The following is a 57,671-nucleotide window of genomic DNA, read 5'->3' as shown; positions in this document are numbered from 1 at the left end:
AAAAGCCTGCATCGGTTGCTGACGCTGGAGCAACTGGCGCAAATTGCGGGCTGGTCATCCACCCATTATGCCGCCTTGTTCAAAGCTAAAATGAATGTGCCGCCACTGGAGTTTTTTACACGGCTAAAGATGCAACTTGCTTGCGACAAACTCAAACTCACCAATGAACCCATTCAGGCCATTGCGGCATCACTGGGTTATCACGATGCCTTTTATTTTTCCCGCTTGTTTAAACGCCATAATCAAATGTCGCCAAAGATCTACCGCAAGCAGTTCAGCCTGATTAATGACATGAAAACCATTTCGTTAGCGCAATAACAACGGTAATAAACCGCTATCTGCTTCACGCAAAACGAGCGACATGGCGCTGAAATAACGCGGCGGCAACGAGACAGGTTGGCATAAATTATCGCCACTTTTGTCGTCCGTAGCGCTGTAATATCGTCAAGTAACATCTTGTCAGTTAAGTCATATCTACTGGACTTTATTCTTGAAAATTATCGCGGAAAGTTTTGTGCGGAAACGGCAAAAATCGGAGGCCAAAATAGCTCTCCGATTATCTCAGTCGGATAAGGATCGCGCTAACGATCCTTATCCGATCTTTGGCTCAGTTTGACTGATATTTGCGTGTCGCTTAGAAGGTGTAACGCGCACCTAATGAGAAGCGAGCACCGGTTTTCTGGAAGTTAAGCAAGCGTTCTTCATAGATCGAGAAACTTCTGCTTTCGTTGTCCAGAACGTTGGTGCCATCTAGGAAGACCGACAGGTTTTCCGTCACATCGTAAGTCGCTGTGAAGTCAAGCTGGCCGTACGCTTCCACCATCGCGGGTTGGCTATAAGCGCCAACGGCTTGGGAAAGGTACTCATCACGCCAGTTGTAGGCGATACGCACTTGCAGGCCATTATTTTCATAGAAGCCAATCAAGTTGTATGAATCTGACATCCCTTCCAGCGCAAACGTTTCGGTGTTGTTGGTCGGATCGAAATCGTCATCAGAGTCAACAAAGGTGTAGTTGGCCTGAAAACCGAAACCACTCTCAAACGTATGCAGAATTGCGAATTCCAGCCCCTTGATGTTTGCCGCTTCAGCGTTACGTTCACGGCTTACCATGAACTCACCGTACGGATTACCTTCCAAAATGACTTCTGGCAACGTGACCGTTGAAATGAAGTTATCTACCGCCTTGTGGAAGGCAGAAATACCGACATAACTTGCTTCGCCGTAGTACCAGTTCCATGCGAGGTCGAGGTTAACCGACTCGTATGGCATAAGTTGCGGGTTGCCACCGTAAGCCGTTGAGGCATTCAAACGACCGCTGTAACCGCTCATTCCCGGCGTCATGCGGGTCAGTGTTGGACGGGCAATCGATTTTGATGCGGAGAAACGCAATACGTGCTCATCAGTCGCATCCAACTTCAGGTTCAGTGACGGCAGGAAGTAGTCGTAATCGTTCTTTTCCACCAGACGCATGGTGTCACTCATGGTCAGATTCAGTAACGTGTCATCACCTTGTACTGGGGTGATATCGGTTACCAGCGCACTGTAGCCCGTTGCTTCAATGTCGGTTTTTGAGTAACGCAGACCGATGTTACCAGTCAGTGGCATGTCGAACAGATCGGTGTTTATGTCTAAACGCACGTAAGCTTCAAACGCATCTTCAGACACTTCGGCGATGGTGTTGCGGTTCAGACGAGCGTATGGTCCGCCCAGTTCACGACGCAGCATGATCGTGTCGGCATAGCCATTACCAGCATCAATGATGTTTTCACGGATGTTAGACTCTGACCACAGATAGTCGGCATATTCATACGGGTCGAACGTGAACCATGTTGCTGGTGCGCCACCGCTGAGAAAACCGCTCTGGTTAACAGACTTGAATATCTCATCTGGCACATCGAAGCCGTAGCCTGAAAATACGTTACCGTTGGTACCGTTATCATAGCTTTGACGATCTTTAGTGCGGCTGGAGCCATAAATACCGAAGTGAATCACATCAGCAAATTCGTAGCCTAGGGTGTATTTACCATCAAAACGGTATTGCGTAATTTTGTCTTTGACATCCTGCCCACTGAAATAGATCGAGTGGCTGCGCAATAAATCGGCACTGACGGGATTATCGTAAGACAGACTGCCGTAATCACCGCCATTGGTGTAATCGTAACGTGGGTTGGCATTTTGCACCCCAGCGATAACGAACTGGCCGCTGCCGCCTGCATCATTGATTGCATCAGAATAGGACACGTCGGCAGTGATTTGCAGTTGATCAGTGACAAACCATTCTAAGTTCAGACCCACCTGACGGGTTTCTGTTGGACGGTCAAACGAACGCTGGACAAAGTCGGCAGAGAGACTATCGATACCACTGGCGTAGGAATACCCCAGCATGGTGTTGTTTTCATCCACATAGGCCGAATCAAAACCATCTACCCAGTCGTGGGTCCAGTTGGCCGCGTTCATGGCGGACGAAGTAACCGCAAATTTTGAATACAGGATATCGGTCGTCAGCATCACGTTGTCAGTCGGACGTGCCTGAATAACCACCGTACCACCAATACGCTCGCGTTCACCTTGATCGTCGCGAAAATCGAGGTTACGCGGCATCATCACCCGCGAGAAATCGCCGGGGCCATTCTGGTTCGGGATATAGCTAAGATCACGCTCCATCCAACCGTCGGTGACCGCGTTTTGTGAACGGTAGTAACGGTTGACGTAGTTCAGTGAAACCAGCGCACCAAAGGTGTCATTGGAGTAGCTGTATACACCTGACACCTGCGGTGAATATTTCTCTGCCAACGTATCGTAGGTGCTCTTGGCACTGAACGCTGCTCGTGTTCCCGGAGTGTCCATCGGTTTAGCTGTGGTCAGGTTGACCGTGGCACCGATCCCCCCCGTTAACAGATCAGATGTTGATGATTTGTAGGCATCTGCACCGCTGATGGCTTCTGCCGCCAGAATGTCGAAGCTGAACTCACGGCCAGAGTTCTCAGTTGCCAGAATACGGCCATTGTAGAGCACTGAGTTGAATTCAGGGCCAAGGCCACGAACCGTAATAAAACGACCTTCACCGCCGCTACGGTCAATGGAAATCCCTGTAATACGCTGCAATGACTCCGCTACGTTCTGATCAGGAAATTTACCTAGTTCTTCGCTAGAAATACCATCAACGATAGTTGCAGAATAACGTTTGTTATTTAACGCACGCAGGTTACTCCCGCGTAAACCGTTAACTTCAATTACTTCAATATCTTCTGAAACTGCACTATCTTTGTCTGTTGATGTATTTTCTTGCGCATGCACAGAGATGTTAAGCGATGCACCAACTAGTACCGCCAACATGGTTTTTTTGTGATGATTGCTTTTCATTCAAATATTTCCCCCCAAATGGAAAACTCGGCAAATCTCCTCTGCACGAGTAAATGAAAGACGTATGCAACATTCTCCAATTCAGCAGCACTATTGGTCATTTGTCTGGTGTATAGAAAATGTTCGCAAATCCTAACTTGATGAACATCTTCTTAACATGGAGGAATGAATGAAAAAAAATGGATTATTTTATTTTTTTCTTGTATTTCGATGGACTTTATTTAACTAAAGTCGTATTCGCCTCTTATTTACTGAGAAAAAAGACTGTGGTGCATGGAACGCTGGTGGTGAATAAATCGTTTTAGCCACTTGAACGGACACGCAGTTATTAAAAACTCAATGACTATCTAGCGGTCGTTTTAGCTATTATGCCTGCAACACAGTTATGCGTGGTTTTTAAATGCTTCTTTTGAAAGGTAACGGTTTAAGTGTAATAAATACAATGTTTTATGTTTTTATTTGTCTGCTAATGGATGGTGGATATTGTATAAATGCATACCGTTATGGATCAAAGTACATATTATGAAGTTTTATTTCAGTTCTGATCTTTTTATTATTTTTTCATTCCTAATGCAGGTATAAATTCATGTTCATACCGCCAGAAATCGGGGCCTGTAATATTCATCGATACGTTAGCACTGGAATTTTCCAACTTAGGTGACAGATCTAACGTACAGGGTGCTGGTTGCTTAATATTTTCCTCGGCTTTATGCCTCTCACACCAGCGAGTTAAATCTGTTTTGAAGTGCTCGATCTTGAGTTTTGTGTGTTGTTTTACTACAAGATCGCTTTATTAAGGCACAGCACTTCGGTGGTTTACTTTTTTGTCATCGACAATGTTCACGACTATGGTGAATGGATGATGTCAAAGAGGATTGATTTTTTCTGGTTATTTTTTCCGTCGGCCGAGCGGAATTTAGGCAAGGCAGGTGATGTGCCGTGTAGTATTCTCCAACAACAGTCCCTAGCGCTGATTATGGCTTATTTGTTATTGTCCGGCGGGTTAACGGAATAATCTTTAAGGTAAACGAATGCAGTGTATTCGATGCGACAACATCACGCTTAACTCGGATGCTGAGCCATTTTATCGTTGCCCAGTTTGTTGCCGACAGTTTCGGCTGCACACTAACGGTAAACTGGTTGAGCGCTGGCTTGGGCCAATCAGCACTGTGCTTTATCCGGTGCAATACGACTCCTTGCCCCAAGCGAAAGCGGCAGAGATGGCCGAGCAGCTTTATCAGGCCACTTATGGTCACGTTAAAACGTCATTCCGCCGTTTCACACCTGAGCAATTAACTTACCTAATCCAAGAGCTGGAATTAGAGCTTAACTCCCCCGTCCAACAGGTGGCAGATATTCTCAAAAGCCGAGCATCTGAGGCAGAGCTTCGAGCTTATATGGCACAGTTGGTGATGCAGCTAAAACACAAAATTGCTGCGTGCTGATCGAGGGTGAGCATAATTACTCAACATAACTCATTGTCAGAGACGCGTTATTGGCACGATGGCTCATCATTTTAAGCGCTATTACTTGGTGTAAACTAGAATTTGAGCAGTACGTTCGCTTACCCAGTTGAATGTCGTTCCGTGGTATCAATCACGGTAAACAGCGTTGGATTCGCTGCGCCACGCAAATGGTTGCGCTGGCACTGAAAAGGACTTTTCCGATGAAGATAACATGGTTACCTCTTGCTGCTTTGGCGCTTAGCCAAGTAGCGTTTGCTAAACCCATTCCCGATAAATTAGCGCAAGATGCCTACATTTATGGTTATTCCATAGATGAAGCCTACAAGTTTTTCTACGAAACGGCGGTTGAGACCGATACCCCGTTAAACCGCTTTCAAAATATTCGTCATATCGCCGACGACAGTTATGCCGCCCACGTCACCATCAACAACGATACCTTGCATTTGATGGGTTGGCTGGGCGTGGGCCTTGGTGCTCAGTGAAGTTGCGCCCGAATACAGTAATGCCGTGATTAAGCGGGGGCTGGCCTTTGGTGAAAGTCGCAACGTGTGCAATGTGCACTGGCATAGCGATGTGGTGCAAGGCCGAGTGATCGGCGCCAGCACAGTGGCACGTTTGCATGCCAATGCGCAGTTTGTGGCAGATGTGCAAGCGGCCAAAGCAGAATTATTGGCATTGAAGACCAAACGATATCGCCCCGCAGGAGACTGCCAAGCCGAGGCGGATTTGCTAGGGTTGTGACGGCCGTGATGTTAGTCGAGTTATGCTAGTGATTCGCTGGTTGCTGGTTAAATGATGTACTAAGCTAGAACAGGTAAATGTCGGCTAACTGCTTGTTATTTAGTATTTAGCCGCTTCATTTGGTAATGAGCTTATCAGCTGTTTAGGGAATATTATTGCAACTCTGCACTAAGGAAAGATTATGCGACGTGTACTTATACTGCTGGCGGCGGTGACCGCTTTTGTGGGTTGTGCCACTCAGCAAGCACCAGTAAATGCTCCGCCTAAGTTAGCGGGTATCTGGCGAGTGGAAGATATTAATCAGCAAGGGGTGATTGATAATAGCAAGGTGACGATGCAGTTTGATGCCTCGGGCCGTATCTCTGGCTCGGCTGGCTGCAATCAATACAGCGGCACTTACAGCAGTGCTAACGGTAAGTTTGCTGTTGCTGGTGTTGTTTCAACGCGCCGCGCTTGTGTGCCAGCATTGGGCGACCAAGAGCAGAAATTCCTTGCGGCATTAAATGCGGTTATCCGTTACGACATTACCGCAGAAGCTAAGCTGGTGTTTTACGATGCAGACAATAAGGCGCGCTTAACCTTGATGGAAATGAAACGCCAAATCCAACCCGGTAAGCCTGCCGATGCCAGCGCAGCAACGAGTGCTGTATTTAACTGTGAAACCATCGGCGCGATTTCGATGAAGTTTCTTGGGCCAGAAACCATCATGTTATCCAACGACAAAAACTCAGCGGTATTGCTGAGAACACCGTCAGAGTCCGGTACTTTATATGTTGGTCAAGAGATGTCCTTTTGGAATCAACGCATGGCTAACGCCACTGGCGCCAAGTATTTAGGCAAAAACATTACCTTTTGGAATAAAGGCGCTGAAGCGGCATTTAGCTTAAATGACCGTAAGTTCAGTTGCACCAAACAGGCAATGTAAGCGCGTATGACATAAAAGCGGCGGATGTCTATGGGCAACTGCCGCTTTTTAATGGTTGAAGACCCTATGGCAGCAGGCTTTACAGCTCAATCTCCAGAGAAATAATGGTGCGATAATCGCTCTTCTCTGGCACTTCACCTTGGTTATCCGCTACTGGTGACGCCAAATGCTCCCACACAAATGACACATCAAAGTCGATGTCATCAGTCACTTCAAATTCGCTACTAAACTTGGCGTACTGCGCATCGCCACCGGCAGCGGTTTGTGCCACGGTGTAGCGGTAATCAAAGCTCAAATCGATAGCGGAAGAGAACTCATATTCCATGGTGGAAGCTAAGTAAACCGAGGTAGAAGAGTTACTGCTACTCTCACCTTCGGCGACATTATCAAAGCGGGTATGTTGGAACGCTGGACCGGCGGCTAAATCCCAAGAAAACTTATCAGTATCAAAGAAGTAGTAACCGACCCCGGCACCTAGGGTGTATTTACCGCCGATGTTTTGGAACGGGTCGCGATAGTATTCAAAAAATATCGGCCGAAAGTAGAGGTGGTTGGTATAGAACCAGTCAAACGTACCGTGCGCACGAATATTTTGCTCCGTGGTTTCGCCATCGTTTTTCTCACGGTTGAGCAGGGCGTCGGCCAAAATACGACTAGACGCGGTACGCCGTTTTACATCCAAGGTGCCAGAATATTCGGTTTTCTCGGTATTGCCGCGGCTGATGTTGATCCCTGCGCCAAGCTTGATATCCCACGCCGTCAGCAAGCTCTCTGCCGCCGGTGCAATGGAGACTAAACTGCTGGTCGGGCGCGGCGCGCCATCATCAACGCTGACGCCAGCAGCGCTGTATTTGATGTTGCCATATAACACGCTGCCGTCGTTAAATCTGACACTCTGCTTTTTATGGGATAGCAGAGTATGCACATCGTCCATGTCGATCATTAGGGTGTCGAGTACATCGCTATCAAACTCTAATTCGTTGTCGTATATAGCAATAATCTCGCCTTTGAGCCATTCGCCCGAGGTTAACCTCACCCAATCAAATTTATCGGTATCTCGCACCACCGCGGCGGTTTCTTGGGCTAGTTGCTCGGGTTCGAGCGGTTGGCTTAACACGGGCGGAGTGAACAGCCCCAGAGCGAAAATGCCTGCAACAACGTTAAATACTGGCATAGTGTAATGGATGTTTTTCATCGTCATGACCTCTATGTCCTATAAAGCGATATTGCCATGGATGGTGATGGCAATAGTACGCTCGACGTGCAAAAGAGTGACATTGCACGTCGAGCTGATGTCTCGTGTGGATTAATGATCTAAGTAGAGATAGTTTTGCCAGCTTTTCATGCGGATCAGCACCTTACGCATCACCGATACGTGTTCGAAATGATGCGAGTAAACAGCGATCTCAACATTGGTGCCCATCGGCAGATGGTATTCATCTAAGTTGTCGTCAATTTTCAGTTTGACGAACACTTGGCCGGAAGTGACTAACGCTTGAGTGCCCAGTAAGCGGCCACCGGCTTGAATTTGGCTTTCGGCAATTGCCGGTAAAATTTCTACCACATGGCCTTTAAACACTCTGCCGGGGATGGAGCGAAACAGAAATTCCGCTTCGTTGCCAGGTTGTAAGCGCATCAGGGAGTTTTGTCTAAAGGCACCGACGTAGGTACGCGGTTCGGCATGCACGAAGGTCATCACTGGTGCCAGCGGTAACGGCACTGCCATCGCGCCTGGGCGCAATGCCACTTGGGTAACATAGCCATCGGTTGGCGCTCTAACGGTGGCTTGTTCTAAATTAAATTCGGCACTGGCGAGTTGGGCTTTGGTGGTGGCTACGTCAGTGTTTTCACCTTCAAACTCCGATTCTTTCGCTAAGCGGGTTGCTTCTTCTTGCGCTATTGCGGCTTTGAGCGCTGCTTGCGCAGCTTTGAAGTTTTGTCTGGCGGTGTCCATCTGTTGCTCGGTAAACGCACCACTTTCGTAGCCTTTTTTATAGCGCTGGTATTCCCGTTCGGTGCGATCTTTATCGGCTTGGAATTTCTCGGTATTGGATTGTGCCTGCACATAGGTGGCGTCGAGCCGCAGACTCTCTTGCATCGCTTTGGCCAGTGCCGCTTGCAGGCGGACGACTTCTGCCTTAAATGGCGTATCGTCAATTTTGAACAACAAATCCCCTTTACGCATCATGGTGTTAGGCACGGCGTCAACCTCGGTCACGCGGCCACGTACACCGGGCATAATTGGCGTGGTGGTATAAATTTGGGCGCCAGTCGCCGTAAACGGATGGTTATAGTTCATCAGTAAGATCAGCGCGCCAATCAGCACGATCCCGCCAAGTACCGCGGTCGGAATCGACCACTTATTTAGTGGGATTTTGAAAATCTTAAAAATAGCCACGCAAATGGCGGTGTATGAAAGAATCAGCAACATGTCCATGTTTGGTTCCCCGCAAATAGAGTGAGCGCGTTATTCTGTAATGTCGTTGTTAGGGGCGGCGGCTGGTGGTGTTACCGCCACGGTTTTGGCTGGCGTCAGTTGTTGTAGTTGTGCTTCTAACTGGCTGACTTTTTCGGCTAACAACGAGATTTTATGCAGGTTATCTTGATGTTCTTCCTCGAGCTTCGCGAAACCCCAACCGCGGTCATCACGCCACAAGGTGGCCCAAATCCACAAAAACGGCCATAACGCATGCAGCGTAAATAAGCTGACCCAGCCGGCGGCATGGATGGCATCTTGGTGCGGGTGATTGCGCTTTTTGGCTATTTCGTAGGGGATGTCGTGAATGGCGATAATGCCGTAAAAGATAGTCAAACTGACGAACACTAGCATGCACAAGGCAAAGTAATCCAAAAACATATTAAGTCCTTTTAAGCAATGACTTGACGGTAGCAACTGCCTCTCAACTACCGTCAATAATGTACATTATTCAAGCAGATATAGTAGCGATATTTGTCACACAAAATTTACGGTTTAATTACATTTTTGAGTATAGGTCATACTGCGGAGGTTGTGGGTCAACCCCCAGCGTGGGGATGTAGCACACCATAAGTGGCGATGGCATTGGCGTCGATAGTTGATAGCGGCGATGCCAGTAAGCTGCAGGCATCGGTGGCATAAAGTAGTGCTTTAAAGCGGCCTTTGCCGATGCGAATGCCGCCGCTACTTAGTGGTTGGCCGCGCAATAGAATCTGTGCACCTAGGCCTTTTTGTACTAGCCAATCCTCGTTGATATAGCTGTGAGCTAAGTACCAATCAATACTGCAATCGGCAGCTATCCGCGTTAGCAAGTGCTTGGCGCTAAATAAGTAAATGGCAAAATCACTGGCATAGGCGCTGAAGTTGATTAATAGCTTGCCGTTTGGCTCGCTTTGCAGCAGCGGTGGCAGTTCACTTTGATAATGTTGTGCCAGTAGTTGTGCCATGTCGTGAGTATTGCCGATGGCATAGGCGAGGTGACTCACCAGTTGCTGTTGGTGATAGAACAACAAAGTGTAAACCTGCAGATCTCGCACTTCGGCGAGCTGCGGTGCGAGTGGTGCCGTTGAGACATTAAAACCTAAGGTGCGCAGGTTAAAGCCTTGCAATTGTGGCTCAGCCAGAAAATGCTCCACGCCCTGCAATATCTGATAACTAAAGGCGGGATTATAATGACGATAAGGTTTATCCGCCAATCCAGCAAAACGTTGATAACGCGCTTGCAGCAGCTCGATGGCGTGGCTGTCGCTGCGTTGGGAGTGCAAATTTGCAGTGGTCGCTTTGATACCGAGTTTGCGCAGTAGATAAAGCTGATTACGCAGTGATGGGGCATTACTCTGCCGTTCCCAGCGGCTAATGGTGCCGGTGTCGATGGTTTGTTTACCACTGACCTTGGCTGCTAGTAATTGTGCCAGCGCGTCTTGACTGAGTTCGTGCTGTTGCCGAAAAGCTTTTATCTGTGCCGAGAAGTCCATATCCATACACCGCTGAGGCTAGTTATTAGTGATAATGACCGTTTGCTACCGTAGCCACATTGCTTCTCATCTCATTTTTAGTTGTCACTGGCGCCACCAGCTAGGCAAATCGCCGCGCAAAAAAATCCAAGATGCCGTTCTATGATGGCAGAGTTTTGCCTAAATTATCGGCAAATTAAGCTTTGAGTCACTTTCATGTGTCGTGAGTTAACGCGGCCTAGCGGTGACTGTTGTTCAAGCCAGCCAAGGAACTGCCACTGTACAAGGGAGAGCTAACCACTATTTTCGAGGAATACCTCATGTCGACTTGTCATGTCATCAGCAACTGGAACGGGGCGGAGTTACGCCAAGGCGATGCCAGTTTCAAATCTCAGAAAATCTATAACGAATGTATGTTGCCGGTAGCGGAGGAAATTCTGTTTGATGGGCGCTCATGCAGTACCGCCAAGCTACTTAAAGATTGCCCATTGTACTTTTCTCATCCTATCTATTTGGATGATCTGCTTTATACCGCGGAGCAGAGAATACAAACGCAATCGTTGTCGCGGGTGTTTATCAACATCGAGCAGGAAACGCTATGTGATCAACTGAGTTTGGCCAAAATCATTCTACTAAACCAGCGCGCCGTACATTATGGCTGTGAGTTGGTGGTGGAAGTCACTGAGCGTATGCGTTGTGGCAGTTGTATTCGCAGTTACCAAGGGTTGCTGACCTTAAAAACGGCGCAGGTCAAAGTGGCGTTGGATGACTACGATATTTATGGTGCCGCCGCGGAAGATACATTGCTTGACCCGCGTATTTTCGACATCGTCAAAGTGATTCGTCCTGCTAGCGCTACGCAGTTGCAGCAACTGAGTGACTTTATTCACCTCCGTGCTAAATGGCCGCATCAAGAATTAGTGATTGAGAATATTGAGACACAGCACGAATTTAAATTTCTACTGAAATGTGAACCCCTGCTGATGAATTTCTATTTGCAGGGATATTTATTTCACCGTCCTGAATCTATTAACTAAAGTTATATGGAGACCAAAGTGGTTAAAGGAACAAGGATGCAACAGCTGATTTTAGGGAAAAATAAGCTACTACTTTTGCTGGTGGTATTTGTGGTGGTGTTGCTACTGCATATCACTTTTTACTGGCAAGCCAGAGCAGACTTAAAGGACACCAGCACTCAACTGCACAAGAAAGTGCTGATTATACAAACATTAGATATTCTGCAATTTCGCGATTCGGTCGATGTCAGTATCAATATGAATCTGGATGGTTACTGTTCATTGATTGAAAATAGCACTCGTTTACGTAATGAAGGTCAGTTTGATCAATTAGGTAACCGCGACATGGTGGAACACCTGTGCCTGAATCTATTGGGGCTACAGACGTTGCGTGGTGCCGGCTTGCTGGATGGTTTTTATATCGCTTATGAATTTGTCGAACGGCCTGATAACGAACATCTGTTGATGAGTAGCTCTAGCTTCCCGATTAACTTTGGCAATAAAGAAAAGTACACCGAATTTTTACTGAAAGATCCAGATTTCTATTTTCATAACCAAGGCATTGTGCGCAAGCTGTACGTGAAAAACAGCATGCTGCCGGAGTTTACACCGGGACCCAAGTTTAATCCGTTTTATCTATCGGCCACCCCGGTCGAAGATGACACCTACATCAGTGACTATTTAGATCAACTGAGTCAAAGAAAGCTCACTTACTCGGTGATAACTGTCAGCGTTTATCTGTTACCAATACTGCTGCTGATTGTGGCACTGTGGCGGGTACAAGCAAATGCGCTTAGTCAGCGTTACTGGCGCCGGGCGGCGCTGCAACATGTGCGCGCATCCGGTTTTGCGACTTTTGCCTTTGATCAAGACAGTGTCAATTTGGGTTACTGCTCCGACTTTGATGCTCATGAGGCCAAACTCACCTGTTATACCGAGCGCGGTATTGTGTGTGAACCCTATGCTGAAGATTTGCGTTTTATTAAAGTCACCCAGCAGCGCCACGAAGCGGTTTATCGCCTGCTAGGCGCGCAGAAAGGCCAAAATGCTGAATTTAGAGTGGGCGTGCGTGATGAAAAACTGTTTGATTTAATTCAGTTTTACGAAGGTAATTACACTCGTGATAGTTTGACGGGGCTGCATAATCGCACCGCATTGAACAACGTGGTAAAGCAATACAGCAATAGCGATAGCCAGTTTTTGATGGCGTTGATCGACCTCGATCATTTCAAGCGGCTCAATGACACTTATGGTCATGAGTTCGGTGACACCGTATTGGTGCACACTGCCAATTACCTCAAGAGTAACTTTAAGCACAACAAAGATGACCTGTTGCTGCGGGTAGGTGGGGAAGAGTTTTTGGTGATGGTTAAGGTGACCGATGAGCACGCAGATGTCACGGCGTTGGCGCAGATCCTCGAAACGCGATTGCTAGGCTTTAACCAGCAAGCTATTTCGCTCTCTGGCGGCATATCACTGTGGCGCTGCCAAGATGAAAGCTTTGATACTGCCTTTAAACGTGCGGATGAGTTGTTGTATCAAAGTAAAGAACATGGCCGCAAGCAGCTGACTATTGAGGCAGGGCTGAATCAGGCCGCCACTGAAGCTTGAGCTGTGCGAGTGAGCAATAGCAACTCGGCTGCTGTCTATTCACACAGCACAATGTGAAGGGTTACCGGCGGCAGCTTACCGCCGGTGGCTTATCCTGCTAAACGCTCGGCTCGTTGCGGTGCAAAGGCAGATTGCATCGCCACTGCTGCCGGGATTTCTAACACTTCGTTGGCAAAGCTGAGATTGAGCTGATCATACACATGACGAATAAACAGCAGCGTTCGGCTTGGCATTGGGCTTTGACGTAAGTACGACATATAAAGCACATGGTTACGCATCGGATAGTCATCTAACACCGTGACTAAGCGACCTTGTGCCACTTCCTCTTCTGCCAGCTCTTCGGGTAAGGCGGTAATGCCGAGGCCACTCACTGCGAGTTCCTTCGCCAGCATAAAGCTGTCCATGGTCAGGCGTACTTTGGGCGTCAGCGTTAACCAGCTGTGACCATCAAACATGTTTAGTTGGCCTTTGGTGTTTTCATCATAGGCAGAACAATCAATGTAGTGATGACGATTCAGCGCTTCCGGCGTCAGCGGCATACCGTGGCGGGCAATATATTGCGGGCTGGCTGCTAAGCGGCAGCTAAAATTGAGCAGTTTAGTGGTTTCAATCTGCGGTGCTTGGTGCTCGTCAAAGTGAAAGGCCAATTCAGCATCCTCATCCATCACACTGCTAGCGCCTTTATTGGCAAAGGCGATATCAAGGTTAATATCGGGATGCGCTTGAATAAATGATGAGAACACCGCGCTGGAAAAAATCTGATTTAGCTCATACGGCAATACCAGCTTGATAGTGCCTGTTTCTAAATATTGTTCGGCTTGCAACTGCTGCTCGGCAACTTTCATATCATTGAAAGCATTAGCAATATTTTGGTAAAAAGCAAAACCTTGCGGTGTTGGATTGACCTTGCGTGTGGTGCGCGTGAGCAGTTGCACGCCCACTCGAGTTTCTAAATCGCTTACCTTACGGCTTACCGTGGTTTTGGTCAGGCCGAGTAACTTTGCTGCACCCGTGAAGGAATGCTGTTCGACCACCTTAGCAAAAATCTTGAGCTGGTTAAGATCCATAGTGACTCCCACAGTATGTTTCAAGGCTGAAGGCATTTTAAGGTCGCTGTGAACTGTGCTGGTCAATGATATATCGTCAGGGCAATTCGCAACGTCCTCAACAACGTGCCAAATTAAGCGCAAATCGGTTGGTGTTATTGCCGTAATAACCACCAGTGCCGACGGAGCTTACAACCTAAACCATGGTTGAGGTCAAGCAGATAAATTCCCCATTACGGGTTGAATGATTAATAGACAAAGTGGGCGATGCGACGGTGCGGCAAGTGCTGGACCATCAGTGCTGACGATGAATGGAATGTTTGAGCGAAGGCGGTTCATGGCCGATTGGAGCGCGGCGTATTAGCGCGCTCCAAGGCGTTTGTGGCAAATAGTTAAGCAAACACTACATCGGCCCAGCGCGCGAGGCCTGCGGTCACTGAGCCAAAGTCGTTACCACTGACCAAGGGCACATTAGGTAACACTTCGGCGACGGCTTGGCGCAGGATAGGTGAACGCGCCGAACCACCGGTCATAAAGATTACATCCGGTTGCTCGCCGCTTTGCGATACCGCTTCTCTGACCAATTTGCTGATCTGCTGTTTAGGCGTGTCTAACGCTTGCTGCATCTCATCAAAATTGATGTCAAACGCTAAGGTTTCTTTATCGACCGCCATCTGGCTGTGATAGGTTGGGCTGGCCGATAGGGCAATTTTCGCTTCTTCGGCGCGGCGCACAATGCCGTAGCCGAGGGTGTCATGATAAACCGCCAACAAGCGCGCCAGTTTTTCGGGTTGTTGTGCTTCTTTGTGTAGCAGCTTTAACTCAGCCAAGTTGCGTTGGCCGTAGAAGTCGTTTTGCGCGGACAGATCGTTGATCGCCACCGGGTTCCACAACTGTTTCATCGGCATTTCTAGGCCGGATTCCAGCAAGCTACCAGCGCCAAAGTGTGGCATTAACTGGTTAAAGGCGAGATGGATATCCAAATCGTTACCGCCGACCCGCTGGCCGCTGTGAGCTAACAAGCTGTCGCTGCGATCGCGCTTACCGCGCCAGTTCGGCCCCATGCGCAGCAGCGAACAGTCGGTAGTACCGCCGCCGATATCAACCACTAATACGGTTTGCTCGCTGGTGAGGCTGGCTTCATATTCAAGCCCTGCGGCGACGGGTTCAAATTGGAACTCAATGCGCTTGAAACCGGCGCGAGTGGCGGCGCGGCGCAAGATCTGCTCCGCTTGTTGGTTTGAGCTTTCACCGCCGCTGCCTTGGAAGTTGATCGGGCGACCAATCACCGCATCATCAATGGGTTGTTGTGTTTCCATCTCGGCGCGTTGTTTGATGTTGGCCATCATGGCGCAGACCAAATCTTCAAAGAAGCTCAGTTGCACTTGATGCAGCCCCATCGCACCTAAGAAGGATTTTGGCGATTTGACGTAGTAAAGATCTTGCGGGTGCGCGAGGTATAAATCCAACGCTGCTTGGCCGAATAGCAGGTCTTCGGCATGCAGTTCAATGCCTTCTTCACGGTTGGCGGCCATGGCGCGACGCAGCAGTTGCTGGCCGGTGGCATCGCTCGGTTGAATATTGCTGAAACGAAACAGGTGCTCTGAGACGGAGTCACGTGTGGGCGCGGCCAGAGTTGACGGCAGATAATGTTGGCCGTTTTCTAGCGCTAACAGCGTGGGCACGCCATTAACCATGCTAGCAACCGAACAGTTGGATGTGCCGTAATCAAAACCAATAAACATAATGCGCCCTTGCTTAGCGTAAAAAGAAAAGCCGCATAAACTAACGTAAAAGCGGGTTGAATGCCAACGCTGATTTGTTGCAATTACTGTGTTATGCGCGGAGTAATGCTGCCCGCAATTTGGTGGCTGCGGTATTAACGCGTACTATGAGTGGCCTTAGTCGTGTCATGCTTGCTGCAACACACCACGAGTAACCAATAGCTTTCACCCTCGGCATTTCATGGTTAATAATGAAATGCATGTTGGTCGTTGACACCTTGCCACACCAACACATAAACATCACCCACAACCACCTGACTCACATGCCCACGGCATTAGGATGCTATGACAGATATTCTTCTCATTACCTTTGTATTTTTAGTCGCTGGCGTGGTGGCTGCGCCATTAGCGTCGCGGTTCTCACTCGGCTCCGTATTGGGCTATCTGCTGGCGGGGATTGTCATCGGTCCATTGCTGTCGCTGTTAGGCGTTGACGTGAGTTCGGTGCAGCATGTGGCGGAATTTGGTGTGGTGATGATGCTGTTTTTGGTCGGCCTAGAGCTAGAGCCAAAACAGCTGTGGGCAATGAAATACCGCTTGATGGGTTTAGGTGGCGGGCAGATCTTGCTCAGTGCCAGCATTATCGGCTTGATTGCGATAGCGCTGGGGCAAACGTGGCAAGTGGCGCTCGCCATTGGTTTGATGTTTTCGCTGTCATCCACCGCCATTGTGCTGCAAACCCTCAATGAAAAGGGTTTGATGCACTCGGATGGCGGTCGCGCGTCGTTTTCGGTATTGCTGACGCAAGATATTGCGGTGATCCCGATGTTGGTCCTGCTGCCGCTACTGGCGGTGGGCGATATCGGCAGTGCCGCCAGTGTGCATGAGGCGAGCAGCGAAATCAGCTTGGTGGCCGATCTCAACAGTTGGCAAACCGCGTTGGTGACGATTCTGGCGATCTTGCTCGTGATTGGCGGCGGTAACTATCTGATTGCGCCAGTGTTCCGCTTTGTCGCGGTCGCGCGTTTGCGCGAGCTATTTACCGCCACGGCGTTGATGTTCGTGGTTGGCGTGGCGCTGCTGATGTCGTTGGTTGGCGTGTCACCGGCGCTCGGTACCTTTCTGGCGGGGTTAGTGTTGGCAAACTCGGTGTATAAACATGAGCTTGAGTCCAACATTGAACCGGTAAAAGGGCTGTTGTTGGGGCTGTTTTTTATCACCGTTGGCGCCCGTATTGACTTCGCGTTACTGCTGGCAGATTTCTGGTTAATCCTCGGTTTAACCTTGGTGTTGTACTTGGTCAAAATTGGCGTGCTGCTGGCGTTGGGCGCGGTGTTCAAAGTGCATGGTCATAACAAGTGGCTGCTGGCGCTCGGTGTGTCACAAGTCGGGGAGTTTGCCTTTGTACTGTTGTCGTTCACCGTGGCGAGCAACGTGTTGTCACAACAACTGGCGGATATTTTGTTGCTGGTGGTGGCGATGTCGATGCTGCTGTCGCCGTTGATGTTTATCTTTTATGAAAAAGTGATTGTGCCCCATTGCCGGCCGAAAATGTCAGGTAAAGGGGATGATATTCCAGCCAATGACGCCAAAATCATTATCGCTGGCTCTGGCCGTGTCGGTGGCATTGTTGACCGTATGCTGCGCAGTGCTGGCTTCTCGACTACGGTAATTGACTACAGTCATGAACGTTTAGAAGCGTTGTCGCGCTTTAAAGTCAGTACCTATTTTGGTGATGCCACGCAGCCGTCCATGCTGCATGCGGCGGGGATAGAGCAGGCTAAGCTGCTGGTGGTGGCGTTGGATGATGCTGAGCAAATTTCGCGTTTGGTGCGTTACGTCAATAAGGCGTACCCGCATGTGCATATCATTGCACGGGCGGTGGATCGCCATCACGTGTACGACCTATACGCTTATGGCTGCCGCGATATTATTCGCGAAACCTTTGATAGCAGCCTGCGCATGGGGCGCAGTGCTTTTGAAGCGTTAGGCATTGATAAAGAGGCGGCGGAGGAGATGAAAGAGATCTTCAACGAATATGATCGGCAAAACATGATTGGCGTGGCTGATGTCTATCGTATTGGCGTCCCCGCGCATGAAAATGATGAATATGTGGCGCGGGTGTTTGAGTTACAACAAACCTATGCGCCGTCGATGGAGGCTAAGCTGCGCCGGTTACGCGATGGCACCGATAAGCCACAACAGCCCTAGCGCTCGGCGCTGAGTTGCTGTTAAATTAGGCTCGGCGCGGGACATGTTGGCCTGCGCGTCGATTTTTCCATGCAGATTTTGGCGTTTTTTTGGATATTTCAGCCAAAATACTTGTTATTAGAGGCTGTTTATCTTTGCAGCAGACAGAGCGTGATTTAGGCAAGGCAGGTGATGTGCCGTGTAGTTATTCTCCACAAACAGCACCTAACGCTGAATAAATTGCGCTCTGCCGCTGCCCGAAGGGTTCATTTAAACGCCTCCTGAACTTTGTTGCGACCAGCTTGCTTAGTTGACTAAGCGTCGCAGGCCGCGCCTCGTTCATAACGCGTTTAATTTGAACAAAAATTAAACGCCAAAGATCAACAGCCCCTAAGGACGGTTATGAAATTACGCAGTTTATGTGGTGTCGTATTGCTGTTGGCACTGAGCGGTTGCAGTTCTTTTTTTTCTCATCAAGCGCAATCTGATACTTCATCCAGTAGCTTGTTGAGTTTTCTCTATCCTAACCATGAGCGGCCGACGGTCACCACTGAGTTACCGTTAATTAAGCTGCCTGCCACGGTAGGCATCGCCTTTATTCCGTCAAACGACTGGCGCGATCAAGGGGTCTCTGTGGCTGAGCAGATGCAACTGCTGAGTCAGGTCAAAAATCAGTTTGAGCGTTACGATTACATCGGCAAAATCGAAATCATTCCCAGCACTTATCTGCAACGCGGCAGAGGGTTTCAAACCCTAGAGGAGTTGGGGCAGATGTATGATGTCGATATCATGGCTTTGGTGAGCTACAACCAAGTGCGGCAAAGCACGCAAGGCAAATCGTCGTTGCTGTATTGGACTATTGTTGGCATGTACACCATCCCCGGTAATGAAAACAGCGTGAATACTTTTGTGGATACGGCGGTGTTTGACCTTGCCACCCATAAGCTGTTGTTTGGTGCCAATGGCGTGAGTTTTCTCTCTGAGCGCAGTACCGCAGTGGGGGTTGAGTCCACCCTCAATGACCAATCTAAGAAAGGCTATCACCTCGCCATGGACGATATGGCGCATAACCTAAACCGAGAGCTGGATGATTTTAAGCAGCGGGTGAAACAAGACCGCGTGGCACAAGTTGAAAACCGTGCGGGCTATAGCGGCGGGGCCTTGGGTGGTTTGGCGCTGTTATTGCTGCCATTGGCTTGGTGTCGCCGTAGGGCGCTGAGCCGCTAATACCGTATGTGGTGCGCTATATTTGCGCGCTAGATCGCAGGCCGCCACGGCATGAGTGGATAGACTGAATAGTCTTATGTGTTCAGCAGTCGGTGGCCTATGGATTCTCGAATCAATCGCATCTATCTGATTGCTGCGGCAATCATCTCACCTTGTTTATCTTTTCTGTTGCGTGGCGATAGCATTTTGGCGCGTAGCATCTGTATGTTACTGGTGTTCTCTACCTTGATTTTTGCGGCGTTGTTCCACAATGAGTGGGCCAAAAATCAGCAGCGTGATCAACAGGATTAACTTTTAAGCAGCACCGTAGGTGTCGATGCTGCTTTTTCTGATGCAGCTTAGTCTAGCTGCACCTTCATCACCACCTTGCGTACCGCGACTGGGGTCGCAAACGTGGCGGCCATGTGCATATCGCTCGGGAAGAAAATGGCGAACACTGACGGATTCAGCGGCATAAAATGCGCTTTATCGCAGTGCTTTTGGTAGTCAAATTTCGCAAAGTCATATTCGGCGTTGTATGGCATATCCGCCGTTTGGTCGGTCAATGGTTGATAACCAAACTCTTCATGGCCGCTAATCACATATTGCACATCCACATAGCGACGGTGCACTTCAAACATCTCTTGCTCTTGCGGTTTGGTTTCATATTCGTTGATGATCGCCAGCAATTTATCGCCATCAATTTTATGCACGCCTTTGCTCAGCTTGCTGAAATCGGTGGTGGCGATAAAGTCGAGTGCCAAGGCGAGGCGCGGGTGGAGGTTGGAATAGTAATGGCGGTTTGCCAGGGTATCAACAATCATAATCAGCTCCATGAGAAAGTGCCGGCCAAGTATATCGCTGAAATAACAAGAGGCCAGCAACTTTGCTGGCCTCTTGTTGGATAACGCACGTTTTAGCTGTTAACCATGTTTAGCGCTGATTAATCAGCGGCGTCCTCTGCCGTTATTGCCCGGCTTTGAGGTAACATAGCTGTTTATCGACCGAGCCCCATTACTGACGTTTATGAGTACTGCCACTTCCATTGCCGCGCAACCCTCCTACGTGGTGTTACCGCAACAACACTCAGCCACTACTGTGTTGGCGTTCTTGATTGAGCGTTTCCCGCAGATTGATGCGGCGGTGTGGCAGGCGCGGTTGCGTGACGGCAAAGTGCATTGGCAGGATGGCAGCTTGATTGATGCGCACACGCCGTATCGAGCGGGCGTGCGGGTGTATTACTACCGTGAAGTGGCCAGTGAAACGCCAATCCCGGTGACGGAGCAGATTCTGGCGCAGGATGCACACAGCTTAATTGTGTATAAACCGCATTTTCTGCCGGTGACGCCCGGCGGTCAGTATGTCAATGAATGCCTTATCAACCGCTTACGTCGCCGTACCGGCATCGATACGATTATTCCCGCACATCGGCTCGACCGAGATACCGCCGGGGTGATGTTGTTAGCGGTGTCGGTGGCGAGCCGCGATCCGCTGCATGCATTATTTCGTGATGGGCAGATCCACAAAACTTACCAAGCGGTGGCGGCGCTGACGCCCGAATTAGCGGCAAAGTACGGTGATGGCGTGCTCGCCAAGCCGCAGTTCTGGACGGTGCGTAATCGTATCGAAGTCGGCTCGCCAAGCTTCACCATGCGTTGTGTGGCGGGTGAGGCGAATAGCCATTCTGAGATCTGTTTGCTGGCGGTAAAACAGGGTTTGGGATTGTTCGCCTTGCGGCCGGTGACGGGCAAAACTCATCAACTGCGGTTGCACATGCAATCGCTCGGTATGCCGCTGTTGCATGATCGCTTCTACCCAGAGTTACAACCCAAGCAGGCGGACGATTACAGCAAACCGTTAAAGTTGGTGGCCTGCTGTTTGCGTTTTACCGATCCGTTTACCGAGCAACTGCGCGACGTGCGTTACCAAGGTTTTGAAGCCGAATTTGGCATGGCACCGCTGCAACATGATCCGTGGATGTGCGTCTGATCGCTGCAGCTTAAAATTTCTGTCATCTAAACATCATCGAAGTTTAACCAAGTCACTTTAGGTTAACTGCGCCGCTTTAAGGCGTTCATAACAACAAGGACAAACTTCGATGAAACCCTGCACTCTTGCCCCTAACGTTCTCTCACTGGCCGTGGTTGCGGCACTGACTTTTGGCCTCACTGCTTGTGGCAGTGACAGCGATGGCAAAGTCACTGAACCCGCAGTACCGCAAGGCAGTGACGCTGCGTTAGTGGTAGCGGCGCCCGATAGCAGCTATCCATTGCCAGTAGTGGATAACGCCGCCAACAACAGCAACTCTGCGACGCGCTATAACATTGATGAAAACCCTATCGCCCGTATGCTGAGCGGCATCAATGCGTTGTGGTATGTAGGGCAAGCGGATTGGCAAAACAATGCTAACGGTAACGGCCCTGACAGTTTTGCCGACCAGCAAATTGTCAATGCCCAGCTGTGGCAAGAGAACATCAAATACGTTGTTGATGTCACCAGCAAACGCACTACTGAACAAGCGGTACTGGCGTTTCTCGATGATCAACGCAGCAAAAACTACAGTGTGATCGATGGCTTAGGCCCATTGACTGACGCCTACGTTGCCGCTTCTGGCGCGTATACCGATATCCATGTACCAACGGTTGCGCAAGTGACAGGCGATGGCCGTTATTATGCCGCCAACAACGATGGCATTAGCTACGCCGGTAGCCTCGACAGTGAATTAGGCGCGGTAGTGCAGTTGGTCACCGATTTCCGCCAAAACGCACCGGCATCGACTAGCGCTTCAAAATATATCTTTTCTACCCCACGGCCGTGGCGCATGGACGACAGCGGTGCCGTCGATTACTTAGGCTCAGCACTGTATACCTGTAACGACCAAGACAACGGCAGCAGCTATCAAGATTGGATTTTTGATAACTACACCTCCAGCGTGAAAATCGTGCCGGGGTTGATGTGTGCTCGCCGCCATCATGAAAGTTCGATTATTGCCGACGACCAAGAAAACCGCCGCAAAGACGGAGGTTATCCATCTGGTCACACTAACGCCGGTTATCTGGCCGCCTTAGCTTACGCTTATGCTGTACCGCAACGTTACAGTGAAATGCTGACGCGCGCGTCACAACTGGGTGAAGACCGTATTCTGGCGGGCATGCACTCGCCAGTCGATGTGATGGGTGGCCGCATGCACGCACTGGCGGTAGCCGCTTATGCGCTGGGTCAAACCGAGATTCAAGCCAACGCCGAAAACGCCTATCAGCAAGCACAAGCTTACTTTGGCGCCCGCGCTGAAGCGGCAGGCCAAAGCCTGTACGACTATGCCCACAACCATGTGGCTAACGAAACCGGCATGATCATCGGCGACCAAGTGAACGCCCAAGTGTTCAACAACAACACGTATGCCGATCATCAAGCTAACAAAGCCTTGTATCGCCAACGTCTGACCTATGGCTTCACCCAAGACAGCAGCAAAGCGGGCCAAGATCCGGTGGTGCCAGAAGGTGCTGAACGTTTATTGGCATCACGTTTACCTTATTTGAGCGCTGAGCAACGCCGCCAAGTGCTATACACCACTGAGATCGATTCTGGCTATGCACTGCTGGATGCATCTAATGGCTGGGGTCGTTTGGATTTAGTCAGCGCGGCTGACGGTTATGGCGCATTGTTAGCGAACGTCACCGTGACCATGGACGCCAGCGAAGGCGGCTTCAACGCCAGTGACCGTTGGCAGAACGACATCTCCGGTGCAGGCATGTTAACTAAAGCGGGCAGCGGTAGTTTGGGGCTGAGCGGTAACAACAGCTACAGCGGCGGCACCATCATCAATGGTGGTACTTTAACTGCGCTGTCACCGAGTGCGCTCGGCAGTGGCGATGTGTATCTGACTGACGGCAGTTTAGCGGTTGATAGCACAGGTTCGGTAAATGTGGGCGGCAATCTGACGCTCAAAGGTGGCAATCTTGCCTTGGTGATGGACACAGATGCCAGCCAGTTGACCGCAGCGGGCACCGTGTGGCTTGAAAACGCCAGCTTGACGCTCGATATGAGCCAGTACCCAACCGCTGATAAGTTGCAACTGACGCTGGTCCGTGGCGCTGATGTCGCGGGCAAATTTAGCAATGTGACTGCTGCGGGTTATAAAGTAACGCTCAAGTATCATCACGACAGCGTTGTGGCTGAACTCAGCAAGTAACTTTAACGTTTCGATGAACAACAGGCTCACTTTGGTGGGCCTGTTTCGTTGGTACGATTATCGGCAAACGCGGGATTAAACCTGCTTCATCAACCGCGGCAACACTGGCGTGTTCGGCCGCCAATAGGGTATAACGGCGCCTCGATTCATTGAATAAAAAGGTGGTCACCATGCCTGTCACTCAACTCGACGCGAAAACCGCGCTTATTGTTATCGATCTACAACATGGCATCGTACAACTGCCGCTGTGTCATCCGGTACAACCCGTCATCGACCAATGCGTTAGCTTGATCAACGCCTTTCGTGCCAAACAGCAACCGGTTGTGTTAGTGAATGTGGACGCGGCGCCTGCTGGCCGCACGGATCTCGGTGTCGGCGGCAAATACTCTGATGAATTTGCCAAGTTGCTCCCAGAGCTGAACGTTCAAGCCAGCGATATGCTGATCACCAAACCTAACTGGGGCGCGTTCATCAACACCGATCTGCACCAACAACTGCAAGCACAAGGTGTGACCCAAGTGGTGGTGGTCGGGATTGCCACTGCTATCGGCGTTGAATCCACTGCGCGCCAAGCGTTTGAACTGGGTTATCACGTCACTATCGCCGTGGATGCGATTACCGATCTGAATATCGATACGCACCACAACAGCGTGCAACGTATTTTCCCCAAATTGGGCGAAACCGGCACCACGGCTGAGGTGCTGCAACTGTTGCAAGCCTAAGCGCTTGTCTGCTAACCATCAGCAAGGCCGCATTCGCGGCCTTAGTTTTTAAGTCGCTATCAACGCAATGAGGCAACGATATGCCAGCGGCGGCGCAGAAACTCGAGTATTAATCCTGCCGCTAAGCCTGCGGCGGCATTAACAAATAAGCTGATACTCGCCGTTATCGCAATCACCAGCATACAAAACGGTCGTCCATCAAGCAGTCGGCGTGACCAAGCTAGCTGCAAACCCGCAGTAGATAACAAACTGCCCAACACCGCCATGGGGATCAAACTTAGCAGCCAAGCCACATTCTCGCCCCAACACAGTGCCACCAGTAAACAGAAACCGCCAAAAATCAGCGGTGCCCACAGGCGGCGCGCACCAAAATGGTATTGCGCTACTAGGCCGCCAGCGCCATGACACATCGACATTGCCCCCAGTGGTGCGAGTAACAGATTGGCCAGCCCTGAGCTGGTAGCAAAGGCTTTGGGGGTAAACTTAGCGGCGTCGTCGGGGAATTTCTCCCGCGCAATCATTGATGAGGCAATCACCGCATTGGTGAGCGTCAATGCTAACTGCGGCAATACCAATAAGGTGAGCGCACTCTGCCATTCACCAAGCACGGGCCAACCTAGCTGCCACGGCGTATCGTTAAAGGTGAAACTGGCATCGCTGCCGTGGCTGTACTGCCAAGCCATGCCGCCGACCAGCACTAGCGGCATCGCCAGATAATGCCATGGTAAAAAGCGTGACAGGAAGATGATGGCAAAGGCACCAAAGCCAATCCACGGCGACACCGACATCATCTTGGCGCCAATCCATAACAGTTGCAGGCCGATGGCAAATTGAATGCCGGTGGCAATCGCTTGTGACACCTGCCGCGCCAACCATTCGATGGCGCCACTGAATGCCAACGCCAATAAGATCAGGCCCATCAACATGGCACTGGCTTGCATCATGCCGGGGCTAAGCCCTTGGGCGATGACCAGCGCCGAGATCACCTTCATCGGTTGTACCGGAATCGGGCGGCGATAGAACAGCGCCACGGCGATACAAAACAGGCCAAAACCGAGAAAGATCCCTTGCGGAGAAAACTGATTAAGCGCGATCAGGCCGAGCACTAACGGCAAGAAAGTCCCTAGATCGGCGAAAGCGCCGGTGAGTTCTGCTAAAAATTGTCTGCTGGCTGGTGCGCTATTGGCAGCTTGCGTCATAGAGGTTGCCGTTGAAAAAGATAGTGCGACACGGCAAGTATAGTGCCAATTTTGAGGGGTTGCGTACTCGCTTAAATCCCTAATTGACGGCAATTGTCCATGTTTATCCTAAGAGAATAGGACAACTTGCTATATCACTGGGACGGATTGTCTTATCGCGCATATCGTCGCCAGCAAAGCAGGTGGCGTTGACACAACTGGGCAGCATTACCAGCTATAGACGGACTTGATCACCAGCACCAACACATTGACGGCACATAAGCAGAGGGTAAATTGGCGGGTGCGGCGGCGGTCCACGTAAGGCACGATAAAATTAGACAGCCAAAAGCCGATAAACACCGCAGGCAATAACAACGCGGCCAGCAGTAGGTGATGCAACTGCAATTTACCGACGGCGAATAAGATCACTAAGCTGATCAAACTGCTCAGCGCAAAAAAGGCGGACAGCGCGGCGCGGAATTTGCCCGCATCGCGGCCGGTGAGCAGCAGCGCCATCGGTGGGCCACCAATACCGGCAATGGTGCCAAAGATACCGGAAAATATCCCGGCCACCGTAATGCTGCAACGGTTCACCGGCGCTTGGTAGCGTTTGATGCTGAGCCACAGCGCAATTGCCACAATGGCAGCGATGATCAAGCCTAATATTGCTTGCGGGGCAATCAACAGTAGCGCCGCGCCAATTAAGCCACCGGGAATGCGGCCAAGCAAACCCCATTGCAGCCCGTTAAACTCTAAGTTGCCGCGTTCGCGCATCAAGGTCAGTAGTGAGATGGAGAAGCCCATCAGAATCACCGGCACGGGCACCAGTTCTGGATCGATAATGTAGAGCAGTGGGGCGGATACCACTGCGAGCCCAAAACCAATCAGGCTTTGAGTAATGGCGCCGACAAAAATCACCAGCGAGGCGAGTAACAGTATGGTGGGATCGATAAGTTGCAGCATGGTAGGGAAGGTGAAGCGGCCAAATTCCTCCGCTTCCTCTTAGCTTATTCTAACTCTTCCCATTCAATGCCCATCTCATCCATCATGCGTTTGGCTTCAGCGGGAATGCTATCGGGCAGATCTTTTGATAGATCTTCATCGTTTGGCAGTGGCTGGCCGGTGTACGCATGCAGGAAGGCTTCACACAACAGTTCGCTGTTTGTGGCATGACGCAGGTTATTCACTTGTCTGCGAGTACGTTCATCAGTGAGAATCTTCAACACTTTGAGCGGAATCGAGACAGTGATTTTTTTCACCTGTTCGTTTTTCTTGCCGTGCTCAGCGTATGGGCTGATGTATTCTCCGTTCCATTCAGTCATCGTTGCACCTGCTATATCTTAAAATCGCCGCAGATTTTAACCCCTTGCCCAGCACAGTCAAATCTCGGCAGGCAAAAAACTGTGCTTACTCATGGAATTCTATACTTTTGGATGTCTAAACGTCTATATGCCTATTGACGATAGTGACTAGCTTGGTAGAATTTAGCCGTCCAGACATCTAATCATGATGTCATCCAGATTGCAAAGGAGTCGAAAATGACAGAGCGGAAAATAGCAACAGCAGCGGTCCGTCAGGGGATTGAATCCGATACTCAGCATGGCGCCGTCGTTCCGCCGATTTATCTGTCGACTAACTATGCCTTTGATGGTCACAAAACGCCACGCGCGTTTGACTACAGCCGTTCCGGTAATCCCACCCGTTCAATTCTTGGTGATGCGCTCGGTGAGCTGGAACGGGGTTGCCCTGGCGTCATCACCGCCAGCGGCATGGCGGCCATTACTTTGGTCACTAGCCTGTTGGGGCCGCAAGATCTGTTAGTGGTGCCGCACGACTGTTACGGCGGTAGTTATCGCTTATTCATCAACCTTGCCAAAAAAGGCAACTTTAAACTGTTGGTGATTGACCAAACCGATGCCAAAGCGGTGGCCGACGCATTTGCACAACAACCTAAAATGGTGTGGATTGAAACACCATCCAACCCGTTAGTGCGGGTGGTCGATATCGCCTTTATGGCGGCGGAAAGCCACAAAGTTGGTGCGCTGCTGGTGGCCGACAACACCTTTTTATCACCCGCGCTGCAACAGCCATTAACGCTCGGTGCCGATATCGTGGTGCATTCCACCACCAAATATATCAACGGCCACAGTGATGTGATTGGCGGCGCTGCGGTTGCCAAAGATGCTGAAGTGTCTGACTTGTTGCACTGGTGGTCCAATACCTTAGGTTTGACTGGCGGCGCGTTTGACAGTTATCTCACCCTGCGCGGTTTGCGCACTATGGCGCTGCGGGTACGCGAACACCAAGCCAACGCCCAAAAAATTGTTGAGCTGTTGAATGCTAGCGAACAAGTCACCAAAGTGTACTACCCAGGGTTGAAAGACCATCCCGGCCATGACATTGCCGCTAAACAACAGCAAGGTTTCGGCGCCATGCTTAGTTTTGAGCTGAAAGGTGGTGAAGCGGAAGTGAGCGCATTTTTGGGCGCACTCAACTATTTTTCAATTGCAGAAAGTTTAGGTGGCGTGGAGAGTTTAGTGGCCGTGCCTGCTACCATGACCCACCGAGCGATGGCGCCAGAAGCACGCGCCGAAGCGGGCATTAAAGAAACCTTGATCCGCATGTCTGTAGGGATTGAAGATTCGCAAGATCTACTGAATGATATTGCCGCAGGTTTAGCTGCCGTGGCAGCCTGTTGATTATTGGAGCACTCATTTAAATGGCGCGTAGTCACTTACACAAATTTGGCGGTTCAAGTCTGGCAGATCCAGATTGCTACCGCCGCGTAGCGCATATCCTGCTCACTCATGGACGCCCAGACGATTTGATTGTGGTGTCCGCAGCAGGCAAAACCACTAACTTCCTCTACAAACTGTTGGCACTGCGCGAAGCGGGCCAATTATGGTTAGAAGAGCTGCAAGTGCTGATGAACTATCAGCAAAACCTCATTGAACAACTGCTGGGCGCCGAACAAGCCCGCCAGTTGCGTGAACGTCTAAGCACCGATCGCGCCCAACTCACCACGCTGTTACAACTGGCCGAATTAAGCGACTACCAATGTAACGAAGTGGTCAGCTTTGGCGAGCGTTGGTCCGCCCGTTTGATGGCGGCCTTACTGCGCGAATCGGGTGTTGCAGCTTCGAACATCGACGCACGCCAATTGCTGGTGGCCGATGAAGGCGCCGTACCGAAAATCCGCGATGCCGAGTCACGTCAAGCGGTACAAAAAGTGCTGGTTGAACATCCCGATGAACGTTTGGTGATCACCGGTTTTATCTGCGCCAATCCCCACGGCGAAACGCTGCTGCTCGGCCGTAATGGCTCCGACTTCAGCGCCACTTTGATCGCCAGCTTAGCGGATATCGATCGTGTCACCATTTGGACCGACGTGGAAGGGGTGTTTAACGCCGACCCGAATAAGATCCAAGGAGCGAAATTACTGAAAACCATGTCATTGGCTGAAGCCGACCGCCTCGCGCGCTTAGGCTCGCCAGTGCTGCACTCGCGTACACTGCAACCGCTGTTTGATACCCAAGTCAGCTTGGCGGTGCGCTCCAGCTATGCGCCACAAACAGGCTTTACCTTGGTCACGCCACAGAGTGACGCCGCCAGCGCGCCAGTGGTGACCAACTTAGATCAAGTGTTGTCAGTCTCGCTGCAACTTGATGGCGCATGGGATGCGCTGCTGGATGCATTAAATGCTGCGGGATTACAGCCGCTAGCGCATTGGCAACACAGCAAATACCGCCATGAAATCGTGTTTACCGCCGAACTGCGTAAACAGGTGCAAACCTTGTTGAACAACGTGGCGGCAGAGCTGCACATCAGCGATGTACACGAGCATTTGGGCTTTGGTCTCGTGGCCTTGGTCAGCAGCGCGGCATCGCAATATCGCCGCAGTTTTGCACGCCTGTTGAGCCGCGATGCACGGCCGCTGTATCAAGACGACTTGAGTTTAGTCACGCTGGTACCGCAAGGGCAGGTGGCATTGCTGACGCAAAAAGTCCATCGCCGCTGCGCTGGCCCGCGTAAACGTATCGGCATTATTGTGCTGGGCGTGGGTAACATCGGCGAAGCTTGGTTGACCTTATTTGAACAAGCGCAAAAGCGCCTGAGCCGTGAGTTAGAAGCGCAAGTTGAACTGGTTGGCATTGTGCGTTCCAGTGAAGCGTTGGTCGATGACGAAGGTATCAGCGCGAGCGATTGGCAAGAACGCATGGCAAAAGAAGGCTCACCGTATCAATACGAACATCTGTTTGAGCGAATTGAAACCCTGACCGCCGATGAGTTAGTTGCACTCGACATCAGTGCCAGTGCGGCGCTGACACTGCAATATCCGGAGTTTTTCAGCCGTGGTATTCATATGGTCAGTGCTAACAAGTTGGCTGGCTCTGGCCCGTTAACTTTCTATCGCGAGCTGAAGCAGATGCTTAGCAATCGCCGACTGTTTTGGCGTTATAACGCCAGTTGTGGAGCGGGTTTGCCCATTCAACACGCGTTGAATGACCTGCACAACAGTGGCGATTCGGTCGCGGCCATTGGCGGTATCTTCTCCGGTACCTTGTGTTGGTTGTTCGAGCAGTATGATGGCGTGAAACCGTTCTCAGAGCTGGTATTAGAGGCCAAAGCGCTGGGCATCACCGAGCCCGATCCGCGCGATGATCTCTCCGGCCGAGATATGCAGCGTAAGCTGTTGATCCTCGCCCGTGAAATTGGGCTTGAGCTGGAGTTGGAAGATATCCAACTGAGTTCCTTAGTGCCACCACAGCTGGTGGACGTCACCTTGGATGAATTCCTCAGCCGCATGTCGGAAATGGATGACGATTTGGCGCAGCAATTTGCCGCCGCTAGCGAACAAGGTAAAGCACTGCGTTATGTGGCCGCGCTAGATCGCTCCGGTGATAAGCTGGTGGCCGAAGTGGCTCTGCAATGGGTGGAAAGCTCGCATCCTTACGCCAACTTAACCCCAGGCGATAACGTATTTGTTATCCGCAGTGCCTTCTACCAAGGTAATCCATTGATTATCCGAGGGCCGGGCGCGGGCCGTGAAGTCACCGCCGCTGCGGTGCAATCTGATCTAGTGCAGATTTGTAAAGATCTACTGCAAGATTAAGTTATCAAAATGTTTTAAAAGGCTCCCCAGTGGAGCCTTTTTGCTTTCTGAAATAGCGCTAAGCCGCCGCCGCTTGCATTGAGATTGTTGCGCGTCGTATGTGATTCCTCAAAGCAGGCATTGCCTGCTTTTTTAATGGACAAATTTGCTACAGCGTGTAGCTTGAAGCATCAGTAACCCCAACAGTATGAGGCGCGTGATGGAACACGAAAAACTGAATTATGTGGAGTTTGCCGCCAAAGATTTAGCGGCAACTAAAGCGTTCTTTAGCGCGGTGTTCGGCTGGCAGTTTGTGGATTATGGGCCAGAGTACACTGCGTTTGATAACCAAGGGCTAGAAGGCGGTTTCTATTACGCTGAGATGGCGAGTCAAACCGCCAATGGTGGCGCGCTATTAGTGTTCTACAGCGATAATTTGGAAGAGACGTTAGAGAAGGTTGAAGGCAACGGCGGACAAGTGGTGAAAGCAATCTTTACCTTTCCCGGTGGTCGTCGGTTTCACTTTGTCGAACCTAGCGGGAATGAGTTCGCCGTCTGGTCAAATGCGGTGGTTTAGGGATGCATATGAGTGCATTACTGGAAAGTTTGTTATGTGCGTTACCCTCGCCACCTGTTAAAGCGTTATGGCAATCAATGCGCCAGTCACCATTGTTAACTGCGGTAGTGATTTGTGGCACTTTACTGCTGCTTGCTGGCGCTATGTTGTTATGGCGTATGTCACCAGCCTAACGTATTGACCAATAACGCCGCATAGTCGTTTAATGCCTGTCGCCGCTGCGCTACATCTTGCTCAGCGGCGACTACCACACCGCCGCTGGCGGTTTTCTGCCCTAAACAGCGCTGCGCTAATTCCATTGATACACCTAACTGATCTACTAACAGTTGCTTGGTGGTGCGGCGAAAATCATCCAGTACAAATGGCTCACTAAAGTTAAGCGGCTGTGCTGTCTGTTTCAGCAGACGGCTCAGGGTATCGGCCGACAGTGGCTTGGCGACTTTGCTGCGGTGGCGCGATGGAAACAGATAACCCGTCGCACCGTTTAACTGTTTTAGTTCGGTCAGCCAATCTATCACCACCGGTGCTAACGGCACGCTGAGTGGTTTTTCCCCATCATTGAGTTGCCACCATCCCTGTTGCAGATCGAGCTGCTGCCAGCGTGTGTCGAGCAGTTGTTTCTTGCGTAAGCCCAAGGTTAATAACAGCCGAAACGCTAACTGATAGCTGCGGTCGATACCGTTGGCGGGGTGCTCAAGTGCACCAAACAGTTGTTGCAGTTCGTCGAGGCTGAGTACTCGCTCGCGTCGCTGGCTGGCAATGTCAAAATCTGCGGGGGTTAATCCGGCGGCTGGATTGAGTGGCAACAGCTTTTGGGCACAGGCAAAACGGAACAGTTGTTTGAGATAACGCAGCGCTTCGTTGGCAACACTGGGTCTACCGCTGCGCTGAATGTTGCCGATCAACAGTGCAATATCTTGTTGGGTGACTTCCGCTAAAGGGACGCGGCCGAGCAGGGGTTTTATCTCATGTACAAAAATACGGTAGGGCTTATTTTGGGTGGTGCGTTGCAGTTGCTCATCGTCATACCAAGTAAGAAATAGGTCATTCACCGACACAATTTTGCTCGGTTTTTGCTGTTGTCGCTCGGCTAATGGGTCGCCACCTTTGGCCATTTGTAACTTCACCACTGCCGTTTTCAGCTGAGCATCGGCCAAGCTTACGGCGGGATAACCGTCGCCATCCAAGGTCATAAAATGGCGTTTGCCTTGCAAACTATAGCGCACTTCCCATGTGGCTTTGCCGGGATTGGTCACGCGTAAATACAAGCCATTGCCGCAGTGTTTACGGCAGGGTTTGCCAAGCAAATAGGCCAGTTCTAACTCTTGTTCTGATAGCATAATCTTTTAAGTAACCATATTTATGTAACCAGAAATATTCTATTAAAATCAATTAAAAATAGGTAGTTATATTTTTAGTGAAGTTGTGTTTTGTATGATTGATATTTAACGGTGGCAGATGGACATATTTGCGATAGTACCGTATGCCACTTGTTTGCGGTACGGCTGCAGCCGATAACAGCTAAACTTATTGAGGGCTTGGCTGGCGCAAATATCGACGCTTGTATGCTGTGGCTGAAGCTCGTAGATGTTGGCGACCGTTTGTTGATGAAATGATCATTTAACTTGACTTCAATCTCATTTTCTCTAGTATACGGCCATATAGACGTCCAAACGTCCAGATAGATAAACTTGAGGAATTATTCGACATGGCTTTTCATCACGCGCAGCATGCCAACTCACTTAACCAAAGTCTTGCCGATCTAAACGGTGACATTAACGTTTCGTTTGAATTTTTCCCGCCATCAACACCGGAGATGGAACAAATTCTGTGGAGTTCAATTCAGCGTTTGCAGCCGTTGAACCCTAAGTTTGTCTCGGTGACTTATGGTGCTAACTCTGGCGTGCGTGACCGTACTCATAGCGTGATTGAACGTATCCAACAAGAAACTAACTTGGTGGCCGCACCGCATTTAACCTTGGTGGATGCGAGCGACGAAGAGCTGTTAGAGCTGGCGAAACATTACTGGAATAGCGGCATTCGTAACATTGTGGCGTTGCGTGGTGATCTGCCAGAAGGCAGCCCTAAACCTACCCGTTTTGCCAATGATTTAGTGCGTTTGCTAAAAAGTGTGGCTGACTTTGATATCTCGGTGGCGGCTTACCCTGAAGTGCATCCAGATGCGGCCAACGCTCAAGCGGATTTGATCCACCTCAAGCGTAAAATTGATGCCGGTGCTAACCGCGCCATTACTCAATTCTTCTTTGATATCGAATCTTACCTGCGTTTCCGTGACCGCTGTGTTACCGCGGGCATTGATGTCGAAATCGTCCCAGGTATTTTGCCTGTCACTAACTTTAAACAGCTGAAACGTTTTGCTGGCATGACTAACGTATCGCTGCCGCGCTGGTTGCATCGTCAATTTGATGGTTTGGATGACGACCCAGGCACCCGTTCACTGGTGGGCGCTAACGTAGCAATTGATATGGTGAAAGTGCTGAGCCGCGAAGGGGTGAAAGATTTCCACTTCTATACCCTGAATCGTGCCGAGCTGACGTACGCCATTTGCCACACCTTAGGTGTGCGACCACAAGTTAAAGCCGAGTAATCTGCGTTTGACCACAGAGCCCGCCGCGTTGCGGGCTTTTTTGTACCCGTTTGCCCCGCTGCTTGCGGTTTATGGTAAAGTTTTGCCTCATCATGGATTGTTGGCTTAGCTTATGAAAATAGTGAAGAAACAGGAATTTCCCGATAGTTACACCATCGAACCCGCGCTGCCAGCATATCAACAGGCATTATCGCTGTTTATGATGCAAAACTACGCCCATCTGGAGCGCTTTGTCACCCATACCCTGCGGCGACAAGGCTGTGGCGTGGATTACACCGGTTCCTACTATGCCTGTGAAGTCACTGAAGATGAGCAGGACGAATATGATATCGCCGCAGGTCATGTCGAAATCAGTTGTTCGCTGGATGAGCCGCCCTATGTGCAGTTGCTTGAGGCCGATTATGTAGAGATTCTGGCGCAAGTGTGCGATATCCGTGATCTGCCAGAACGCGCCGCGTTATTGCGTCGTTTCAATGCCGAGCCACAACTGGCGGATAGCTTACTCGAAGCGAGCCCGAGCCGCTGCCATCAACGTTGGCGGCAGTTTATCCCCTTTATGCAGCAGTATTGCCACTGGCATCTCAAAGACGGGCGTTTGTATTCGCCAGATGAAAAAGCGTTTTACTCGGTGGATGCATTTACCGATGACCTTGAGGTGATGTACCGCGTGGCGCAGCACACCTTGCAACAGTTGCAGCAGCCGTCAACGCCACATCATTTCCCCGAGTATGTGGCTGCGCAAATCCCTGAGCTTCAACATCGCCTGCAAGCACTACAGGCTTATTTCGCGTGGGAGCAACAGCACCACGCTTGCCCCTAAGCTTTTACTTCCTCGATTAAATGACTGACGCAGTGGTCGCCGTGCAGCGGGTGACCACTCGCCTCATCATAGGTGCTGCGCTAAATCAGCGTGTGCTTATCCATCTTGTCCGACTCGTAATAAAGCAACTGTAAAATGTGACACAGATCTTTTTTAGTTTTTTCGCATTTACTGTTTACTTAGCACGCTAATTAAATATAATGCTTCGCCTGCTAAGTAAGTGGAGAGCGTCATGGCTGACAAACAAGAACACTTGCGCGAACAATCATTGGCTGAGTATCTCGGCCGCTGCCATCGCTTATGGCGTATGGTGGCCGATGCCGAGTTAGCCCCGCTCGGGTTAACACATCCGCGCTGGACCGCATTGTGGAAATTACGCCGCTTGGGCGACGCTATCAGCCAGAAGCATCTGGCGGAGTCGTTAGAAATTGAGCTGCCTTCCTTGATGCGCACGCTGGGCCAGCTTGAAGAGCAAGGCTTGGTGACGCGTGTTAACTGTGAGCAAGACAAACGGGTGCGGATTGTGTATCTCACCGAGGCGGGTCGGCAGTTAATCACTCAATTAGAGTCGCGCATTGTGGCTATTCGTGCCGAGTTACTGCGGAATATCACCGCCGAACAATTAGAGACTTTTGAAACCGTGTTGGACCAAATCACTAGCAACGCCCAGCACAAGTTGCACCAATTCAAAGTGTTAGAAGAGTAATGTTACATGACACCAGATCAACAATTCGCCCGCATCATTAAATTCGCCATCTGTGGGTTTGTGTTGCTGTTTGGCTATTTTATTTTTGCTGATATGTCAGCCCCTTTGACACCGCAGGCCATGGCGACGCGTTTGGTGACCAAAGTGGCGCCGCAGGTGTCGGGCAAAGTGGTGCATGTGGCGGTGAGCAACAACCAACATGTGGCGCAAGGCCAACTGTTGTTTGAAATTGATCCCGCGCCGTACCAGTTGGCGCTGCAACAAGCGCAGCTGAATTACGAACAAGCACTGCAAGATAACGCCGAATTAGACGCGCAAATCGCCGCTGCCAAAGCGACGGTGATCTCTGATGAAGCGGCGCTGGAACAAGCACAACGCGAAGCCAAACGGTTACACGCCTTAGTGGCAGATAACAGCGTATCGCGCCAGAGTGAAGAGCAAAGCAGCACCGAGGTAAAAACCGCGCAAGCGACCTTGGATGCCGCCCGTGCAACTTTGCGCCGTTTACAGGTGTCTCGCGGTAATGTCAGCGACGACAACTTGCGCTTGCGCCTTGCTAAAAACCAGTTGGCCCAAGCCAAACTGAATCTGTCTTACACTCAAGTGAGCGCCGCTGAAGCGGGTGTGGTCAGTAACTTGCAACTACAGCAAGGTAGCGTGCTTGCCAGCAACGCGCCGGTGATGGCGCTGGTGTCTGACAAGTTAGATGTGATTGCTGATTTCCGTGAAAAAACCATTCGCAACGTGAGCAAAGGGTATCACGCCTATGTCACTTTCGACGGCGACCCTGGCACCTTGTACAACGCGACCGTCACCAGTATTGATGCGGGTGTAAGCGCTGGGCAGTTCGCGGCCGATGGTTCGTTGGCATCGCCAGAACAATCTAACCGCTGGGTGCGTGATGCGCAGCGTCTGCGGTTGCACTTTGCGCTAGAACATCCGGCACAGCGCTCCTTGGCGGCCGGTGCCCGCGCCACGGTGCAATTGATCCCTGACACAGGCTTGATGAGCTGGTTTGCCAAAGCCCAAATCAAATTTATCGCTTTGCTGCACTACATCTACTAAAGGCCGTTATGTTTTTACCTCATATGTCGTTAACCGCTAACGACTTACGCCAATGTCTGCGCATTGCTACCGGCTCCACCTTGGGCTTTGCGCTATGTAAGGTGATGGGCTGGGATAACGGCGTGTTTTTTGTGGTCACGCCGATGCTGCTGCTCGGTTTAGTGCCGGTGATGAATGGTCACGCCGCACGGCAGTTAATTGCCAGTAACGTGTTATGCGGTATCGAAGTGGGGCTGCTTGGCGGCATTTTGGGGGCGCACCCAATTGCGATGTCACTGCTGGTGTTTGTGCTGTTCTTGCACCGCTTTGCCAGCATGTCAAAAGGGTCGCTGTTTTTGTATGGCGCTAATGGCGTGATCAGCCTCAGCATCATGCTGCACTTTGCCAGCTATCCGAGCACCGATGTCAACGACCTGATCACACTCAACATTATGGCGTCATTCACCTCAGTGGGAATCGCCTATTTGATGAAGTGGCTCATTCCTGATGTCGAGCCGCGTCAGCCACCACCGGCGCAAGATAAGCAACCGCACCGGATGCGTCATGAGGCGCTACTTGGCGCGACCATGGCAACCATGTCGTTTGTGGTTTTCCAGCTATTTGATCTGCAAGATTCGCTATCGGCACAGGCCACATCACTGTTACTGCTGTTTCCGATGCATTGGAATGGCGCGTTGGGTTATGCGCGAAAACGCGCTTACGGCACCATTGTGGGCGTGTGCATGGGGCTAGCCGTGCAGATTTTGCTGTACGATTGGGCAGAGATCTTACTGTTGCTGCTGCCGCTGTTTTGGATCTGCGTGATGTTGTGCGCCCAAGTGCACGTTAAGGAGCGCTCCGGCTCCGGTATCGGCTTTGGTTCGATGACCACGCTCGGTATTTTGTTCGGCCAATATCTTTCGCCCAATAGCGATATGGTGTTCAGCGCCATGTATCGTATCAGCAGTATTCTCGGCGCGATTGTTGCCACTTTATTAGTGGTGTATCTGGTACACCGTTTGCTCAACAGCTTTGCAGCAACTCGCTTTGGTGTGTAGCTGTTTATCTGCCTGTTGGAACGGATGACAAGCGCGCGATTATTGTAGTTGGTAGTTAATTTCTAGCTGGTAGTCACGCTGTTGCCAGTCCAGCTCTTGTGGCGGTTTAGGGAAGGGCACCGCGCGGCGCAACATGGCGAGCGCTTCATGACGGAAACCACTTTGCCCCAGCTCTACGGTCGCCATTTGCTGTAATACTTCGCCGTTGCGATCAATGGTAAATGACAAACTCACTTGGCCCTTGGCGCGGCGTAATGCCATGCGTTTTGGCGTGGTTTTAAACGACAACAGATGTTGGCGCACTTGCAGATCGTAGGCTTGATTTAGATCGGCACCACCCGCTTGATTAGCAATGCCACTTTCCTGCTGTTTATTGACGGTCTGCTTGGAGCCTTGTGCGCCATTATCACCCGCTTTGGTGGCGGCTTGGGCGATGGCTGTTTGCGGTTTTGCTGGCGTTTTTTCTGGTGGTGGTTCTTTGGGCTTCGGCTTGTTCTCTTTCACTTTGGCGAGCTGTTGCACCGGTTTTGCTGGCGGCTGCGGTGTTGGTTTTGGCGGTTGCTGTACCATGTCAGGCGTCTTTGGCTGCGGCTCCTGCTCGGCTGGCGCTGTAGGCTGTACCGCTTGCTGCACTATCGCTTGTTGCGCGGTGCTGCCAGCCATGGCAGTCATCAACCCTAGGCTGACGCTGTGCTGTTTGCTCACACTGATGGTGGGCATCTCTGCTGCGGGCCATAAATGGTAAGCGCCAAGCATCGCGCTATGCACTAGCACGGAGCCGACAATAAACTGCTGAAATCGCGGCATTACTGCGCCTCATTGTTCAGCGCAATCTGCGCATTACTGATCTTGAGTCGATTCAACAACGCCAGCGTGTCCACCATGCGCTGCACTGGCGTATTGGCATCAGTTTTTAACATCAGCTTGAACTCACCTTGCTGTTGGCGCTGTTGCAGTTCGTGTTCAAGTGCTTCTATATCTACGGTTTGCTCTGCCAATTGGTAGCTGTCTTTGTCGGCCAAAATCGCCAAGGTGACAAACTCGCTGTCGGCGTAGCTGCGCTCGCTTTTTGGCGGTGTTTTCGGCAGCGACATATCCAGTTTTAGCAATGGCGCGTTGATCATCAGCATCATAAAGGCGATCAATGCAAAGATGACGTCGATCATCGGTGTCATCGGATCCGGCGCGGGCACTTGCAAGCTTTGGTCGTCTTCAAACTCAATCATAATTTACTGACCCAGCGCGTGCGAAATACGATTCAGCAGCTCGCTGCTTTCACTCAGTGCATGGCGCACTTTCGAGGCGAGTAGCGCGTGGGTCAGTACGCAGATAACCGCAATGACCAGCCCGGCAGCGGTGGTAGATAACGCCTGCCATAAACCGTCGGCAACAATCGCCGGTTCAACCGGGCCTTGGTGCTCGCCAATATCATGAAACGAGCGCATCAAACCGATAATGGTGCCGAGCAAGCCTAGCATCGGTGCCAGCGTTGCCACGGTGACTAGCGCTGACAAGCGGCGTTTCATCTGTCGTTGCAGGGTTTTGAGTTCAAAACTGACTTGTTCATCACGTTCGGCGCGTGGTTGCTGTTTGGCTGCTAACAGCGCCTCTAAGGCGAGATGATAAAACGGTTTTTCGGCGCGAATATAATCGGTAGCACTGCCGATATCGCCTTGCTTGAGCGCGCCAATGGCATGTTGTTGCTGTTTGTCTGACAGCCGTTTCAATTTGACGAGGCACCAGCAACGTTCGGCAACTAACGCCAGTGTGATAACGGAGCAAAGGGCGAGGGGAATGGCGGTGCTGATGCTCCAAATATCATTCAACATGAATAATCCTGTGTGATGGATGAGCTACTCGAATGGGCGCTATTGTAAAGTAATGCAACTGAGATTCAATATCATTTGTATTTGTTTGTAAGGAATGTGAGCTAGCCGCCGAGTGACATCGCCTGCGGTCGGCGTTGTTGTACCATCGCGCGGTCATGATCAGCGCCAAGCTGTTAGCCGTGGGTGGCTAATGTGTTGACGTGCTAGCCCAAAAAAAAGCGCAGCCTGTTGGACTGCGCATTAACAAAAACTATGACGGCTTAGTAGTGGTAATCCACCCCAATCCAGAACGAACGGCCTTTTTGGTAAGGGTTGCTGCTACTGGTGCCTGAGTGAGGATTGCTATCAAGCAAGTTTTTGATTTTAACGGTGAGCATCATATTTTGATTGTTATGCTCAAACACACGGTACTTGACGTTGAAGTTGACGGTAGTTGAGGCTTTCAAGTTCTCTTCGGCATAAATATCGTACTCGGTGCCGTTGAAGTCGATATCGTCACCGCTATCGGTGATTGACTTGTACTCCCCACGATAATCCAACTTGAGGTTGGTCAGCAGTGCATCATCAAACCAGTTGCTTGCCCAACCCACGCTGGCACGAATGGGGGCCGCATAGTTTTGTAGGCCTTCGATGTTGTACAGTTGCGACATAGAAATCACTTCACCCGCATAGTACACAAAGGTGCTGTCATCTTTGTCAGTATCCAGTGCTGAATAGTAGTTTTCCGTGTTGCCGTTAGTGGTGGTTTTTGACCAAGTAACGTTGGCATTAAATTGATGGTTGCGATAGTGACCCGTCCATTCCAACGCTAAACCACGGTAGTCTGTCTCGCCTTTATTGGTGAAGCGACTATCTCTAACGGGACTGGTACCGGTTTCTGTATCAACGCGATAGCTATCGCTGAATTCAGTCACAAATTGGTCGCGATGCTGGCGCAAAATGCCTTTTACGCGGAACGAGCCATCGAGCCATGTGGGCAGCGTGATTGCAGCTGTATATTCGTCGGAATAAGGGGTATTTAAATCTGGTTCTAATGTACTGAGTGGGTTCTTGGTGTGGGTCCGTAATTGCCAATCTGTAACGTCACCGTTGTCATTAACGCCCCGTGTATAGGTAAACGAATCAGGGTATTTTGCCCGAATAGCGTTTGCCAATGTGTTATTGCCGTAATAACGGTTAGCGCCTAACGTCAAATAGGTTTCAGGTAAAAACTGCCACGCGACATTGAGGCGTGGCGCTAGATTATAGTTATCTAAATAGCTTTCGTGTGATAAACGTAGACCACCACGGACATCAACATTCCCGATATTTTTTTGATATTCAGCCCAAAGACCCTGACGGTTTAAGCTCACATCTGCATCGAATCCGCTGTAGTCTAATCGTCTTATCAACAAAGTGTCATTGTCTTTACAAGCAAGGTCGTTTTCTGGACAAACCAACTCTGATACTCCTAGACGTGCCATATTTCGTGCCGTGTAGTAATAATATGTCGTGTCGCGAGAACGTGAAGCCTTGGTGTATGACAGCTCTGAACCAAACGAAAAAGTACCTTGCCACAGAGGCATATCGGCGCTCAATTCAAAGTTGTAATCGGTTTGCGATTGTTGGAGATCGCCTAAGCCACCTTCAACGCAGTTGGTACTGGTACACCAGTTGGCATATTCAGAGGCCGATGGCCATTGGAAGCGATCACCATCCCAATCTCGGTCAAGTTGAGATTTATTAAATGACGCTTTAACATGCCAGTTGAGCAGCTCGCCAATACCGTTGACAGCAATGAAACCTGATAACCCATCACTATCGTTCAAACTTAAGCTATTAATAGAATTCGGTTGTTGATGTTCATTGGAGTATGGGCTGTAGATCAGTTGTGCCTCTGCAGTGATCGCCTCGCTGTACTCATACAGACCTTTGAGTAGGAAGTTTTCCGAGATATCGCTGTTGGTGAATTCAGTGCCCGCGTAGGCTTCAGCCATCTGATAAGTCACTTTGGATTCGGCGCGGCTGTAGCTCAGCAATAAAAATAGGTCATCTGTGATGGGCAAATCCACTGAAAAGTCAGTGTTGTAACGAGTGAATTCTGGTGGTGGATTATCCTCAGCATCTTCTTTAAATTTTTCATCAAGCTTGTAATGCTGCATGCTGTCGTTTTGCATACTTGCCGATACATCAAAACCAAACTCTCTGCGTGGTTGACGTAGTTCAAAGTTGACTACACCGCCAGTGAAGTTGCCGTAACGCGCTGAAATGTTGGAATCTAGCACTACCACATTGCCGAGCAAATTCGGGTTCACATATAAGGTTTGTGAGGTTTGGCCGTAAGCTTCGCGAAAATCACGGCTATCACCTCGAGTGGTATCCATCATTGAGGTCGCTGATACACCATCAATTTGAATATTGTTGTCGTAATAGTTGCCGCCAGCGATCGAAAAACCTGTAGGACGAATCGACTGCATATTCTCTTGGCTAACATCATTACGGTCGTTGTCCATCTGCACAAACGGCAGGGTTTTGAGCAACTCTGTGGTATCAATGCCGCCTTCGCTGCTTTGGTTTATGGCGCCTTGGCTTATCACGCTCATGCCGCTATCAACCGGATCGTAACTTTGGTATTGCTCAGTCGCTTTGTTTTGTTTTGTCACTGAAGTATTGGCGGCTTGTTGCACCACATCCACTTTACCGAGATCAACAGGCGTATCTTGCGCCATCGCGGCTGTCGAAACCAAAGATTGGGCGGCAATCATGGCAAATGCGTGTAAATACCATGCATGCTGTTTGTGCTGGCTCATAAAACTCCTTTGTACATCAACAAATTACCTGAGCGATCTAGCTCACAAAAATGGTCAACCGCTGCTGGCTTAACCAGTTAGGGGGCGGAATTTATTGTAAATGAGAATTTTTATCAATATTATTCGCGCAAATTATGAAGTATTTACGTTGAGCGTGTGATGTTGAATGGTTTTGCTGGTGTTATAAGCAGTTACAAAAAGTGGAGCGTATGTACTGTGGTAGTTATTGCGGCTACCTATGTGCTGAGTGGTTGTGAGAACAGTGCTCCAATGGCTGACAAAACGCCGCCGTTAACCGCAACCACCTTGGCGAGTGCCGAGCCGTTACTCGCGCAGCAGTGGGACCCACAAGTGGTGCAAGGCGAGTTAGCCAATGGCCTGCGTTACTACATCTACAACAGCAACCGCGCGCAAGATCCATTTAACATTCGCCTACTGGTCAACGCTGGCTCGGTTGATGAAAGCGGCAGCTCTGGCGTGGCGCACATGTTAGAGCACATGGTGTTTCGTCAAACCGCTGCGCATCCAGAAGGCTTGCATCAGTATTTTGCCAGCTTAGGTTGGAGCACCGGCAAAGAAATCAACGCGGTAACTCGTGAAGACATCACCCAATTCATGCTGCGCACGCGGCTAAATGATGCGCTTGATCTTCCGCAATCGTTGGCTTTGATGGCGGATATCGCCTTTGGTGCGCAGTTAACTGATAAAGATTGGCAGCAAGAGCAACAAGTGATTTTGGAAGAGTGGCGCCGTGGCGACAGCGTGGCAGATCGGCTGCATCGTCAGAAAAAAGAGCAACTGCGCCATTCCAGTCGTTATGTTGGGCGGCCTACCATTGGCAGTGCGAGCAGCATTCAAGCGGCCTCGATTGAAGAGCTGAAAGCCTTCTACCAGCAGTTCTATCGCGCCAGCAACATGCAACTTATCATTAGTGGCAATGTGGATCCGCAAGCGACAATCGCCGCCCTGACGGATACCTTTGGTCAAGCAGCAAAACAAACAGCGCCGCAGCGCAGTTACTTAGATTTTCCCCTTAAACCACAACTCCACATCGGCCAAGTACAAGAACCGACCGGCACGACCTCGGCCACCGTATTTGGTTGGCGTAGCGCTTTGCCAGCAATGGGCACTAAAGCGCGTGAGCAAGATGATCTTGCCCGTTATTTCCTGCGCAAATTACTGCGGTCGCAGTTGATGCGTGATCGGGTGTTGCTTGATGATCAACCGCTAGTGTTGCAGCTCAAACAGCCAACCAATGAACGTTTCGTGGCGGCATTTGTGTTACGTTCGCCAGATCACGCCGCGGCATTGTCACTCATGATGCAACAGGCGGAACGCCTGCGCCGCCATGGGATCGACGCAACCGAACTGAATGTGCTCAAACAAGAAGCGCGACAGATCCTCGAACGCCAGTTACACAATACCGGCGCCAAACGGGATTATCGCCAATGGGAAGATGCCATCACCAACGCACTGGTGGCGGATAAAGTATTAGAAACCCCAGCAGCAAGAGCCGAGCGCCGTTTAGCCCTGCTAGATACCATTGATGCCGCAAGCTTACAGCGTCGCCTCAATGAGTTGCTGAGTGGTGATGATCAATTTCTCTATTATCAAGTGCCAGGCAAACAACAGCGCGCACTGCCCACTGCGGCAGAGGTACGCTCGATTGCCAGCCAATGGCAGCATGCCGATGAGAACCAGCTTGCTCGCGCCATCCCTTATAACGCCGCTAACGTCAAAGAGAAAGCCAGCAAACCCGCGCCTGCGGTGGTGAGTTTACCCGCGATTACTATCAGCACTCAGGGACAGATCAACACATTTCAGCAGCAACCCGCCCAAGGCGATGTTGGGCCAATTAGCCAATGGTTATTGGATAACGGTGACCGCATTGTCTGGCTGGATCGCCCCACCCAAGATGGCAAACTGTATATCAACGTGATCACCGATGTTGGCTTTGATAATGCCCAGCAGTCGCCATTGGTGAGCCAAACTGCGGTGCAGCTGTGGGCACAAACGCCACCAACGGGTTGGACGGATGCGCAATGGCAGCAACTACCGCAATGGCAATGGGTACTGCAATCGCAACGGTTAAGTGTGGCCGCCACCGTGAAGCCGGAACAACTCCCTGCCTTGTTAGACAGCTACCGACTGCAACAGCAACACGGCATGATAGATGCCTCAGGCTTAGCGGAAGTCAAACAGGAACTGGCACGTTCATTAACTCGGGATATCGAGCAACAGCAGCGAGCGCCCAAATTAACCAGCATTATCACCGCCAAACAATTTGGTGCAGAAGATAAAGCGCAACAGCTAGCGCACGTGCAGCAGCTTACCGTTGAGCAATTGCAGCAGACGGCGCGGGCTGTGCTCGCCGAGCCAGTGACCTACTATATTGTTGGCAAACTGCCTAACAATGCCGCGGCCTTATGGCAGCAAAAGCTGGCAGGTATTCCGCGTCATAGCCAATTGAGCGCCGCACCACAATATCAGCGCTCAGTTACTGAAGAGTTTGAACAACCTTTATATGAAGACGCCAAAGCGCAGGTGTTGCTGCGGGGATTCAGCAACTTTGATTGGACCCCCGAACGCGCCTTTGATGTGGCAGCGTTATCAGAGCTGACCGGCCACGCGCTCAAACAGCGTCTGCGGCAGCAGTTGGCAGGCATATACGGGCTAGATTTCAGCATGAAGCTGGATTCCTACCAAGATCGCCTCGAACTGGAACTTGGTTTTTACTGCGCCCCTGAACGTCGCCATGAACTGCTGGCCGTCGCCAAACAGGTGCTGGCCGAGATGCCACAGCTGCTGCAACAGCAAATGGTCACCCCACTTCAGCGCAATATCGCCTACGCTGAAAAGCAGCGCTTGACGCAAGACAGCACTTGGCTGACGCGGCTAATTTTGAGCGAGCGCCGTTACGGTGATGGGCGTTATCTGGCGAGTGTCAGCCAATTGCCGGAACGTATTACCTTGCAACACATGCAACAGCTAGCGCAGCAGATTTTGCCGTTAGAGCACAGTATTGTCGTGATGGGCCACCCAAAATCAGAACAGGTGGCAGCAAACTAACGCGATGTTGTTTAGCTTATGTAGTTATACCCATAATTTACTTGATATCTGCAACACGAGGAGTGTCCCATGTTAGCAAAAACCTTATTAGCACTGGCGTTGACCGTGGGTGTAGCGAGCACAGTAAACGCCGAAGCATTAACTTTTGGCACCGCAGTAAACGACAGCAGCGTGACCGCAGTATCCACCATTTTGGCAACACCAGATGCTTATGTTGGTAAGCAAGTCACTATCAAAGGCGTGGTCACTAACGTGTGTGAAAAACGCGGCTGTTGGATGACAGTAAAATCCGACCAACGTTTTCAAGAGTTGTTCATCAAAGTGCGCGATGGCGACATGGTGTTCCCCATGAGTGCCCGTGGCAGCGAAGCGATTGTTACCGGCAAGCTCACCGCGATCCCGCTGAGCCTAGAACAAAGCCGCGATTATCTGGCCGATGAAGCCAAAAAACAGGGCAAAGCATTTGATGTTGCCAGTGTTACCGAACCTGTCAATTTCTACCAATTAGCGCCAAGCGGAGTGAAGATTCTTGAGTAGTCGTTCTAGCAAATGGTTAGGCATTAATTGGTTCAAGCTCAACCGCACGTTGCATCGCGATATTGGTTATTTCTGCGTAGGCCTGACCATAGTGTTTGCCGTGTCAGGCATTGCGGTAAACCATATTCGCGACTGGAACCCTAATTACTCGGTCAGCCAGACACAGCAGCAACTGACGCCGCAACCTTGGCAACAGCTCAGTGATAGCGAACTAGAGCAACAGATGCTGCAAGCGGCTGACACGCAACTGCCCAAAAAAACCAGCTATTGGAGTTCGGCCAACGAGTTCAAACTGTTTTTGCAAAACGGCAGTAACCTGACGCTGGACACCGAACACAGCGTGTTGCACGCCGAGTTGATTAAACCGCGCCATGTGTTGCAAGCCTTTAATAAGTTGCATTTAAATGAAGGACATAGCGCATGGGTGATCTTCTCTGATCTGTACGCCGCCATGTTACTGTTCTTGGCGTTATCGGCGCTGTTTATGGTGAAAGGTAAATACAGCCCGTGGCGCAAGCGCTCGGTGTTAGTGATTGCTGGTATCGTATTACCTGCCGCGTTTGTGTTTGTGTGATGCTTTGAGTTGCGAGTTGCGAGTTGCGAGTTGCGAGTTGCGGGCGCTTACCGCTTACAGCTTATGGCTTCCCGCTTATGGCTTCCCGCCCCTCATTAACGGCTACATTTGTCGTGAGTGCAATGCTAAACTGGCCGCCATTTCAATCAATGCCACAGCAAAGGTGATATTGTGAATCCAATTATTGCGCTGTTAAAAGAAAACAATATTAGCAACGAGCAGATCAACGAACTGTTTCAAACGCTTACGCAAAACCCGCTGGCAGCAGTAGCCACTATCGGCCAACTGGGTCTGCCACCTGAAAAGCTGCAACTGTTGATGGGCCAGGTGATGCAAAACCCTGCGCTGATTAAAGAAGCCGTAGAAGAGCTGGGCTTAGATTTCTCCAAAGTAGAAGCCGCTAAAGCACAGTTGAACAAGTAAGTTGCCACTTACTTTATTAAAAAAGGCCATTACGCGAATGCGAATGGCCTTTGCTATTTGGTGCAGCGTATTTTGCACGACATCAGCGGATATCTCTGTAAAATGTGCCGCCTTTAGCATCACGCAGAATGTTTGCGCTCAAATTAGGTCTCCAGCATGAAGAAACTATCCAAAGTCCAACTCAAACAACAAGCCATAGTGATGAGCGTTGCTGATGCGCTAGAAGCACAAGCCCGTGCTGAACTTCCCGGTATGCTGCAATGCTGGTTCAATCTGGAATACCAGTTATTCCCCGGTTCACTGCTGCTGCGATTCCAGTTTGATAACGAACAATCCTTGGCGGCGGCTGAGCCAGAATTGCTCAAGTGGCAAAAGCGCCTTAGCGCCGCCATGTTGAAAAAAGGTGTGGTGCTTAAAGATATGCGCAAGAATTTGGTGTTTACTTTGGCTGGACCAGATGATTAGGCCGTTTGAGGCGCGAAATGGTGTCGCGCTTTTGTTGACGCAAGCTGCGCTTGCCAAGATTTATCACTGCGTGATTGCAACCTGTGGTTGCGAAAGTCGTGGAACTACTCGTTCCACACCAGAATGCTTCCAGCGTGCAGCATCGGCTTTTGCATGTTGCAAGTAACGTTATCTGGGAACTATTCGCACTAAATCGCCTGCAGCGGGGACGTGCATGGAGGCACTAATGCCGTGGAGGACAGGACGTCCGAGAACGGCCTTATGCACAGATGATCCAGTGACACGCTGTGAACCCATCCATGGGCGCTCGATCCTCGGCGTCGACATACAGGATGTATTAATGCCGTGGAGCACATGGACGTGCGAGAACGGCTATGCCTCGGACGGTCACTGGTTCATCTGTGCTTGGAATTTACGGAGTACACCCGCAGACTTATATGTTGTTCTTACCTATTAAACGGCGAATGACTTGATTGCTCGATGTCTGCCCAACGCTCCTACGCAGCGCCGAAGGGAAATCGGTGTCGCCTGTAGATTCAGAGTGTTAGCTGATTAAATTGGTGGATGTCCCATTTTTTTGCCATTTGTTTGTTACCATTTGTTTGTTTATAGGTATGCATGGTGGTGCAAAATCTATGAACTCATTGACTAACCTACTAAATAAGATTCGATCTTATAGCCATCGAATCCTAATGCAGCAAACTATAAAATTGCCGATGATAGTTCATCATGGGGAAATGAAATATTAAATGATGCGCTATCTATAATAAAGGGGGGGGGTATGAGTAAAAAATATAATGAAGGGGATATATTCGTTATTCCAATGAATAATGAAAAATTCGCTATCTGTCAGATAGTATGTGCTTTTAAAGGCCGATTTAAGAAAGCGTTTTCTTTTGGCGTCATTGGCATTCAATCTGATAGCAGCATGCCAAATGACAGTGAATTCTTAACATTTAAAAACTCAAGAGGGGAATTTGATATTATATTTTCATCGTCAGAAAATATAAAAAATGGCGATTGGATAATCATTGGGAATATCCCGATAACACAAAAAAAAGAAGCACTAAAGATTTATCAGAGTGCAGGGAATCTATATCGATGCGATGAACACATAAGAGTTCTCAATAAAGAAGAGTATAAGAGTTTTAATGTGATGGGTATAGCTGGATATGAACTGGTTCATCAATATTTAGCTCAACACTAACTACTAAAATAAAAGGGATTCTGATGATCTTTTTGTTTTACTTTATCTGTAAGTTATCCATCGCAGCTTAATCTCTGTTACTCAGTTTTCCATACTACAAAATGGTGACATCCACCAATTTAACCTCAGATAACACGCTGAAATTGCAGACAACACCAATTCCCCTTGGCGCAGCGAAGGGGCGTTGGGCAGGCATCAAGCAATCGAGGCATTCGCCGTTCCCGCACATCCATGTGCTCCACGGCATTAGTACATCCTGTACGTCGATACCTCGAAGCAGCGCCGAGCGAGGGACCGCGAATCAGAGCGATTTGCGCAGATGACAAACCAGAAGCGCCGTAGCGTTTTGCGCCGTGGGGCGGCATGGGGATTTAGAAGGGCGAATACTCATCGATGATGAGTGTGCTCATGAGCGCGAGCTATGGATGGCGAGCTGGCCGTTAAACATGGATGTTGTTCGAGGCCGTCCAGGCCCCTTGTCCTCTGGTGTGGAACGAGCAGTTCCACGACTTTCCAAAGCGTAGCTTTGTATGGCGAGCTGGCCGTTAAACATGGATGTTGTTCAAGGCTGAACAGCCCCCTTATCTCGTGGTGTGAGCGCGAAAGCTCACGACTTTGGCAACCGCAGGTTGCAATCACGCAGCGATAATCTTGCCAAGGGTAGCTTGGGTTTGGTACAGCCAAACAAACCAAAAAGATCAAAACGAGGTTTTGACTAACCTCACTCATCCTAGCTATAAAGGATGCTTCAACCACTTGGGATTAAATTGGTGGCTGTGCTTATTTTTCTTCTGCGTCACAGCGATTAAAAAACGCTGGTCAACGCAAGGCTGACCAGCGTAAGAAGCCATTACAGCGATTTAAGGAATGTCAGCAAGTCTTGTCGTTCCTGTGCGGTGAGCGCGGCGAACCGTTGTTTACTGGCTTCTCCCTCGCCGCCATGCCATAGGATCGCTTCGGTGAGATTGCGTGCGCGGCTGTCGTGCAAGTAGCCCACAGGTGTACCCGCGGCGACATATTCGGTGTAGCCGATACCCCACAACGGCGAGGTACGCCACATGTTGCCGCGTGCCAAACCTTCTTCAAAGTCATCAGCTAGCTCGTCACCCATATCGTGTAGCAGCAGATCGGTATAGGGTTTGATGGTTTGATTACGCACCTCGGCGAATTCGGACGTGGCACCGGTTTGTAGTTCTACCACGTGGCAGCTATTACAACGGATATCACTAAACAGTTGCTGCCCCTTGGCAATCGATTCAGGATTGACATCCAGATAGGCCAGCGGTGTCACGCCCTTGGGGAAACCACTAACAAGGCTACGTTGTGCTGGAACGCCCAACAGCTGCAAATACTGCGTCATACGCTCTACGGCTTCCGCAGCAAGACCCACTTCAGTACCGGCTGCGGCGTTGCAATGTGCCGAGCCTGCCAGACATTGCCGATTAGGATAAGCCGCTGAGGTGACCGACATATCCAGCAATGCAGCATTGGTGACCTGATGGCGCAAGCTCACTTTACTGGCTTTCCAACCATAACGGCCGAGATGTACCGCGCCAGTTTCTGGATCATAGCCATAGTTGGCGACACCTTGCACGCCATCTTCATCAGGCGTGCTGCGCACGCGGGATAAAATCTCTGCATCGGGGATAGCTTCCAACAGCCCCATGCCGATCATCGGCTGAGCCGAACGTACCGAATATACCGCCGGGGTTGGGCCTTCAAACGCCACTTTGGGTTTACGCAGTTCTACCACAGTACCGTCGCCCAGTACGGCGGAGGAATACTCAAATCCCGCTAGCCACACCGCATTGCCCCAGTTTTCGGCTGCGCCAGAAGTGGTCAAACGGGCGTTCATCTGCACCGCAACACCATAATGGCTATCTGGCCAGTAGGTGCCTGCGGCGGTTGACTCTGCGGTGCGCACTGCCATGGTATCGAGCCGTTGATTGATTACGGTTGGCGCGGCACTGCGGCCGTTATTGATGTGGCAACCAAAACAGGACGATTGGTTAAAGCGTGGCCCTTGCAGCTGCATGCCAGCGTCGTTGCGATCGTTATCCGCTTCATTATGTTCACCAGTCCATAAATTGGTGTGGATCCAGCGGCGTCCCTCAACAAAACGCTGCATGTTTTCCATCGCAATGGTGGTGTGCGGTTGCTGGAACATAAATGCGGCGTTATCGGCGTAATCATAGGAGATTGAGCCCGTGCCACCTTGCAGGGTTTCCACTGGTAGCGGCTGGTTTTTCAGGCGTGGCTGCACGCCATACCAAGGACGCAATCCTTGGCCCATCACGTAGGTCATTTCATTGGTGTAATAGCGATAGCCGTGACGGTCACCCGCCGCATCCATAATCTCACGCGTGGTAAAAAACGAACTGGAGAACTCCAACACATCGCCTTTGACCAATGGGCGAGCGTCAATAGTTGTGCCATTGGGTGCCATGACACCGTTGGCATCGGGCGAATTGTCGCGGTGGCCGGGAAAGGTATCGAACAACACGCTACAACCGTCGTTAGCGCCAATGACATCGTTGTAGCCGCTGTCGGGGCGTAGCAGGGCGCCATTGGCGGGCTTGGCAACGACCGGACAGGGCGCGCCATCGGTGAGATAGGTGGAATCATCCAACAAATCACCGGGACTCATCCAGCCATATCCGGTCACATAGGGATTATCAAAGCCACGGACAAACACGTGCCCGCCGCCTTTTTGCGGTTGCTGAAAGTATTGGTTAACCACTAACTTAGGGTGGAGCACACCCGCGACATTGCTGTCGTCGATGATCTCTACGCCCCACGTGCGCAACTGAAAATAGTTAGCCACAAAATTGAGATGTGCCCCGGGCCCTTTATCGCGCGGATTACCCGCTGCATCAACGGTATCATTCACGCCATAGCCCATTTCGTTCCAGTCCTCACCACGTTCCCGCGCATGGCGAGAGCGGCCCACCATGCCAAAACGGGTCACTAAACGGCCATCAGGCAGTGAAAACTGTGTAGATTCGATTGGTTCAGCAAATTGCGGCAGTGGCGTTAGCCCCGCGCCAGACATCGGAAATGCTATTGCAGAGGTTGCCAGCGGCAGCAGCGAATTATCAGCCGCAGGTGCGCGGAACTCCGCCTCAAATAGCGAATAACCATATTGCGTGGCGCGGCTTATGCCCTGCAAGCGCAGATAACGGGCATAAATGCCCAAATTGTAGAACTGCTCAGTGTCGCCTTGAGCATCGACCACATAACGCAGTTGATACCAGCTCTCGGCATCATCAGAGATGTAGATGGCGTACTCCGTTGCATGGGCGCGTTCCCACAGCAGCTTCATGTAGCCAATCGCGGTTTTACTGCCAAAATCGAACTGTAACCACGCTGCGTCAGGGTCAATCTCGGTGTTATTCCACGCACTTTCCCATCGGCTTTGCAGGTCGCCATCAATGGCTTTGGCGGCGGTATTGGTGTCATTTTCATCGCCCGAGGAGGTCGCTGCCACTGGTGTGATCAACGCTGCCTCGGTTGCGGCAATCACCGCACTGCGGGTCGATTTAGCTGCTTGGCGTTGCTGACCCACTTGGAAGTCGGCGGGCAAGCGTAAGCTCGCGGGCGGTGGTGGTAATGAGGGCGCATCTGCGCGAGGCAAGGGCACGGCGCTGGTCAGTGCTGGAGCCTCCAATGGCGGCAGATTTTCATCTTCGGGGACTGGAGTCACCGGTGTATCGCCCGGTTCAGGATCTGGCGTCTCTCCCGGTTCTGGTTCCGGTGTTGTCACCGGTGGTGCGGGCTGCGGCGCAACCTCGGCGTTATCATCACCGCCACCACAACCCGTTAGTAGGCTGCTAAGCAAGGGCAACATGATTGCCCAACGTATTTTCGAGCGAAGGTAAACTTGGTTTTCGGTCAGCAAATGCAGTTCCATTGTTATTGTTCCTTCCCAGTAAAATCGGTGGGTCTATATAGGCTTACTTCATCAGGTGGTGAGTGACTGCAGGCGATGACGCTAACCGTAGTCCTCATTTCGTCGCAATCTCTGCTTTGCAGCATACAGCAGTGCTCACCCTAATATTAGCGACATAAAATGTAGGTTTATTGATTTATGGAGCGAGAAATTTGTTTTTACGGCTGGAGACAATCAAAGACGGTGGGGCATTTGAGGACCTGAAAGGGTTGCGTGCTTTGGTTGTTGCTGTTGCTTGTTAACTTTTTGCGCTACATCTCTTTGGGGTTTTGCGCGACATCACGCTGTTTCGGATTCGCCACGTATGGCTGCACTAATGCCGTGGTGTGCGTGAACGGCGAATGTGGCTGTTGGTGTTTGTTGTCCTATTTTTAAGATGATACTCACAAATGATAACCATTATCATTTATGTTTGTGTGTTTTTTGTGTAGATCATCCTTTTGTTGGCTTGGTGGTCTCGGTTTGTGTTCTGCCTTTCAGCCACCGCGCGCTGTGATTACCTTGAATAAAGATAAAAGGATGGAATATGAACAAGGTGTTTTGCGACAACCCGATGCCGTTGGTTAATCAATTTGCCACGGGCGGTTTATCGATAAGTAAACGGCCATTGGCGTTACTCATTCCGCTGCTGCTACCTGCCACTGCGGTTATTGCGGCGGAAGCCAATGTTGGTGATGCCAAGAGTGTATCGACCAAAAATATTGAAGTGGTGTTGGTGGAAGGCAAATACATCGTCAACGACAAGGTGGATACCGCTACCGGATTAGGGTTGACACTGAAAGAGACGCCACAGTCGGTGAGTATCATCACCGATCAGCAGATTATCGATTTAGGCTTAAGCTCATTAACGGATGTGGTCAACAGTGCCGCCGGGGTGTCGTCCCGCGCGTACGATAGCTCCCGCAACGCCTTCTCCTCGCGGGGGTTTGATATCAATAACTATCAAATTGATGGTATTCCGGTGCATTGGGATGGCAGCACCAGTGCCGGTGAAACGCAAACTGACACCGCATTGTATGAACGTGTTGAAATTGTGCGTGGTGCCACTGGCTTGTTAACCGGTGCTGGTCAGCCGTCAGCCTCTATCAACTTGGTGCGTAAACATGCCGACAGCGCGGTGTTTCGTGGCGATGCCACGGTCAGCATGAGCCGCTGGGATACCTATCATGCGAGCGTCGATGTCGGTAACGCGCTGAATGATAGTGGCTCCATTCGTGGCCGCGCCGTGGTGGTATATGAAGATGGCAACTCCTACGTCGATTATGCGGGTAATCGCAAGTCAGTATTTTATGGCGTGGTGGATGCGGATCTGAGCGATCAAACGTTATTGCGGCTAGGGGCGAGTTATCAGGATAACGATCCGACCGCATCTCAGTGGGGCGGTCTGCCGATTTTCTACCAAGATGGTAGCCGTGCCCATTGGGACCGTTCCAAAACCGTAGGGGCCAAATGGACCTACTGGGCAACCACCCATAAAACCTATTTTGCCAATTTACAGCACCAATTTAATGACGATTGGGAGATTCGGCTGAATTACAACCGCACCGAAAGCGGCTCCGATATGAAACTGTTATATCTGAGCGGCTTACCTGATCGCACCAGCGGGATGGGAATGGATGCCATGCCGGGACGCTACGATAATCTGCGGGAACAAGATGACATCGGCCTGCGCCTAACGGGGAAATACTCGCTGTTCGGTCGTGAGCATGAGCTGGTGGTTGGGGCAACGCATAGCCAACAGGATTTTGCTTATTTCCAATATCCTTACGAAAATGCCGATCCCGTAGGTAATTTCTTTGAATGGGATGGCAATTACGCCGAACCCACTTGGGGCAGCCGCAACAACTACCGCAAAGACCGCACCAAGCAAACCGGTTATTTTTTTGCTACCCGCTTATCCCTTACGGATGAACTCAAATTGGTCGCTGGTAGCCGCATTGCTGATTGGCAGCGTACCGACTATTTTGATGACAACAATACCTATGGTGATAATGGCGTCGTCGTGCCTTATGTGGGCGTGTTATATGATTTGAACGAGCATTACACCCTCTACGCCAGTTATACCGAAATCTTCCAACCGCAGAGCAACCTCGATGTTAATGGTCACTACCTCGATCCGCTCAAGGGCATAAACTACGAAGCAGGGATTAAAAGCCAATTCTTGGATGACGCCTTACATCTCACCGCCACCGTATTTCGTATTAAGCAGCAAAACTTTGCCGTGGAAGATACCAGCTTTGAACCGACCGATGAGCAAATGGTGGCGTATCGGGCCGCTGCTGGGGTGACGAGTGAAGGGTTTGAAATTGAGTTAGTGGGCGATATTACTGACAACTGGAAAATCAGTACCAACTACACCCAATTTGATGCCACAGAGGAGAAAGATGGCCGCTCGGTTGCGGTAAATACCGTGTTTCCTAACAAGTTATTCCGCTTGTTCACCACCTACAACTGGCAGGACTTGACCGTAGGCGGCGGCATCAACTGGGAGGGCAAAAGCTATTCCGATGTGTTTAATGAAGGCAGCAACAATGAGCAACGTGTAGGGCAGGGAGCATACGCACTGGTGAACTTGATGGCACGCTATCAGCTTAACGATAGGTTATCGGTGCAACTGAATATCGACAACCTGTTTGATAAAACCTATTACAGCCAAATAGGTTTTTACACCCAGCTTGCCTACGCCGAACCTCGTAACGCTACTTTGTCACTGAAATATCAGTTTTAACCACTGAACGTATCAGAGTTGCTGGGATCGCCAGCAACTCTTGGTGTGGCGAATGTTGCTGGCAGTTGCCGCATTTTGTCTGCTGACTCATGAGTGGTTTGCGACCTCTTCTCACTAAATCGCTTGCAGCTGGCTTTGATTTTATGGCTTGCAACCATTGCAACCTGCGGTTGCTAAAGATTGATGGCTGCGCCATTCCAAGCTTCGCTTGGCAAGATTTATCACTGCGTGATAGCAAACTACGTGTGCGAAAGTCGTGGAAGACATACAAGAAGTATTAATACCGCGAAGCACATGGATGTGCGTGAGCGGTGATACTCGTTCCACACCAGAGCCAAAGGGCGATGCTCGTCCCGCAACAACATCCATGTTTAACGGCCAGCGCGCCATACCTCGATTGCTTGATGCCTGGCCAACGCTGCTTCGCTGCGCCAAGGGGAATTGGTGTTGTCTGCAATTTCAGTGTGTTAACTGGATCAATTGGTGGTGTCCTCATTTTGGTCATGTTTATCATTTTGTACTGCATAGATAATTTTCAGCATGTATGCGCATAATTTTGACGCTTTCATGGTTTTTTAGCTTGAGTTATTCATAATATTGAACATATCTATAAATATTTTCTGATTTGTTTTAAATATTGGTCATTTAGATTCGTGTGAATATAATATTGAACGTTTAATGATATTTAATGTGTATCTGTTCATTTTTTTGTGCATATGATTACCTTGATATGCACGAGTGATTATCTTAGCGATGGCGAGTTGGCGCTGGTTCGGCACCATGTAAACGTCCGAGCAATTCAGCAAGCAGTGGTATGTAAGTAGAGTGTTGGGGGCCGCATGAATAACGATGCATTAGAGAATATTGAAAAATTGCAGCGCCAGTTGCTTGAGTCCGTGAAGCAGTTGGATGAAATGAAGCGAGAACTAAACCGCGGCATTGATCAACGTAAGTACCAATCGCTCTACGAGATTTCCAGTACCTTGGAACTTGGCAAATTGTTGGCCGAGTTCCGCATTAAAGAGCGGATAGAGGTGTCAGATCTTGCGCTACAGTCAGATGCTTCAAGAGGCACGATTAGCCGTATCCTTGATGATCCCAAGGGCACATCTATCGCCACCGTGTTGACGGTGATCGAGGCGCTTGGAGGCAAACTATGTATCGCAAAGTGAAGGTGTTGCTGCATGGTGTTCATGCGGGAGATCTGACCCAGCAGGACGATCAGTATGCATTTCAATATCTTGCTGACTACACCGGCCCTCGCATTTCCCTCAGCTTGCCAGTAAGAGCTGAACCCTATGTATCACAAGGTGTACTGCATCCCTATTTTTCATCGTTAGCGCCAGAAGGATGGCTGCGACGGGTGTATAGCAACCAACAAAAAATTGATGAACAAGACTTGCTGGGCATATTGATGGAAAACGGCGACAACCTGTTGGGTGCAATCGAGATAAAAGGGTACTGACATGTCTAACTGTCGCATTACGCTGCAACCATTGCAGACCCCATCAGAGCAAGCAACGGGATTCTCCAAAGCGGGTATGAAAGCGTTGGCTGGGTCCGGTAATATCAGCTTTGAACTGCCGTTCACCGCTGCCGAATTTGTACAACAAAAACCAGCGAAGCAGAAAGGCATGAGCATTTCTGGTGCGCAACCCAAATTACAGTTAACACTCGATAGCGCCAAGCGACACTTTGACATTATCGACAGCCAAGGCGACTTCATACTTAAGCCCTCACCACCAGAGTTTCCTTATCTAGCTGAAAACGAGCACTGCATTATGTCGGTGATGAAACAGCTTAAGTTTGAGGTGCCGCCGTTTGGTATGTTGCAGTTTGCGCCTGAGGCGGGCAAAACTACTGAGTATGCGTTTGTCATCAAGCGATTTGATCGTGCCGCAGATGGCCGCAAAATCCATCAAGAGCAGTTAGATGGGGCGATGGATATAGCGGAAAAATATGGCCGAATTGATGTGGGCAAGCAGATGGTTAGCTATGAGACCATTGGCCGTTTTTTAAAACACCACAACGTTTTAAAAACCTTGGTCGATGTGCGCGATTTTTTTCGTCGGGTAGCCTACGCATATCTACTGGGTAATAACGACTTACACCTGCGTAATTTTGGCATTGTGGCGCCCAATAGACTGGCTCCTGTTTATGATTTTGTCAGTGTTGCGCCATATCCCGCTTACTTCGCTTCTGGTTATCTTGCTTTGCCACTGTTAACCATCGAAGAGGGTGAGCAACAACTGGCGCCAGGGTTTGAAACTGCCTATGGCGAATACCTCGGCATCGACTTTTTGCTGTTTGCCAAAGGCATCGGTTTAAGTGAGAAATTCGCTTTGGCTATTATTCAGCGAGATTTGCCGAAAGAGGCTGACAAGGTGCTGTCAGTTATCAATGACTCACATATGCCAGAGGAGATGAAAGCCGTTGTCAGCAACTGCTTTAGACAACGTTCACATCGGATGCAGATTGTTAACACTCCATAGGTCGTTTGATAGCGCGAAACGGTTTCGCGTTTTTAGCGCAAACGTTGTTTGCGAATGTTGATGGTGTTGCTTGCCGTTGCGGTGATTGCATGTGGCAACTATCAACCTGTCAGCGCTGATGTGCTAAATCGCCTGCAGCGGGCTTATGCACACGCATCCTTGTGGCACGCTGTGAATATGTCCCTATACGCTCGACGCCAGCATCCATGCTGGCGACGGCCACAAGTCCGCATGTGCTGGGAATTCTCAGCGTACTCCTGCCAAACCTGTGTTATCTCGTCTTCCATAACTAAATTTGTGGATTGTTATGTTTATTCCAGGGCAAGATCACGAACGTAATTTGAACTATTAGCATGATATTTCTCCAAAGGGCTGGACGCTTCATACTGGCTG

Annotated in this window: 49 protein-coding genes (1 of these 49 running past the window's edge); 32 read left to right on the top strand and 17 right to left on the bottom strand. The window is 50.3% G+C overall.

The features are described from left to right. Positions 1-318, top strand: partial view of an AraC family transcriptional regulator gene (locus tag L9G74_RS18645; protein WP_238898283.1) — the 3' end only. It extends 525 nt beyond the left edge of the window; 318 of the gene's 843 nt are visible here — the last part of the coding sequence; its start codon lies off the left edge, out of view; its stop codon occupies positions 316-318. Positions 319-634: 316 nt separating this feature from the next. Here the strand turns inward: L9G74_RS18645 and L9G74_RS18640 are convergent, their stop codons facing one another. Then, positions 635-3,364, bottom strand: coding sequence for a TonB-dependent receptor (locus L9G74_RS18640; protein WP_238898282.1), 2,730 nt, complete (start codon positions 3,362-3,364; stop codon positions 635-637). Positions 3,365-4,395: 1,031 nt separating this feature from the next. Between L9G74_RS18640 and L9G74_RS18635 the strand changes: the two genes are divergently transcribed. The 4 genes from L9G74_RS18635 to L9G74_RS18620 all read left to right on the top strand — a co-directional run bounded on the left by L9G74_RS18635 (position 4,396) and on the right by L9G74_RS18620 (position 6,496). Further along, positions 4,396-4,809, top strand: a complete 414-nt coding sequence (locus L9G74_RS18635) for a hypothetical protein (protein WP_238898281.1) — start codon at positions 4,396-4,398, stop codon at positions 4,807-4,809. 221 nt (positions 4,810-5,030) lie between these two features. Then, positions 5,031-5,312: a hypothetical protein gene (locus tag L9G74_RS18630; protein ID WP_238898280.1), complete on the top strand. Its 282-nt coding sequence runs from the start codon at positions 5,031-5,033 to the stop codon at positions 5,310-5,312. After that, positions 5,299-5,571 (top strand): phosphatase PAP2 family protein, encoded by a 273-nt coding sequence (locus L9G74_RS18625; protein ID WP_238898279.1) that lies wholly within the window; start codon positions 5,299-5,301, stop codon positions 5,569-5,571. Before L9G74_RS18630 ends, L9G74_RS18625 begins: the two co-directional genes overlap by 14 nt. A gap of 181 nt (positions 5,572-5,752) precedes the next feature. Continuing rightward, positions 5,753-6,496: an META domain-containing protein gene (locus L9G74_RS18620; RefSeq protein WP_238898278.1), complete on the top strand. Its 744-nt coding sequence runs from the start codon at positions 5,753-5,755 to the stop codon at positions 6,494-6,496. A 79-nt stretch (positions 6,497-6,575) separates the two neighbouring features. On the opposite strand, the gene L9G74_RS18615 is transcribed toward L9G74_RS18620, so the two are convergent. The 4 genes from L9G74_RS18615 to L9G74_RS18600 form a co-directional block, all read right to left on the bottom strand. Continuing rightward, a complete protein-coding gene (locus L9G74_RS18615; RefSeq protein WP_238898277.1) occupies positions 6,576-7,691 on the bottom strand; it encodes a DUF481 domain-containing protein in 1,116 nt (371 codons plus the stop codon). Positions 7,692-7,802: 111 nt separating this feature from the next. Next, positions 7,803-8,933, bottom strand: coding sequence for an HlyD family secretion protein (locus L9G74_RS18610; protein ID WP_238898276.1), 1,131 nt, complete (start codon positions 8,931-8,933; stop codon positions 7,803-7,805). Between the two features lie 30 nt (positions 8,934-8,963). After that, a complete protein-coding gene (locus L9G74_RS18605) occupies positions 8,964-9,353 on the bottom strand; it encodes a DUF3302 domain-containing protein (protein ID WP_238898275.1) in 390 nt (129 codons plus the stop codon). 158 nt (positions 9,354-9,511) lie between these two features. Continuing rightward, positions 9,512-10,447 carry a helix-turn-helix domain-containing protein gene (locus tag L9G74_RS18600; protein ID WP_238898274.1) on the bottom strand — a complete coding sequence of 312 codons (936 nt, stop codon included), beginning with the start codon at positions 10,445-10,447 and terminating at the stop codon, positions 9,512-9,514. 299 nt (positions 10,448-10,746) lie between these two features. On the opposite strand from L9G74_RS18600, the gene L9G74_RS18595 reads away from it, so the two are divergent. Both L9G74_RS18595 and L9G74_RS18590 read left to right on the top strand, forming a co-directional pair. Then, entirely contained in the window at positions 10,747-11,463 is a 717-nt protein-coding gene (locus L9G74_RS18595) for a YuxH family protein (RefSeq protein WP_238898273.1), read from the top strand. 36 nt (positions 11,464-11,499) lie between these two features. After that, positions 11,500-13,053 carry a GGDEF domain-containing protein gene (locus L9G74_RS18590; protein ID WP_238898272.1) on the top strand — a complete coding sequence of 518 codons (1,554 nt, stop codon included), beginning with the start codon at positions 11,500-11,502 and terminating at the stop codon, positions 13,051-13,053. Positions 13,054-13,142: 89 nt separating this feature from the next. Here the strand turns inward: L9G74_RS18590 and L9G74_RS18585 are convergent, their stop codons facing one another. Both L9G74_RS18585 and yegD read right to left on the bottom strand, forming a co-directional pair. Further along, entirely contained in the window at positions 13,143-14,120 is a 978-nt protein-coding gene (locus L9G74_RS18585) for a LysR family transcriptional regulator (RefSeq protein WP_238898271.1), read from the bottom strand. A gap of 371 nt (positions 14,121-14,491) precedes the next feature. Beyond that, complete coding sequence (yegD, locus tag L9G74_RS18580; RefSeq protein WP_238898270.1) at positions 14,492-15,844, bottom strand: molecular chaperone; 1,353 nt, start codon at positions 15,842-15,844, stop codon at positions 14,492-14,494. Between the two features lie 324 nt (positions 15,845-16,168). Between yegD and L9G74_RS18575 the strand changes: the two genes are divergently transcribed. The 3 genes from L9G74_RS18575 to L9G74_RS18565 all read left to right on the top strand — a co-directional run bounded on the left by L9G74_RS18575 (position 16,169) and on the right by L9G74_RS18565 (position 19,531). Beyond that, on the top strand, positions 16,169-18,034 hold the full coding sequence (locus L9G74_RS18575; RefSeq protein ID WP_238898269.1) for a cation:proton antiporter domain-containing protein: 1,866 nt from the start codon (positions 16,169-16,171) through the stop codon (positions 18,032-18,034). Positions 18,035-18,415: 381 nt separating this feature from the next. After that, complete coding sequence (rhlP, locus tag L9G74_RS18570) at positions 18,416-19,240, top strand: rhombotarget lipoprotein (protein ID WP_238898268.1); 825 nt, start codon at positions 18,416-18,418, stop codon at positions 19,238-19,240. Positions 19,241-19,339: 99 nt separating this feature from the next. Next, entirely contained in the window at positions 19,340-19,531 is a 192-nt protein-coding gene (locus L9G74_RS18565) for a hypothetical protein (RefSeq protein ID WP_238898267.1), read from the top strand. Positions 19,532-19,578: 47 nt separating this feature from the next. On the opposite strand, the gene L9G74_RS18560 is transcribed toward L9G74_RS18565, so the two are convergent. Then, a complete protein-coding gene (locus L9G74_RS18560) occupies positions 19,579-20,043 on the bottom strand; it encodes a NanQ anomerase/TabA/YiaL family protein (protein ID WP_238898266.1) in 465 nt (154 codons plus the stop codon). A gap of 202 nt (positions 20,044-20,245) precedes the next feature. On the opposite strand from L9G74_RS18560, the gene L9G74_RS18555 reads away from it, so the two are divergent. The 3 genes from L9G74_RS18555 (at position 20,246) to L9G74_RS18545 (ending at position 24,133) form a co-directional block, all read left to right on the top strand. Beyond that, positions 20,246-21,208, top strand: coding sequence for a pseudouridine synthase (locus L9G74_RS18555; protein ID WP_238898265.1), 963 nt, complete (start codon positions 20,246-20,248; stop codon positions 21,206-21,208). A 109-nt stretch (positions 21,209-21,317) separates the two neighbouring features. Continuing rightward, the gene (locus L9G74_RS18550) at positions 21,318-23,411 is read left to right on the top strand and encodes a phosphatase PAP2 family protein (RefSeq protein ID WP_238898264.1); all 2,094 of its coding nucleotides are present in this window, start codon (positions 21,318-21,320) and stop codon (positions 23,409-23,411) included. Between the two features lie 170 nt (positions 23,412-23,581). Next, positions 23,582-24,133 carry an isochorismatase family protein gene (locus L9G74_RS18545; RefSeq protein WP_238898263.1) on the top strand — a complete coding sequence of 184 codons (552 nt, stop codon included), beginning with the start codon at positions 23,582-23,584 and terminating at the stop codon, positions 24,131-24,133. 59 nt (positions 24,134-24,192) lie between these two features. Here L9G74_RS18545 and L9G74_RS18540 read toward each other — a convergent pair whose 3' ends face one another. The 3 genes from L9G74_RS18540 to metJ all read right to left on the bottom strand — a co-directional run bounded on the left by L9G74_RS18540 (position 24,193) and on the right by metJ (position 26,633). Beyond that, positions 24,193-25,332, bottom strand: a complete 1,140-nt coding sequence (locus L9G74_RS18540; RefSeq protein WP_238898262.1) for a putative sulfate/molybdate transporter — start codon at positions 25,330-25,332, stop codon at positions 24,193-24,195. Between the two features lie 207 nt (positions 25,333-25,539). Further along, positions 25,540-26,274: a sulfite exporter TauE/SafE family protein gene (locus L9G74_RS18535; protein ID WP_238898261.1), complete on the bottom strand. Its 735-nt coding sequence runs from the start codon at positions 26,272-26,274 to the stop codon at positions 25,540-25,542. Positions 26,275-26,318: 44 nt separating this feature from the next. Next, the gene (gene metJ / locus L9G74_RS18530; RefSeq protein ID WP_238898260.1) at positions 26,319-26,633 is read right to left on the bottom strand and encodes a met regulon transcriptional regulator MetJ; all 315 of its coding nucleotides are present in this window, start codon (positions 26,631-26,633) and stop codon (positions 26,319-26,321) included. A gap of 216 nt (positions 26,634-26,849) precedes the next feature. Here metJ and metB point away from each other — a divergent pair, with 216 nt between their 5' ends. The 4 genes from metB to L9G74_RS18510 all read left to right on the top strand — a co-directional run bounded on the left by metB (position 26,850) and on the right by L9G74_RS18510 (position 31,153). Next, entirely contained in the window at positions 26,850-28,010 is a 1,161-nt protein-coding gene (metB, locus tag L9G74_RS18525; RefSeq protein ID WP_238898259.1) for a cystathionine gamma-synthase, read from the top strand. A gap of 20 nt (positions 28,011-28,030) precedes the next feature. Then, a complete protein-coding gene (locus tag L9G74_RS18520) occupies positions 28,031-30,424 on the top strand; it encodes a bifunctional aspartate kinase/homoserine dehydrogenase II (RefSeq protein ID WP_238898258.1) in 2,394 nt (797 codons plus the stop codon). A gap of 199 nt (positions 30,425-30,623) precedes the next feature. Then, positions 30,624-30,980, top strand: a complete 357-nt coding sequence (locus L9G74_RS18515; protein ID WP_275297523.1) for a VOC family protein — start codon at positions 30,624-30,626, stop codon at positions 30,978-30,980. An 8-nt stretch (positions 30,981-30,988) separates the two neighbouring features. Continuing rightward, the gene (locus L9G74_RS18510) at positions 30,989-31,153 is read left to right on the top strand and encodes a hypothetical protein (RefSeq protein WP_238898256.1); all 165 of its coding nucleotides are present in this window, start codon (positions 30,989-30,991) and stop codon (positions 31,151-31,153) included. On the opposite strand, the gene L9G74_RS18505 is transcribed toward L9G74_RS18510, so the two are convergent. After that, positions 31,142-32,320, bottom strand: coding sequence for a tyrosine-type recombinase/integrase (locus tag L9G74_RS18505; protein ID WP_238898255.1), 1,179 nt, complete (start codon positions 32,318-32,320; stop codon positions 31,142-31,144). The two genes, L9G74_RS18510 and L9G74_RS18505, sit on opposite strands and share 12 nt — an antisense overlap. 368 nt (positions 32,321-32,688) lie before the next feature. Here L9G74_RS18505 and metF point away from each other — a divergent pair, with 368 nt between their 5' ends. From metF to L9G74_RS18480, 5 genes are all read left to right on the top strand, one after another. Continuing rightward, complete coding sequence (metF, locus tag L9G74_RS18500) at positions 32,689-33,588, top strand: methylenetetrahydrofolate reductase (RefSeq protein WP_238898254.1); 900 nt, start codon at positions 32,689-32,691, stop codon at positions 33,586-33,588. 112 nt (positions 33,589-33,700) lie between these two features. Further along, a complete protein-coding gene (locus L9G74_RS18495; RefSeq protein WP_238898253.1) occupies positions 33,701-34,408 on the top strand; it encodes a hypothetical protein in 708 nt (235 codons plus the stop codon). 232 nt (positions 34,409-34,640) lie between these two features. Next, positions 34,641-35,114, top strand: a complete 474-nt coding sequence (locus L9G74_RS18490; protein ID WP_238898252.1) for a MarR family transcriptional regulator — start codon at positions 34,641-34,643, stop codon at positions 35,112-35,114. 6 nt (positions 35,115-35,120) lie between these two features. Further along, positions 35,121-36,179, top strand: a complete 1,059-nt coding sequence (locus tag L9G74_RS18485) for an HlyD family secretion protein (RefSeq protein WP_238898251.1) — start codon at positions 35,121-35,123, stop codon at positions 36,177-36,179. An 8-nt stretch (positions 36,180-36,187) separates the two neighbouring features. Beyond that, positions 36,188-37,216, top strand: a complete 1,029-nt coding sequence (locus L9G74_RS18480; RefSeq protein WP_238898250.1) for a DUF2955 domain-containing protein — start codon at positions 36,188-36,190, stop codon at positions 37,214-37,216. A 39-nt stretch (positions 37,217-37,255) separates the two neighbouring features. Here L9G74_RS18480 and L9G74_RS18475 read toward each other — a convergent pair whose 3' ends face one another. From L9G74_RS18475 to L9G74_RS18460, 4 genes are all read right to left on the bottom strand, one after another. After that, positions 37,256-38,023 (bottom strand): TonB family protein, encoded by a 768-nt coding sequence (locus L9G74_RS18475; protein ID WP_238898249.1) that lies wholly within the window; start codon positions 38,021-38,023, stop codon positions 37,256-37,258. Further along, positions 38,023-38,442: an ExbD/TolR family protein gene (locus L9G74_RS18470; protein WP_238898248.1), complete on the bottom strand. Its 420-nt coding sequence runs from the start codon at positions 38,440-38,442 to the stop codon at positions 38,023-38,025. The genes L9G74_RS18475 and L9G74_RS18470 overlap by 1 nt, the downstream gene beginning before the upstream one ends. A 3-nt stretch (positions 38,443-38,445) precedes the next feature. Then, positions 38,446-39,045 carry a MotA/TolQ/ExbB proton channel family protein gene (locus L9G74_RS18465; RefSeq protein WP_238898247.1) on the bottom strand — a complete coding sequence of 200 codons (600 nt, stop codon included), beginning with the start codon at positions 39,043-39,045 and terminating at the stop codon, positions 38,446-38,448. Between the two features lie 260 nt (positions 39,046-39,305). Beyond that, entirely contained in the window at positions 39,306-41,834 is a 2,529-nt protein-coding gene (locus L9G74_RS18460) for a TonB-dependent receptor plug domain-containing protein (RefSeq protein WP_238898246.1), read from the bottom strand. A 216-nt stretch (positions 41,835-42,050) separates the two neighbouring features. Here L9G74_RS18460 and L9G74_RS18455 point away from each other — a divergent pair, with 216 nt between their 5' ends. The 6 genes from L9G74_RS18455 (at position 42,051) to L9G74_RS18430 (ending at position 48,109) form a co-directional block, all read left to right on the top strand. Further along, positions 42,051-44,903 carry a M16 family metallopeptidase gene (locus L9G74_RS18455; RefSeq protein ID WP_238898245.1) on the top strand — a complete coding sequence of 951 codons (2,853 nt, stop codon included), beginning with the start codon at positions 42,051-42,053 and terminating at the stop codon, positions 44,901-44,903. A gap of 69 nt (positions 44,904-44,972) precedes the next feature. Continuing rightward, complete coding sequence (locus tag L9G74_RS18450; protein WP_238898244.1) at positions 44,973-45,440, top strand: DUF4920 domain-containing protein; 468 nt, start codon at positions 44,973-44,975, stop codon at positions 45,438-45,440. Then, on the top strand, positions 45,433-46,014 hold the full coding sequence (locus tag L9G74_RS18445) for a PepSY-associated TM helix domain-containing protein (RefSeq protein ID WP_238898243.1): 582 nt from the start codon (positions 45,433-45,435) through the stop codon (positions 46,012-46,014). The genes L9G74_RS18450 and L9G74_RS18445 overlap by 8 nt, the downstream gene beginning before the upstream one ends. 171 nt (positions 46,015-46,185) lie before the next feature. After that, a complete protein-coding gene (locus L9G74_RS18440) occupies positions 46,186-46,437 on the top strand; it encodes a DUF2999 family protein (protein ID WP_238898242.1) in 252 nt (83 codons plus the stop codon). 156 nt (positions 46,438-46,593) lie between these two features. Next, positions 46,594-46,902: a hypothetical protein gene (locus L9G74_RS18435; protein WP_238898241.1), complete on the top strand. Its 309-nt coding sequence runs from the start codon at positions 46,594-46,596 to the stop codon at positions 46,900-46,902. Positions 46,903-47,683: 781 nt separating this feature from the next. Further along, positions 47,684-48,109, top strand: a complete 426-nt coding sequence (locus L9G74_RS18430; protein WP_238898240.1) for an Imm26 family immunity protein — start codon at positions 47,684-47,686, stop codon at positions 48,107-48,109. Positions 48,110-48,959: 850 nt separating this feature from the next. Here the strand turns inward: L9G74_RS18430 and L9G74_RS18425 are convergent. Continuing rightward, the gene (locus L9G74_RS18425) at positions 48,960-52,019 is read right to left on the bottom strand and encodes a di-heme oxidoredictase family protein (protein ID WP_238898239.1); all 3,060 of its coding nucleotides are present in this window, start codon (positions 52,017-52,019) and stop codon (positions 48,960-48,962) included. A gap of 565 nt (positions 52,020-52,584) precedes the next feature. On the opposite strand from L9G74_RS18425, the gene L9G74_RS18420 reads away from it, so the two are divergent. The 4 genes from L9G74_RS18420 to L9G74_RS18405 all read left to right on the top strand — a co-directional run bounded on the left by L9G74_RS18420 (position 52,585) and on the right by L9G74_RS18405 (position 57,278). After that, entirely contained in the window at positions 52,585-54,786 is a 2,202-nt protein-coding gene (locus L9G74_RS18420; protein ID WP_238898238.1) for a TonB-dependent siderophore receptor, read from the top strand. An 839-nt stretch (positions 54,787-55,625) separates the two neighbouring features. Further along, positions 55,626-55,958, top strand: a complete 333-nt coding sequence (locus tag L9G74_RS18415) for a helix-turn-helix domain-containing protein (RefSeq protein ID WP_238898237.1) — start codon at positions 55,626-55,628, stop codon at positions 55,956-55,958. Then, positions 55,943-56,251 (top strand): HipA N-terminal domain-containing protein, encoded by a 309-nt coding sequence (locus tag L9G74_RS18410; RefSeq protein WP_238898236.1) that lies wholly within the window; start codon positions 55,943-55,945, stop codon positions 56,249-56,251. The genes L9G74_RS18415 and L9G74_RS18410 overlap by 16 nt, the downstream gene beginning before the upstream one ends. Position 56,252: 1 nt before the next feature. Next, positions 56,253-57,278: a HipA domain-containing protein gene (locus L9G74_RS18405; protein WP_238898235.1), complete on the top strand. Its 1,026-nt coding sequence runs from the start codon at positions 56,253-56,255 to the stop codon at positions 57,276-57,278. The last annotated feature ends 393 nt before the right edge of the window (positions 57,279-57,671 follow it).

It is taken from the genome of Shewanella electrica (genome assembly GCF_022321485.1).
Classification (GTDB): domain Bacteria; phylum Pseudomonadota; class Gammaproteobacteria; order Enterobacterales; family Shewanellaceae; genus Shewanella; species Shewanella electrica.
Note: the sequence above shows the minus strand (reverse complement) of the source record. Positions and strands in the feature narration are given on the sequence as shown.

Coding starts and splice junctions, on each gene's coding strand:
- L9G74_RS18430 (WP_238898240.1), top strand. CDS start 47,684: ATGAGTAAAAAATATAATGAAGGGGATATATTCGTTATTCCAATGAAT.
- L9G74_RS18490 (WP_238898252.1), top strand. CDS start 34,641: ATGGCTGACAAACAAGAACACTTGCGCGAACAATCATTGGCTGAGTAT.
- metF (WP_238898254.1), top strand. CDS start 32,689: ATGGCTTTTCATCACGCGCAGCATGCCAACTCACTTAACCAAAGTCTT.
- L9G74_RS18520 (WP_238898258.1), top strand. CDS start 28,031: ATGGCGCGTAGTCACTTACACAAATTTGGCGGTTCAAGTCTGGCAGAT.
- L9G74_RS18545 (WP_238898263.1), top strand. CDS start 23,582: ATGCCTGTCACTCAACTCGACGCGAAAACCGCGCTTATTGTTATCGAT.
- L9G74_RS18640 (WP_238898282.1), bottom strand. CDS start 3,364: ATGAAAAGCAATCATCACAAAAAAACCATGTTGGCGGTACTAGTTGGT.
- L9G74_RS18475 (WP_238898249.1), bottom strand. CDS start 38,023: ATGCCGCGATTTCAGCAGTTTATTGTCGGCTCCGTGCTAGTGCATAGC.
- L9G74_RS18425 (WP_238898239.1), bottom strand. CDS start 52,019: ATGGAACTGCATTTGCTGACCGAAAACCAAGTTTACCTTCGCTCGAAA.
- L9G74_RS18560 (WP_238898266.1), bottom strand. CDS start 20,043: ATGATTGTTGATACCCTGGCAAACCGCCATTACTATTCCAACCTCCAC.
- L9G74_RS18565 (WP_238898267.1), top strand. CDS start 19,340: ATGGATTCTCGAATCAATCGCATCTATCTGATTGCTGCGGCAATCATC.
- L9G74_RS18575 (WP_238898269.1), top strand. CDS start 16,169: ATGACAGATATTCTTCTCATTACCTTTGTATTTTTAGTCGCTGGCGTG.
- L9G74_RS18605 (WP_238898275.1), bottom strand. CDS start 9,353: ATGTTTTTGGATTACTTTGCCTTGTGCATGCTAGTGTTCGTCAGTTTG.
- L9G74_RS18405 (WP_238898235.1), top strand. CDS start 56,253: ATGTCTAACTGTCGCATTACGCTGCAACCATTGCAGACCCCATCAGAG.
- L9G74_RS18510 (WP_238898256.1), top strand. CDS start 30,989: ATGAGTGCATTACTGGAAAGTTTGTTATGTGCGTTACCCTCGCCACCT.
- L9G74_RS18595 (WP_238898273.1), top strand. CDS start 10,747: ATGTCGACTTGTCATGTCATCAGCAACTGGAACGGGGCGGAGTTACGC.
- L9G74_RS18480 (WP_238898250.1), top strand. CDS start 36,188: ATGTTTTTACCTCATATGTCGTTAACCGCTAACGACTTACGCCAATGT.
- L9G74_RS18550 (WP_238898264.1), top strand. CDS start 21,318: ATGAAACCCTGCACTCTTGCCCCTAACGTTCTCTCACTGGCCGTGGTT.
- L9G74_RS18535 (WP_238898261.1), bottom strand. CDS start 26,274: ATGCTGCAACTTATCGATCCCACCATACTGTTACTCGCCTCGCTGGTG.
- L9G74_RS18555 (WP_238898265.1), top strand. CDS start 20,246: ATGAGTACTGCCACTTCCATTGCCGCGCAACCCTCCTACGTGGTGTTA.
- L9G74_RS18485 (WP_238898251.1), top strand. CDS start 35,121: ATGACACCAGATCAACAATTCGCCCGCATCATTAAATTCGCCATCTGT.
- L9G74_RS18610 (WP_238898276.1), bottom strand. CDS start 8,933: ATGGACATGTTGCTGATTCTTTCATACACCGCCATTTGCGTGGCTATT.
- L9G74_RS18505 (WP_238898255.1), bottom strand. CDS start 32,320: ATGCTATCAGAACAAGAGTTAGAACTGGCCTATTTGCTTGGCAAACCC.
- L9G74_RS18630 (WP_238898280.1), top strand. CDS start 5,031: ATGAAGATAACATGGTTACCTCTTGCTGCTTTGGCGCTTAGCCAAGTA.
- L9G74_RS18410 (WP_238898236.1), top strand. CDS start 55,943: ATGTATCGCAAAGTGAAGGTGTTGCTGCATGGTGTTCATGCGGGAGAT.
- L9G74_RS18420 (WP_238898238.1), top strand. CDS start 52,585: ATGAACAAGGTGTTTTGCGACAACCCGATGCCGTTGGTTAATCAATTT.
- L9G74_RS18615 (WP_238898277.1), bottom strand. CDS start 7,691: ATGAAAAACATCCATTACACTATGCCAGTATTTAACGTTGTTGCAGGC.
- L9G74_RS18585 (WP_238898271.1), bottom strand. CDS start 14,120: ATGGATCTTAACCAGCTCAAGATTTTTGCTAAGGTGGTCGAACAGCAT.
- L9G74_RS18600 (WP_238898274.1), bottom strand. CDS start 10,447: ATGGACTTCTCGGCACAGATAAAAGCTTTTCGGCAACAGCACGAACTC.
- L9G74_RS18620 (WP_238898278.1), top strand. CDS start 5,753: ATGCGACGTGTACTTATACTGCTGGCGGCGGTGACCGCTTTTGTGGGT.
- metJ (WP_238898260.1), bottom strand. CDS start 26,633: ATGACTGAATGGAACGGAGAATACATCAGCCCATACGCTGAGCACGGC.
- L9G74_RS18515 (WP_275297523.1), top strand. CDS start 30,624: ATGGAACACGAAAAACTGAATTATGTGGAGTTTGCCGCCAAAGATTTA.
- L9G74_RS18635 (WP_238898281.1), top strand. CDS start 4,396: ATGCAGTGTATTCGATGCGACAACATCACGCTTAACTCGGATGCTGAG.
- metB (WP_238898259.1), top strand. CDS start 26,850: ATGACAGAGCGGAAAATAGCAACAGCAGCGGTCCGTCAGGGGATTGAA.
- L9G74_RS18590 (WP_238898272.1), top strand. CDS start 11,500: ATGCAACAGCTGATTTTAGGGAAAAATAAGCTACTACTTTTGCTGGTG.
- L9G74_RS18435 (WP_238898241.1), top strand. CDS start 46,594: ATGAAGAAACTATCCAAAGTCCAACTCAAACAACAAGCCATAGTGATG.
- L9G74_RS18465 (WP_238898247.1), bottom strand. CDS start 39,045: ATGTTGAATGATATTTGGAGCATCAGCACCGCCATTCCCCTCGCCCTT.
- L9G74_RS18540 (WP_238898262.1), bottom strand. CDS start 25,332: ATGACGCAAGCTGCCAATAGCGCACCAGCCAGCAGACAATTTTTAGCA.
- L9G74_RS18495 (WP_238898253.1), top strand. CDS start 33,701: ATGAAAATAGTGAAGAAACAGGAATTTCCCGATAGTTACACCATCGAA.
- L9G74_RS18470 (WP_238898248.1), bottom strand. CDS start 38,442: ATGATTGAGTTTGAAGACGACCAAAGCTTGCAAGTGCCCGCGCCGGAT.
- yegD (WP_238898270.1), bottom strand. CDS start 15,844: ATGTTTATTGGTTTTGATTACGGCACATCCAACTGTTCGGTTGCTAGC.
- L9G74_RS18415 (WP_238898237.1), top strand. CDS start 55,626: ATGAATAACGATGCATTAGAGAATATTGAAAAATTGCAGCGCCAGTTG.
- rhlP (WP_238898268.1), top strand. CDS start 18,416: ATGAAATTACGCAGTTTATGTGGTGTCGTATTGCTGTTGGCACTGAGC.
- L9G74_RS18450 (WP_238898244.1), top strand. CDS start 44,973: ATGTTAGCAAAAACCTTATTAGCACTGGCGTTGACCGTGGGTGTAGCG.
- L9G74_RS18460 (WP_238898246.1), bottom strand. CDS start 41,834: ATGAGCCAGCACAAACAGCATGCATGGTATTTACACGCATTTGCCATG.